The organism is Chthonobacter albigriseus, from assembly GCF_013839445.1.
GTDB classification, from domain to species: Bacteria; Pseudomonadota; Alphaproteobacteria; order Rhizobiales; family Pleomorphomonadaceae; genus Chthonobacter; species Chthonobacter albigriseus.
In genome coordinates, this window is the sequence record NZ_JACDIT010000012.1 from 56086 (window position 1) to 101314 (window position 45229).

General features: G+C 69.2%; 52 protein-coding genes (1 of these 52 cut by a window edge). 38 read left to right on the plus strand and 14 right to left on the minus strand.

The window, feature by feature from the left end; translation table 11 throughout:
- Positions 1–1126, plus strand: the 3' portion of a protein-coding gene (gene scpA / locus HZ321_RS20625) for a methylmalonyl-CoA mutase (RefSeq protein WP_181704299.1). 1040 nt of this gene lie to the left of the window's left edge; only the last 1126 of its 2166 coding nucleotides appear in the window; its start codon lies beyond the left edge, outside the window; its stop codon occupies positions 1124–1126.
- Positions 1127–1136: 10 nt separating this feature from the next.
- Here the strand turns inward: scpA and HZ321_RS20630 are convergent, their stop codons facing one another.
- Positions 1137–1799: a haloacid dehalogenase type II gene (locus tag HZ321_RS20630; protein WP_181704300.1), complete on the minus strand. Its 663-nt coding sequence runs from the start codon at positions 1797–1799 to the stop codon at positions 1137–1139.
- 183 nt (positions 1800–1982) lie between these two features.
- On the opposite strand from HZ321_RS20630, the gene HZ321_RS20635 reads away from it, so the two are divergent.
- On the plus strand, positions 1983–2714 hold the full coding sequence (locus HZ321_RS20635; RefSeq protein ID WP_181704301.1) for a DUF1194 domain-containing protein: 732 nt from the start codon (positions 1983–1985) through the stop codon (positions 2712–2714).
- A 27-nt stretch (positions 2715–2741) separates the two neighbouring features.
- Positions 2742–3083, plus strand: a complete 342-nt coding sequence (locus HZ321_RS20640; protein ID WP_181704302.1) for a hypothetical protein — start codon at positions 2742–2744, stop codon at positions 3081–3083.
- Positions 3084–3143: 60 nt separating this feature from the next.
- Here HZ321_RS20640 and HZ321_RS20645 read toward each other — a convergent pair whose 3' ends face one another.
- The 3 genes from HZ321_RS20645 to HZ321_RS20655 form a co-directional block, all read right to left on the minus strand.
- A complete protein-coding gene (locus HZ321_RS20645) occupies positions 3144–3740 on the minus strand; it encodes a superoxide dismutase (RefSeq protein ID WP_181704303.1) in 597 nt (198 codons plus the stop codon).
- A gap of 190 nt (positions 3741–3930) precedes the next feature.
- Positions 3931–4455 carry a DUF3833 family protein gene (locus HZ321_RS20650; RefSeq protein ID WP_181704304.1) on the minus strand — a complete coding sequence of 175 codons (525 nt, stop codon included), beginning with the start codon at positions 4453–4455 and terminating at the stop codon, positions 3931–3933.
- Between the two features lie 96 nt (positions 4456–4551).
- Positions 4552–6636: a S9 family peptidase gene (locus HZ321_RS20655; RefSeq protein ID WP_181704305.1), complete on the minus strand. Its 2085-nt coding sequence runs from the start codon at positions 6634–6636 to the stop codon at positions 4552–4554.
- A gap of 457 nt (positions 6637–7093) precedes the next feature.
- Between HZ321_RS20655 and HZ321_RS20660 the strand changes: the two genes are divergently transcribed.
- From HZ321_RS20660 to HZ321_RS20695, 8 genes are all read left to right on the plus strand, one after another.
- Positions 7094–9451, plus strand: coding sequence for a putative monovalent cation/H+ antiporter subunit A (locus tag HZ321_RS20660; protein ID WP_194304093.1), 2358 nt, complete (start codon positions 7094–7096; stop codon positions 9449–9451).
- Complete coding sequence (locus HZ321_RS20665) at positions 9448–9870, plus strand: Na+/H+ antiporter subunit B (protein WP_181704306.1); 423 nt, start codon at positions 9448–9450, stop codon at positions 9868–9870. The genes HZ321_RS20660 and HZ321_RS20665 overlap by 4 nt, the downstream gene beginning before the upstream one ends.
- Positions 9870–10247 (plus strand): Na+/H+ antiporter subunit C, encoded by a 378-nt coding sequence (locus HZ321_RS20670; RefSeq protein WP_181704307.1) that lies wholly within the window; start codon positions 9870–9872, stop codon positions 10245–10247. Before HZ321_RS20665 ends, HZ321_RS20670 begins: the two co-directional genes overlap by 1 nt.
- A 1-nt stretch (position 10248) precedes the next feature.
- Positions 10249–11841, plus strand: coding sequence for a Na+/H+ antiporter subunit D (locus tag HZ321_RS20675; RefSeq protein WP_181704308.1), 1593 nt, complete (start codon positions 10249–10251; stop codon positions 11839–11841).
- The gene (locus HZ321_RS20680) at positions 11841–12314 is read left to right on the plus strand and encodes a Na+/H+ antiporter subunit E (RefSeq protein WP_181704350.1); all 474 of its coding nucleotides are present in this window, start codon (positions 11841–11843) and stop codon (positions 12312–12314) included. Before HZ321_RS20675 ends, HZ321_RS20680 begins: the two co-directional genes overlap by 1 nt.
- The gene (locus HZ321_RS20685) at positions 12311–12655 is read left to right on the plus strand and encodes a cation:proton antiporter (protein WP_181704309.1); all 345 of its coding nucleotides are present in this window, start codon (positions 12311–12313) and stop codon (positions 12653–12655) included. The genes HZ321_RS20680 and HZ321_RS20685 overlap by 4 nt, the downstream gene beginning before the upstream one ends.
- Complete coding sequence (mnhG, locus tag HZ321_RS20690; RefSeq protein ID WP_181704310.1) at positions 12652–13029, plus strand: monovalent cation/H(+) antiporter subunit G; 378 nt, start codon at positions 12652–12654, stop codon at positions 13027–13029. Before HZ321_RS20685 ends, mnhG begins: the two co-directional genes overlap by 4 nt.
- 325 nt (positions 13030–13354) lie before the next feature.
- Positions 13355–13771, plus strand: coding sequence for a Ros/MucR family transcriptional regulator (locus HZ321_RS20695; protein ID WP_181704311.1), 417 nt, complete (start codon positions 13355–13357; stop codon positions 13769–13771).
- Between the two features lie 12 nt (positions 13772–13783).
- On the opposite strand, the gene HZ321_RS20700 is transcribed toward HZ321_RS20695, so the two are convergent.
- On the minus strand, positions 13784–14137 hold the full coding sequence (locus tag HZ321_RS20700) for a hypothetical protein (RefSeq protein ID WP_181704312.1): 354 nt from the start codon (positions 14135–14137) through the stop codon (positions 13784–13786).
- Between the two features lie 191 nt (positions 14138–14328).
- Here HZ321_RS20700 and HZ321_RS20705 point away from each other — a divergent pair, with 191 nt between their 5' ends.
- Complete coding sequence (locus tag HZ321_RS20705) at positions 14329–14736, plus strand: helix-turn-helix domain-containing protein (RefSeq protein WP_181704313.1); 408 nt, start codon at positions 14329–14331, stop codon at positions 14734–14736.
- Positions 14733–15311, plus strand: coding sequence for a DUF6456 domain-containing protein (locus tag HZ321_RS20710; RefSeq protein ID WP_181704314.1), 579 nt, complete (start codon positions 14733–14735; stop codon positions 15309–15311). Before HZ321_RS20705 ends, HZ321_RS20710 begins: the two co-directional genes overlap by 4 nt.
- A gap of 10 nt (positions 15312–15321) precedes the next feature.
- Here the strand turns inward: HZ321_RS20710 and HZ321_RS20715 are convergent, their stop codons facing one another.
- Positions 15322–15738, minus strand: coding sequence for a SufE family protein (locus HZ321_RS20715; RefSeq protein WP_181704315.1), 417 nt, complete (start codon positions 15736–15738; stop codon positions 15322–15324).
- 153 nt (positions 15739–15891) lie between these two features.
- The gene (locus HZ321_RS20720; RefSeq protein WP_181704316.1) at positions 15892–16056 is read right to left on the minus strand and encodes a hypothetical protein; all 165 of its coding nucleotides are present in this window, start codon (positions 16054–16056) and stop codon (positions 15892–15894) included.
- A 417-nt stretch (positions 16057–16473) separates the two neighbouring features.
- On the opposite strand from HZ321_RS20720, the gene HZ321_RS20725 reads away from it, so the two are divergent.
- Genes HZ321_RS20725 through HZ321_RS20735 form a run of 3 tightly spaced genes read left to right on the plus strand, consistent with a single transcriptional unit; the run spans position 16474 to position 19639 of the window.
- Positions 16474–18267: a sensor histidine kinase gene (locus HZ321_RS20725; protein WP_181704317.1), complete on the plus strand. Its 1794-nt coding sequence runs from the start codon at positions 16474–16476 to the stop codon at positions 18265–18267.
- A gap of 4 nt (positions 18268–18271) precedes the next feature.
- Complete coding sequence (locus HZ321_RS20730) at positions 18272–19255, plus strand: peptidoglycan-binding domain-containing protein (RefSeq protein WP_181704318.1); 984 nt, start codon at positions 18272–18274, stop codon at positions 19253–19255.
- Between the two features lie 27 nt (positions 19256–19282).
- Positions 19283–19639 (plus strand): DUF1491 family protein, encoded by a 357-nt coding sequence (locus HZ321_RS20735; protein ID WP_181704319.1) that lies wholly within the window; start codon positions 19283–19285, stop codon positions 19637–19639.
- Positions 19640–19642: 3 nt separating this feature from the next.
- Here the strand turns inward: HZ321_RS20735 and HZ321_RS20740 are convergent, their stop codons facing one another.
- Positions 19643–20773 (minus strand): DUF2336 domain-containing protein, encoded by a 1131-nt coding sequence (locus HZ321_RS20740; protein ID WP_181704320.1) that lies wholly within the window; start codon positions 20771–20773, stop codon positions 19643–19645.
- A 260-nt stretch (positions 20774–21033) separates the two neighbouring features.
- Here HZ321_RS20740 and HZ321_RS20745 point away from each other — a divergent pair, with 260 nt between their 5' ends.
- Together HZ321_RS20745 and HZ321_RS20750 are read left to right on the plus strand one after the other, a co-directional pair.
- On the plus strand, positions 21034–21222 hold the full coding sequence (locus tag HZ321_RS20745) for a hypothetical protein (RefSeq protein ID WP_181704321.1): 189 nt from the start codon (positions 21034–21036) through the stop codon (positions 21220–21222).
- A gap of 97 nt (positions 21223–21319) precedes the next feature.
- Complete coding sequence (locus tag HZ321_RS20750; protein ID WP_181704322.1) at positions 21320–22096, plus strand: hypothetical protein; 777 nt, start codon at positions 21320–21322, stop codon at positions 22094–22096.
- Here HZ321_RS20750 and HZ321_RS20755 read toward each other — a convergent pair whose 3' ends face one another.
- On the minus strand, positions 22097–22639 hold the full coding sequence (locus tag HZ321_RS20755) for a DUF1254 domain-containing protein (RefSeq protein ID WP_181704323.1): 543 nt from the start codon (positions 22637–22639) through the stop codon (positions 22097–22099).
- Positions 22636–23229: a DUF1214 domain-containing protein gene (locus HZ321_RS20760; RefSeq protein WP_181704324.1), complete on the minus strand. Its 594-nt coding sequence runs from the start codon at positions 23227–23229 to the stop codon at positions 22636–22638. Before HZ321_RS20760 ends, HZ321_RS20755 begins: the two co-directional genes overlap by 4 nt.
- Positions 23230–23395: 166 nt before the next feature.
- Between HZ321_RS20760 and HZ321_RS20765 the strand changes: the two genes are divergently transcribed.
- A complete protein-coding gene (locus HZ321_RS20765; protein ID WP_244636083.1) occupies positions 23396–24628 on the plus strand; it encodes an aminotransferase-like domain-containing protein in 1233 nt (410 codons plus the stop codon).
- Positions 24629–24633: 5 nt separating this feature from the next.
- Here HZ321_RS20765 and HZ321_RS20770 read toward each other — a convergent pair whose 3' ends face one another.
- The gene (locus HZ321_RS20770; RefSeq protein ID WP_342343895.1) at positions 24634–26838 is read right to left on the minus strand and encodes a transglycosylase domain-containing protein; all 2205 of its coding nucleotides are present in this window, start codon (positions 26836–26838) and stop codon (positions 24634–24636) included.
- 113 nt (positions 26839–26951) lie between these two features.
- Between HZ321_RS20770 and HZ321_RS20775 the strand changes: the two genes are divergently transcribed.
- From HZ321_RS20775 to HZ321_RS20785, 3 genes are all read left to right on the plus strand, one after another.
- On the plus strand, positions 26952–27449 hold the full coding sequence (locus tag HZ321_RS20775) for a YcgN family cysteine cluster protein (protein WP_181704325.1): 498 nt from the start codon (positions 26952–26954) through the stop codon (positions 27447–27449).
- A 790-nt stretch (positions 27450–28239) separates the two neighbouring features.
- Entirely contained in the window at positions 28240–28836 is a 597-nt protein-coding gene (locus HZ321_RS20780) for a hypothetical protein (protein ID WP_181704326.1), read from the plus strand.
- Complete coding sequence (locus tag HZ321_RS20785) at positions 28805–30016, plus strand: DNA-packaging protein (protein ID WP_181704353.1); 1212 nt, start codon at positions 28805–28807, stop codon at positions 30014–30016. The genes HZ321_RS20780 and HZ321_RS20785 overlap by 32 nt, the downstream gene beginning before the upstream one ends.
- Positions 30017–30031: 15 nt before the next feature.
- Here the strand turns inward: HZ321_RS20785 and HZ321_RS20790 are convergent, their stop codons facing one another.
- Together HZ321_RS20790 and HZ321_RS20795 are read right to left on the minus strand one after the other, a co-directional pair.
- Positions 30032–30403 carry a VOC family protein gene (locus tag HZ321_RS20790; RefSeq protein WP_181704327.1) on the minus strand — a complete coding sequence of 124 codons (372 nt, stop codon included), beginning with the start codon at positions 30401–30403 and terminating at the stop codon, positions 30032–30034.
- A gap of 85 nt (positions 30404–30488) precedes the next feature.
- Positions 30489–31211, minus strand: a complete 723-nt coding sequence (locus tag HZ321_RS20795) for an HTH domain-containing protein (protein WP_181704328.1) — start codon at positions 31209–31211, stop codon at positions 30489–30491.
- Between the two features lie 206 nt (positions 31212–31417).
- On the opposite strand from HZ321_RS20795, the gene HZ321_RS20800 reads away from it, so the two are divergent.
- The 11 genes from HZ321_RS20800 (at position 31418) to HZ321_RS20850 (ending at position 37636) form a co-directional block, all read left to right on the plus strand.
- The gene (locus HZ321_RS20800; RefSeq protein WP_181704329.1) at positions 31418–32638 is read left to right on the plus strand and encodes a phage portal protein; all 1221 of its coding nucleotides are present in this window, start codon (positions 31418–31420) and stop codon (positions 32636–32638) included.
- Positions 32629–32820: a hypothetical protein gene (locus tag HZ321_RS20805; RefSeq protein ID WP_181704330.1), complete on the plus strand. Its 192-nt coding sequence runs from the start codon at positions 32629–32631 to the stop codon at positions 32818–32820. The genes HZ321_RS20800 and HZ321_RS20805 overlap by 10 nt, the downstream gene beginning before the upstream one ends.
- Before the next feature lie 155 nt (positions 32821–32975).
- Positions 32976–33170, plus strand: a complete 195-nt coding sequence (locus HZ321_RS20810; protein ID WP_181704331.1) for a hypothetical protein — start codon at positions 32976–32978, stop codon at positions 33168–33170.
- Positions 33167–33715, plus strand: coding sequence for an HK97 family phage prohead protease (locus tag HZ321_RS20815; RefSeq protein ID WP_181704332.1), 549 nt, complete (start codon positions 33167–33169; stop codon positions 33713–33715). The genes HZ321_RS20810 and HZ321_RS20815 overlap by 4 nt, the downstream gene beginning before the upstream one ends.
- A 65-nt stretch (positions 33716–33780) precedes the next feature.
- The gene (locus HZ321_RS20820) at positions 33781–35028 is read left to right on the plus strand and encodes a phage major capsid protein (protein ID WP_181704333.1); all 1248 of its coding nucleotides are present in this window, start codon (positions 33781–33783) and stop codon (positions 35026–35028) included.
- Between the two features lie 112 nt (positions 35029–35140).
- Positions 35141–35707 (plus strand): head-tail connector protein, encoded by a 567-nt coding sequence (locus tag HZ321_RS20825; RefSeq protein ID WP_181704334.1) that lies wholly within the window; start codon positions 35141–35143, stop codon positions 35705–35707.
- On the plus strand, positions 35704–36114 hold the full coding sequence (locus HZ321_RS20830) for a DUF3168 domain-containing protein (RefSeq protein WP_181704335.1): 411 nt from the start codon (positions 35704–35706) through the stop codon (positions 36112–36114). The genes HZ321_RS20825 and HZ321_RS20830 overlap by 4 nt, the downstream gene beginning before the upstream one ends.
- A 28-nt stretch (positions 36115–36142) precedes the next feature.
- Positions 36143–36556, plus strand: a complete 414-nt coding sequence (locus tag HZ321_RS20835; protein ID WP_181704336.1) for a phage major tail protein, TP901-1 family — start codon at positions 36143–36145, stop codon at positions 36554–36556.
- A gap of 3 nt (positions 36557–36559) precedes the next feature.
- Complete coding sequence (locus HZ321_RS20840) at positions 36560–36946, plus strand: gene transfer agent family protein (protein WP_181704337.1); 387 nt, start codon at positions 36560–36562, stop codon at positions 36944–36946.
- The gene (locus HZ321_RS20845; protein WP_181704338.1) at positions 36943–37110 is read left to right on the plus strand and encodes a rcc01693 family protein; all 168 of its coding nucleotides are present in this window, start codon (positions 36943–36945) and stop codon (positions 37108–37110) included. The genes HZ321_RS20840 and HZ321_RS20845 overlap by 4 nt, the downstream gene beginning before the upstream one ends.
- Positions 37111–37165: 55 nt before the next feature.
- Entirely contained in the window at positions 37166–37636 is a 471-nt protein-coding gene (locus HZ321_RS20850) for a phage tail tape measure protein (RefSeq protein ID WP_181704354.1), read from the plus strand.
- Positions 37637–37661: 25 nt separating this feature from the next.
- Here the strand turns inward: HZ321_RS20850 and HZ321_RS20855 are convergent, their stop codons facing one another.
- Positions 37662–37916 carry an HP1242/YdcH family protein gene (locus tag HZ321_RS20855; RefSeq protein ID WP_181704339.1) on the minus strand — a complete coding sequence of 85 codons (255 nt, stop codon included), beginning with the start codon at positions 37914–37916 and terminating at the stop codon, positions 37662–37664.
- A 171-nt stretch (positions 37917–38087) separates the two neighbouring features.
- Between HZ321_RS20855 and HZ321_RS20860 the strand changes: the two genes are divergently transcribed.
- The 5 genes from HZ321_RS20860 to HZ321_RS20880 form a co-directional block, all read left to right on the plus strand.
- Positions 38088–38726 carry a DUF2460 domain-containing protein gene (locus HZ321_RS20860; RefSeq protein ID WP_181704340.1) on the plus strand — a complete coding sequence of 213 codons (639 nt, stop codon included), beginning with the start codon at positions 38088–38090 and terminating at the stop codon, positions 38724–38726.
- Positions 38723–39592 carry a baseplate hub domain-containing protein gene (locus HZ321_RS20865; RefSeq protein WP_181704341.1) on the plus strand — a complete coding sequence of 290 codons (870 nt, stop codon included), beginning with the start codon at positions 38723–38725 and terminating at the stop codon, positions 39590–39592. The genes HZ321_RS20860 and HZ321_RS20865 overlap by 4 nt, the downstream gene beginning before the upstream one ends.
- The gene (locus tag HZ321_RS20870; protein ID WP_181704342.1) at positions 39589–40023 is read left to right on the plus strand and encodes an NlpC/P60 family protein; all 435 of its coding nucleotides are present in this window, start codon (positions 39589–39591) and stop codon (positions 40021–40023) included. Before HZ321_RS20865 ends, HZ321_RS20870 begins: the two co-directional genes overlap by 4 nt.
- A gap of 69 nt (positions 40024–40092) precedes the next feature.
- Complete coding sequence (locus HZ321_RS20875) at positions 40093–43983, plus strand: baseplate multidomain protein megatron (protein WP_181704343.1); 3891 nt, start codon at positions 40093–40095, stop codon at positions 43981–43983.
- Positions 43976–45229, plus strand: a 1254-nt coding sequence (locus HZ321_RS20880; RefSeq protein WP_181704344.1) for a DUF2793 domain-containing protein, incomplete at its 3' end; no start/stop codon positions are given. The genes HZ321_RS20875 and HZ321_RS20880, both read left to right, overlap by 8 nt.

Sequence of the window (45229 nt, forward strand, 5' to 3'; positions counted from 1 at the left end):
GGGCCATACCCAGTCGCTGCACACCAACGGGCTCGACGAGGCGCTGGCGCTGCCGACCGATTTCTCCGCGCGTATCGCCCGCAACACCCAGATCGTGCTGGCGGAGGAGACCGGCAACACCAAGATCATCGACCCCTGGGGCGGCAGCTATTTCGTCGAGCGACTGACCTTCGACCTCGCCAACCGGGCCCTGGAGCACATCGCCGAGGTCGAGGCTTTGGGCGGCATGGCCAAGGCGATCGAAGCCGGCATCCCCAAGCTGCGCATCGAGGAAGCCGCCGCCAAGACGCAAGCCCGCATCGACAGCGGCGCCCAACCGGTGATCGGGGTCAACAAGTTCCGCACTGACGAGGAGGCCGACATCCGCCTCCTCAAGGTCGACAATTCGGCCGTGCGCGCCGCCCAGATCGGCAAGCTGCAGCGCCTGCGCGCCGAACGCGATCCCGCCGCGGTTGACGCCGCGCTCGACGCGCTCACCGCGGCCGCCGGCAGCGGGGAGGGCAACCTTCTCGCCCTTGCGATCGACGCTGCCCGCGCCAAGGCGACCGTCGGCGAGATCAGCCTCGCCATGGAGAAGGTGTTCGGGCGTCACAAGGCCGAGATCCGCGCGATCTCAGGCGTCTACAAGCGGGAGGCCGCACGCATGTCGGACGTGATGAAGCGGGTCCAGGAAGCCGTCCGCCAGTTCGAGGAGGACGACGGCCGCCGTCCGCGCATCCTCGTCGCCAAGATGGGCCAGGACGGCCACGACCGCGGCCAGAAGGTGATCGCCTCCGCCTTCGCCGACCTCGGCTTCGATGTCGACATCGGCCCGCTGTTTGCCACGCCGGAGGAGGCGGCCCGCCAAGCGGTCGAGAACGACGTCCACGTCGTCGGCGTCTCTTCGCTGGCTGCCGGTCACCTGACCCTGGTGCCGGAACTGAAGAAGGCGCTGGAGGACCAGGGCCGCGGCGACATCATGATCGTGGTTGGCGGGGTGATCCCGCCGCAGGACCACGAGGCGCTGATCGAAGCCGGTGCTTCGGCGATCTTCCCGCCAGGCACCGTGATTGCGGAAGCGGCCGAGAAGCTGCTCGCCAAGCTGAGTACGCAACTGGGCTACACGGGACGCGCCGCGGCCGAGTAGCCGCGGCCGTTCAACCCAGCACGGTCAGCCCGCCGAGATCCCGCAACACGGCGGCGGGTGGCATGTCGGGGTATTCGTCGGCGGCGCCGCTTCGGTTGATCCACACCGTTCGGAAGCCGAACTTCGTCGCCCCCGCCACGTCCCATCGGTTGGAGGACTGGAACGAGATCGCGCTCGGAAACACCCTGTAGTGGGTGGTCGCGATTTCGTAGACTTGCGGGTCCGGTTTGTAGATGCGGATCTGGTCGACCGAAAGCACGTCGTCGATGAGATCCTGCAACCCGGCCGCCCTGACCGCCTGGTCCAGCATCTTCGGCGAGCCGTTGGAGAGGATCGCGATCTTCGCGTTCTGCGCCTTGAGATCCTTCAGGAGCTGGGGAACCTCCGGATAGCAGTCGAGTGTCCGATAAGCGTCCAGCAGGCTGTCGCGAAGGCTGCGATCGGCCGAAGGGAAGGCGGCGAGCGCCGTATCGAGGGCATCCTCCGTGAGCCGCCAGAAATCCCGGTAGGTGCCGGACATCGACCGCACCCAGGAATACTCCAGCTGCTTGGCGCGCCAAAGCTCCGACAACCTCTGCGCCTCCGGTCCCATCGCGGCCGCATGTCGACGAACCGCCGCGTGGACGTCGAACAGGGTGCCGTAGGCGTCGAAGACATAGATCGCGAAAGCCATGGGTTTACTCGTCCGCTGCGCCGCAACATCGTGGCGGCGGGCGAGAGTACCTGATCCGGCCTGTGACGCAATTGGTCCGAAGAGCGCGCCTCCATCCGCCGGCCCACCCCTCGCCGCCGGCCGACCGTTGACTTGAGCGCGATCCGCCACACCTTCGAACGGGGCAGGGCAGGAGACGACGACATGCGGCTTCCGGCGGTGATCGCTATCTGTGTTCTCGCATTGGCGGGATTTTTCTCCGCGCCGGCCGCCGCGGAGGAGGTCGATGTCGAACTCGTCCTCGCGGCCGACGGCTCGGGCTCCATCGACGACGACGAACTCGCACTTCAGCGCCGCGGCTATGCCGACGCCATCGTCAGTCGCGAGGTCCTCGACGCGATCGCGTCGGGTGTCCATGGCCGGATCGCGATTGCCTACGTCGAGTGGGGCGGACCAGGTTCCCAGCACGTGATCGTCGACTGGATGGTGGTCTCGGACATCGGCTCGGCCCGCGCCTTCGCGGATGCGCTGGTGACGAGGCCGCGCGCCGCGCGCGGCTACAACTCGATCTCGGCGGCCATCGACTTCTCCGTCCATCTCATCGAGACCAACGCCCACGAAGGCTTGAAGAAGGTTATCGACGTCTCCGGAGACGGGCCGAATATCGGCGGCCGTCCCGTCCAGGCCGCCCGGGACGACGCGGTCGCCAAGGGCATCACCATCAACGGGCTCGTCATCGTGCGTCCTGGCGGCATGGTGCGGCGCGTGGCCGGCGAGCCCCTCGACGTCCATTACGAGCGCGACGTGATCGGCGGACCGGGCGCTTTCGTGATGACGGCTGGCGAGACGGCCTCGTTTCCGGAGGTCGTACGTCGCAAGATGGCCCTGGAGATCGCCGCGCTCGGGTCCGATCGGGCGGCTGATGCGTTGCAGTGACGTGGTCGGGGGAGAAAGGTCGATGAGATGAAGCCGTTCGCCGTTCTGATCGCCGCCGCCCTCGGCGCCGCCTGTGTCGCGACGACCCCGATCCCGCCCGGCGCCCCGCGCGTGCTCGCATCGCTGCCCGGCGAATGCCTGGCGCTCTACCAGGCTAGGGGTCAGGCAGGCCTCTGGTTCGGCGGCTTCCACGGCGCAAAGGAGGGGCGCTCCCCCTTCGGCGTCAGCGACGACGACGTGCTCTACGACACGTTCCAGCGCGCATGCTTTCCCGATGAACGGAGCTGCCGACGCTGGCTGTACGACCTGCAGACCGAGTACAAGGCGATGGTCTATTCCGCCGAATGTCGCCGCGGCCTGCCGGTCTGACATCGATGCGAAACACGGGCAGCCGGGAGTGATCCCGGCCGCCACACTGTCTGGCGCAGCTTACTTCGCGCCGGCGTAGAGCTCTGCCACGTAGTCCCAGTTCACGAGGTTGTCGAAGAAGGCCTCGAGATACTTCGGACGCAGGTTACGGTAGTCGATGTAGTAGGAGTGCTCCCACACGTCGACGCCGAGCAGCGGCGTGGCGCCGTGCACCAGCGGGTTTTCGCCGTTCGGCGTCTTCTGGATGACGAGCTTGCCATCCTTGAGCGACAGCCAGGCCCAGCCGGAGCCGAACTGCGTTACGCCGGCCTGGATGAAGTCGGTGCGGAACTTCTCCAGCCCGCCGAGGTCCTCGTCGATCTTCTTCGCGAGCTCGCCCGGGATGGCGCCGCCACCGTTCGGCTTCATCCACTTCCAGAAGTGGATGTGGTTGAAGTGCTGGCCGGCGTTGTTGAAGAGACCCGCGTTCTTGCCGAACGAGCCCTTCACCACGTCCTCCAGGCTGGCGTTCTCCCACTCCGTGCCCTTCAGCAGGTTGTTGCCGTTGTTCACATAGGCGAGGTGATGCTTGTCGTGATGGTACTCCAACGTCTCGCGCGACATGTAGGGGCCGAGCGCATCATAGGAGTACGGGAGGTCCGGAAGTTCGAAAGCCATTGAAATCTCCCGCAAACGGTCGTCAAACGGATCTGTCGCACGGCATCAGGCCGCACTGCGGCGGACCATAGAAGGTCGAGTTGCCGGGAGCAACGCCGTCCGACCGATGTAGGGCCCGCTGCGGGTCGCTTGAAGACCCGACCGGTCGATTTTCCGGAGGATTGTTCAAAAGCCGCGCACGGACGGACGTTCAAACACGCGTGAACGTGATTTCCACCCGGCCCACTGGAATGCCGAGGAAGCTGACGCGGGCCCGGTTGACCACGGTCCGTTTGTCGGTCTTCTCCAGGATGTCGAAGAAGCGGAGCTTCATCGGCTTGCCGTCGGTGCCGCGAACCTCGCCCACGTAGCCCATCTCGATCCGGCCATCCCGGACCTTGACCGGCACGACGCCGGTGACACCCGTGCGTTGGCCGTCGTAGGAGGCCGGACCCGTCTTGTCGAAGCGCCAGATCGCCGTCTCGCGAGCCCCGTCCGCGTAGGCGATCCGCTCCGTCAGGATCAGCGTCCGCCCGTCCCAGGTGCCCGTGGTGTCCACGGTCAGCTCCCGGCGTACGTCGAAGAGATCGCTGACGAAGGCGCCTTCTCCTCGCGTCGGATGCCGGAAGAACTCTTCCAGAAGAAGGGGCTCGGCCGCCATCGCCGATCCGCTCCACTGGGATCCGGCGAGAGCGCCGAGCGCGATGCCGCCAAGGTGGCGACGGGTGACGGGCATGACGGGCACTCCGTTGAAGGTCTGCTCGCGATACGTCCGCTGTCCCGTTGGCGGATCAGCCCGCCGTCATCACATGTTGGCGACCCGCAACCTCGGCTAGGCCTTTCCCATCACCTTCAGCGCGAACGCATAGCGCAGCGCATACTCCTTCAGCGCGTCGAAACGCCCCGAAGCGCCGCCGTGGCCTGCGTCCATGTTGATCTGGAGCAGCAGGGGATTGTCGTCGGTCTTCAACTCGCGCAGCCGCGCGACCCACTTCGCCGGCTCCCAGTAGGTGACGCGCGGATCCGTCAGACCAGCGATGGCCAGGATTGGCGGATAGGCTTTCGCCTCCACGTTTTCATAGGGGCTGTAGGAGAGGATTCTTCGGAACTCCTCCTCGCTCTCGATCGGATTGCCCCATTCCGGCCATTCGGGCGGAGTGAGCGGCAGCGTGTCGTCCAGCATCGTGTTGAGCACGTCGACGAAGGGGACGATCGCGACCACCCCGCCGAACAGGTCCGGCGCCATGTTGGCGACGGCCCCCATCAGCATGCCGCCGGCCGATCCGCCCATCGCGACGATCTTGCCCCGGCCGGTGAAACCTTCCGCGGCCAGGTAGTCTCCCGCCGCGACGAAGTCGGTGAAGGTGTTGGTCTTCTTCTCGCGCTTGCCGTCCTTGTACCAGTAGTAGCCCTTGTCCTTGCCGCCGCGAATATGGGCGATGGCGTAGACGAAGCCCCGGTCCACGAGGCTGAGAACCGTCGTCGAGAAGCTGGCCGGGATGGTGATGCCGTAGGCCCCGTATCCGTAGAGGAGCAGCGGTGCGGAACCGTCCAGCGGCGTGTCCTTGCGGTAGAGGAGCGACACCGGAACCGTTTCGCCGTCCGCGGCCGGCGCCATCACCCGTCGCGTCACGTAATCCGACGGTTCATGCCCGGACGGCACTTCCTGCGTTTTCCGCAGCAGCCGGTCCCGCGTGTTGATGTCGTAATCGTAGACTTGGGACGGCGTCGTCAGGGACGAGTAGGAGAATCGGATCACCGAGGTGTCGAACTCGTAGCCGCCGGACAGGCCGAGCGAATAGGCCTCCTCGGCGAAGTCGATCGCGTGCTCCTCGCCCGATTTCAGCTCGCGAACCACGATTCGCGGCAGACCGCCTTCCCGCTCAAGGCGGATCATGCGGCCCTTGAGGATGGTCATGGAAAGGATCAGACGGCCCTGCCGGTGCGCCACCACGTCCCGCCAATGCTCCCGGCCGGGCGTGGCGATCGGCGCCGACATGATCTTGAAGTCCTCGGCGTCGTCGGCGTTGGTCAGGATGTAGAGCACCCCGTCGCCGTCGTCGTCGACCGAGTACTCCACCTTCGGATCGCGCGCCGCGACCAGGATCGGCGCCGCGCCGGGATCGCTCGCCGGGATCAGCCGCACTTCGGACGTCTCGTGATCGTGGCTGTCGATCACCAGGAAGCGGCCCGACTGCGTCTTGCCGACCCCCGTGAAGAAGCCCGGATCGCTTTCCTGGTAGATCAGCACGTCGTCCGTCGTCGGCGTGCCGATCACATGCAGGAACACCTTCTCGGCCCGGTGATTGTCGTTGAGCCAGGTGTAGAGGAACGACTTGCCGTCCGCCGCCCAGGCGACGCCGCCGGCCGTGCTGGCGATCTCGTCTCCGATGTCGTCGCCGGTGCCGAGATCCCGCACCTTGATGGTGTGGTACTCCGACCCGTTGTCGTCGAAGCTCCACGCCATCAGCTTGTGGTCGGGGCTATGCTGCGCGCCGCCGAGATGGAAGTAGGCCTTCCCGCGTGCCAACGCGTCGGCGTCGAGCAGCACCTGCTCGGGACCGCCGTCCCGCAGTGTGCGAACCACGCGGGGATGCTGGGCGCCTTCCAGATACCGGGACGCGTAGGCATAGGGTCCGTCCGGCGATGGAACGGAGGAATCATCCTCCTTGATGCGCCCGCGCATTTCCTTGAGCAGCGTTTCCTGGAGCGCCTCGGTCTCCTTCATGAACGCGTCGCACCAGATGTTCTCCGCGTCGAGATGAGCCCGGATATCCGCGGCGAGTTTGCCCGGTTCGCGGATCACCTCCTGCCAGTTGTCGGCTCGGAGCCATGCGTAGTCGTCCACCAGCTGGACGCCATGGCGTTCGGACGTGACAGTTCGCTTCTCGGCGCGCGGCGGGGTGGGGGAGGTCATCCGGTCTCCATCTGACGGTTCGGGCGTGCTGCTCACCGCATGCAGGCCCTGAGCTGCCGTCCTGCGGCAGGAGTGGGGTCGGTGAGATCGGAGGTAGCGCCGTCGGCCCCGGACTGCAAGCGATCCTTCCGCCGAATGAGCCGGAGTGCCATACATGCAGGGGCTCGACCTCGGCTGTACAGGGCGATCGGGAGTTTTCCGCGCGCCCGGCCACGGTCAAGTTTCCGCATCCGCCGCTCTCGATTCGTAAAACACGCATGTTTATTGTCTTGATCGTGCTCTGGATCCTTCGCAGTCTCCGTCGGGCGACCGGCGATGACCGCCCCTGCACCGCCGAATTGGCAATTAAGCGGTGTTCGAGTGTGAAGCGAATCTAATAGGGTGAACGAAACATCAGGACGAGACGACCGCTTCGGGGGCTGGTCGGTTCGACAAGACGCTGGGAGAACCGTCCGTTTTGCCGACACCCATTTCCGCACCGGGCTGGCTGCTGCTCATCCTGGCCGCCCCCTTCCTGGCCGCGCTCCTGGCGCCGGTGCTCCAGGGCATCGCCGGCCGCGTCTCGGCCTTCATCCTCGCCCTCGTACCGCTGGCCTCGTTTGCCGCGCTGCTGACACTCGTGCCCGAGGTCTCCGCAGGCGCCCGCATGACGATCGGCCTGGACTGGTGGCCGGCCTACGGCGTCCGCTTCTCCGTTCTGGTCGACGGCCTGTCGCTCACCTTCGCGCTGCTCGTCACCGGCATCGGCACGCTGATCGTCCTCTACTCCGGCGGCTACATGAAGGGGCACCCGCAAGCCGGGCGGTTCATGGGCTTCATCCTGGCCTTCATGGGGGCGATGCTCGGCCTGGTGCTCGCCGACGACGGGATCACCCTCTTCGTGATGTGGGAGGCGACTTCGATCACCTCCTTCCTGCTGATCGGCTTCGACCACGCCCGTGCCGCCGCCCGTCGCGCCGCCCTGCAGGCCCTGGTGATCACCGGGGCAGGGGGGCTGTGCCTGCTTGCGGCCGTCGTCCTGATCGGGCAGGCGACCGGAACCCGCACGCTCTCCGAGATCGTCGCATCAGGGGAAACGATTCGCGGATCAGCGCTCTATCTGCCGATCTTCATCCTGGTTCTCGGCGCGGCCTTCACCAAGTCGGCCCAGGTTCCGCTGCATGTCTGGCTGCCGAACGCCATGGAGGCGCCGACACCGGTTTCCGCCTTCCTGCATTCGGCCACCATGGTGAAGGCCGGCGTCTATCTCCTGATGCGCCTGCACCCCGTGCTCGGCGGGACGCCGGAATGGACGACCGTGCTGCCGCTGTTCGGCGGGGCGACGCTGATCACCGGCACGATCATGGCTGTCCGCCAGACCGATCTGAAGCTGATGCTGGCGCAGACCACGGTCGCCTCGCTCGGCCTCCTGGTCATGCTGATCGGCGTCTCCACGGAAGCGGCGATCGTCGGCGCGGTCGGCTACCTCCTCGCCCACGCCTTCTTCAAGGGCGCGCTCTTCATGGTGGCCGGCACCATCGACCATGAAGCCGGCACGCGCGACGTCACGCGGCTGGGCGGTCTGCGCGCCGCCATGCCCGTCACCTTCGTCTCGGCGCTGGTCGCCGCCGTCTCCATGGCCGGCCTGCCGCCGATGATCGGCTTCGTCGCCAAGGAGGCTCTCTACCTCGGCTTCGACGAGAGCGGGCGCACCGCCCTGGTCGTCGTCGCGGTCGCCGGCAATGCGCTGATGTTCGTGATCGGCTTCGCCGTGGCGCTGAAGCCGTTCCTCGGCCCGCCCGTCAAGACGCCCAAGCACGCACACGAAGGCCCGTTCGAGCTCACGGTCGGCCCGGCCGTACTCGGGGTGGTGGGCCTCGGCGCTGCCCTTGGCCTCGGCGGCTTCCAGGCCGGCCTGATAGCCCCGATGGCGAGCGCCGTCGCCGGCCGGCCGATCGCGCCGGAGCTCCACCTGATCCCGACCTACGTCTCGATGCCGCTGATCCTCTCCGCCGTCACCGTTGCGCTCGGTATCGTCGGCTACCTGCTGCTTTCGCCCGCCCGTGCCGCGGTCGCCGGCATCCAGAGCGCGATCGGCTGGGGTCCGGACCGCGGCTTCGACCAGGTCGTCGCGGCCCTTGTCGCCTTCGCCGCGCTCGTCACCCGCATCGTCCAGCCGGGACGCCTGGAACTCTACATGACGGCGATGGTCGCCTTCATCGCGGCCGCGCTGCTCATCCCGTTGATCACCCTCGGCGAGATGCCGTCATGGCCTTCCGGCGACCGGCCGCTCCTGAAGGAAGCGGCCGTGATGCTGATCGCCGTTCTGGGTCTGGCCGCCGTCGTCGTTGCCCGCACGCGACTGACGGCCATCGTCTCGCTGGGCATTCAGGGCTTTGCCGTCGCCGTGCTCTTCGTGCTCTTCGGCGCACCGGACCTCGCCTTCACCCAATTCATGGTGGAGACCCTCTCCGTCGTGATCCTGGCCCTGGTTCTCACCCGCCTGAACCTCGGCGAGCGCGACCATCGTCCGCGCTGGCAGATGGCGCTTGACGCAACGGTGGCGACTGCTGCCGGTCTCGGCTTCGCGGCTCTGCTCCTGAAGGTCACCCAAGTGCCCTTCGACAGGACGCTGACCGACTTCTACGACGCCTACGCCCGCAGCATCGCCCACGGCCGCAACATCGTGAACGTCATCATCGTCGACTTCCGCGGCCTCGACACGCTGGGCGAGATCGCCGTGGTGATGGTCGCCGGCCTCGCCATCCTGGCCCTTGTCCGCATCAAGTCCCGCACGCCCATCCTCCCCACGCCGGAAACGGGGAAGCGCAAATGAACACGATCATCTTCCGGACCATCTCGCCGCTGCTCGTCTCGCTGATGCTGCTGTTCTCCGTCTTCATCACGCTGCGCGGACACAACGAGCCGGGCGGCGGCTTCATCGGCGGCCTGATCGCCGCCTCGGCCTGGGCGCTCTACGGGCTCAGCCACGGCGTTCCTACCGTTCGCCGAGCCCTGCGCTTCCATCCCATGGAGATCGCCGGCTTCGGCTTGTTCCTAGCTGCGGCGACCGGCATCCTGTCGCTGCTGTTCGCCCGCAACTTCATGACCGGGCTGTGGGCCTTTCCGCAGATCCTGGGTGTCGAAGTCGCTCTGTCGACGCCCATGTTCTTCGACATCGGCGTCTACTTCGTCGTGATGGGTTCGATGGCCTCGATCGCCCTCTCCCTGGAAGAGCGGGAGGGCGGCGTCTGATGGAGCCCTGGCTTTCCGGTCTTGTCGGCCTCTTCTTCGCCGCCAGCCTCTACATGATGCTGTCGAAGAAGATCATCCGGATCCTGCTCGGCGTCGCCATGCTGGGCAACGGCGTGAACCTCCTGCTGTTCACCGCCGGCCGCATCACACGCGACGTTCCACCCATCATGCCGCTCGACGCCTACGCTCCGCCCGAAGGCGCCGCCAACGCGCTGCCCCAGGCGCTCATCCTGACCGCGATCGTGATCTCCTTCTCCTTCCTCGCCTTCCTCCTGGTGCTCGCCTTCCGGGCCTTCCAGGATCTCGGCACCGACGACACCGATGCCATGCGCGTCGCCGAGCCGCTGGCCGATCCCGGCCCGCCGCGGGGGTACTGAGATGGCCGCGTCCTCCGATTCCCCCGCCGTGGATCTTGCCGCCGCGATGATCACGACGCCGGCCAGCCTGCAGGACTGGCTGGTGATCCTGCCGCTCATCGTCCCTCTCACGGCCGGCGCCATCCTGGTGATGATCCGCCATTCCACGCACTGGCACCGACCGGTGGCCGGACTGGCGCTGGCTGCGCTCTTCCTGTTGGACCTCCTGCTCCTCCGCCGCGTCCTCACTGAAGGCCCGGTGGTGATGATGATGGGCTCGTGGCTGCCGCCCTTCGGCATCGCCTTCACGGCCGACCTGCTCGGCACCACGCTGGCCACGGTCTCCGCCTTCGTGGCGCTGGTCGCGACTGCCACCGCGCCGCCCTCCATCAACACGGCGGAGCGGCGCTACGGCTTCTACCCCTTCCTGATGCTGCTGATGACCGGCGTCACCGGGGCCTTCCTGACCGGCGACCTCTTCAACCTCTACGTCTGGTTCGAGGTCCTGCTCATCTCCTCCTTCGGCCTCCTGGTGCTCGGGTCGGAGAAGAGCCAGATCGACGGAACGGTGAAATACGGGCTGCTCAATCTGGTCGCGACCACGCTCTTCCTGGTCGCGACGGGGCTGCTCTACGGGGCGCTCGGCACCCTCAACATGGCCGACATCGCCATCAAGGCCCGCGCCGCCGGACCCGACGTGCCGCTCGGTGCGCTCGCGGCCCTCTTCATGCTGGCTTTCGCCACCAAGGCCGCCGCCTTCCCGGTGAACTTCTGGCTGCCCGCCTCCTACCACACGCCGACGGCGACGGTGTCGGCGCTGTTTGCAGGTCTCCTCACAAAGGTCGGCGTCTACGCGCTCCTGAAGACGTTGGTGCTGCTTCTCGGCCCCTCCAGTGCCTATCTCGGCACGCTGCTGGCCTTTGTCGCCGGCGCGACGATGCTCGCCGGCGCGCTCGGGGCTTTGGCCAGCAGCGATTTCCGCCGGATGTTGGGCTGGCTGGTCGTCTCGGGCATCGGCAATATGCTCGTTGGCGCGGCTTTGGTGACGGGCGGCGCCCTCACCGGCTCCATCTTCTACGCCGTCCATTCCATGCTGGTGATGTCGGCGCTCTATCTGGCGTCTGGTGTTGTCGAGGCGCGGGCGGCTACGGCCGACTTGCGCAAGCTCGGCGGTTTCTATGCCGCAAGCCCGCTCTTCTCCCTGGTGGTCCTTGCCCTCTTGTTTGCCGTGGCCGGACTTCCGCCCTTTTCCGGCTTCTGGCCCAAGGCGATCCTCGTCGACGCGGCCTTCGCCGCCGGCGCGCCCTGGCTCGGCGCGGCGGTGCTGGTTTCCGGCTTCCTGATCACCCTCGCCGTCGGCCGGGCCTGGCTCTACATCTTCTGGCGGGGCGGCCCGGAGGGCACGCCGGACGGCACGGTCGCGCTCGCAGGCGTGCGGAGCTTCGAAAGCAACGCACAGGCCGTGGCCTTGATCGGACCGGTTGTCGTCCTCGCCGTGGCGGTCGCCGTGATCGGCCTCCTGCCCGCCGGTCTCGGCGCGATCGCCGAGGGGGCCGCGTCGGGCCTGCTCGACCCCGCCGGCTTCACGGCGCGCGTCCTGGGGGTCACGCCATGATCCAGTACCTCGTCCTTTCCGCCGTTCTGGCGGTCGCCTGGAGTGCCGTCAACGGCTCGTTCTCGGTGGTCAATATCCTGTTCGGATTCGCGCTCGGCGCCTTGACCCTTTCCCTCGTCCGACCCGATCTCAATCTCCAGGGCACCAAGGTCCGGCCGCTTCGATTGCTGTCGCTGATCGGACTGTTCTTGGTGGAATTGATCAAGTCCGGCATCCGGGTCGCCAAGATCCTGATGCGGCGGGACCTCGACCTGAAGCCGGGGATGGTGGCCTATCCCCTGGCCGATCTCCGGGATTTCGAGATCACCCTTCTGGCCAACCTGATCACGCTCACCCCCGGTACGCTGTCCGTCGACGTCTCCGACGACCGCAGGCTGCTCTACGTCCATTGCGTGGACATGCCCGACGCACAGGCCGTCATCGACGATATCAGGGGTGGCTTCGAGAAGAAGATCCTGGAGACTTTCCGATGACGGCCGCCGACTTTCTCGACGTCGCAGTCGAGCTCACCTTGATCGTGCTGTCGCTGTCGCTGGTCCTGGTATCGGTCCGCATCATCCTGGGCCCGACCTTGCCGGACCGCATCGTCGCTCTCGACCTGCTCGTCGGGGTCGCCGTCGGCTTCATCGCGGCCTTCGGCATCAAGACCGCAGCCTACCAATTCCTGGACATCGCCTTGGCGCTCGGCCTGGTCGGCTTCCTCGCAACAGTCGCCTTCGCCCGCTTCGTCCTCAGCCGGGGTAGGGCGGGGGACGCGGAGATCACGCTTCCGGACAGCGACGAGCAGTCCAACCTGCAGGGGAAGACGCCATGAGCAGCATTCTGGCCGTTCTCACCGGTATTCTCCTCCTAGTCGGCGCCGGCTTCGCGCTGATCGGCGCGCTCGGCGTTCTCCGCTTCCCCGACGTCTACACCCGCATGCATGCGGCCAGTAAGGCCGGTACGCTCGGTTCCGGTTTCTGTCTTCTCGCTGTTGCCGTCAACGAAACATCTTTCGATGTCACGACGCGGGCCCTCGCCGGGGTCATCTTCTTTCTGCTGACCGCGCCGGTTTCCGCGCATCTGCTGGCGCGGGCGGCCGTTCTGGCTGGCTACGTTCCGCTGGGAACCGGGAAGAATCCGGTATTGTCCAGCGTGCAACGCAAGGTCGCCTCGCCACGATCAGCAAAAGATTCCGCGAGGCCGTGATTCGACGTCGGCCGCAACTGCCCCGCTTGCAGCGATTTTGCCACGTTCATGCGGTTTGTCCCCTACATGAATAGGCTTGAACGTTTGGGTTTTAGCCTTTCAATCAAGTGTTGGTCGGAAAACGATCGTTCTTACTCCCAACTTATTCGGTTCAGGCGCTTGTGTTCTGTCTGGAAGGGCGCTATTGGAAAGCAACCAAACTAATTGTCGTCGGGCGCAGGTCGGGCGACTTGCCGGTGAACCGGCACAATAGTGCCCCACAAGTCATCAGGACCGGGTGGACGTCCAGGTTCGATGAAATCACAAAAAAGGATTGGTCAGAACAATGAGCGATTTGGACGACAACGTCACCATGATCGATCTCGCTGCGCATATCGTTGCCGCATATGTCGGTAACAATTCTGTTGCCGCGTCCGATCTCCCCAACCTCATCTACGAGGTTGTCGGCGCTCTCAATCGCGTCCAGGGCGGCCCGGTCGAAGTCGAGCCCGAGCCGGTGAAGCCTGCTGTCCCGGTCAAGAAGTCGGTCACGCCCGACTACATCGTCTGCCTGGAAGACGGCAAGAAGTTCAAGTCGCTGAAGCGCCACCTGCGCACCCACTACAACATGTCGCCGGAAGAATACCGCGAGAAGTGGGGCCTTCCCCCGGACTACCCGATGGTGGCGCCGAACTACGCGGCCGCCCGGTCCGAGCTCGCGAAGAAGATGGGTCTCGGTCAGCAGCGCCGTCGCGGCCGCTGATCCCGGCTCGGTTCAAATTGATTTGGAGAAGGGCGTGGCCGTTTTGGCTGCGCCCTTTTCGTTTTGCGCTCGGCCTGCCTTCAACAGGCGCAGTTCCGCCCGATAGGCCTGTGCCAAGCCGAGGTGCTTGTTGAGGTCGTAGCTCCAGTGACCGGCTCGCCCCTTGGCCCGCTCCGTCCTGAGCGCCCGCGCCAGCATCCGGACGATCCGCTCACCCGCCTCCACCCCCTCGCTTCGACACTCCACGGCGCTGATCGGCAGCAGCCGAGGCAGGATACGCGCCCGCTCGTAGACCGCCGCTCCAGCGGCTACCACGTCGGCGGCAACGATTACACGGCGACGGCTGCTTCGAATGTGATTGGGCATGTTCGGTTCCCGTGGACGTGCCGGGAAGCTCGCACGCCCCGGGACAGCGGGGATAAACCGACGTTTCCGGATGCTAACCATTCGGCGAGGAGACAACCGAAAGTTATCCCCGCGCTGAGGAGCTCGTGTTTTCCTACATAGGTATTTATTCCCAAGCGGTCGCGTCTGCGGCCAACTCTGAGGAAGCCGGCATGTGGGCAGCAAGCATCGCGCGCTCAGTTCGGAGAGCGCCCAATAACCCAATGAAATCAGATTGGCAGACCGCCCCTGAGATCGAGATGGTGGAGCAGCTCGTGCTGCGGACCTTTGCCCTGGAACTCGGCACGCTGCAATGGCCGAACCGAGGACAGGCGCTCAACGCCTTCGCCAGGCAAGTTGCAATTTACGTCATGCACGTCAATCTTGGGTTGAACCTGACGGACTGTGCCGCCGTCTATGGCCGTGACCGGACGACAGCCGCTTACGCCTGCCGCAAGATCGAGGATCTCCGCGAATACCGCGCCGTGGACGCGATGGTCGACACCATCGAGCAGGCGGTGCAGCGGTGGCAACACCTGACCGGCCGAGCCGGCGCGCCGGGCATGCGGAGGCTCTCATGAAGGCCGCACGGTCTCGCCCCCCTGCGTCCGGCACCGTCGTCCGGTGCACGATCTCCGACAGGAACGGCAGGGTGGAGCATGTCGAGGTCGATCTGGCCGAAAGCCCGCTCGCCTGGTTGCGCAGCCACCGGGGGAGTTCCGGGGACGCCCTGATCGAGGACAGCGCCTTCGTGGCCGGGGAACGTTTCCGCCGCGATTTCACGATCGCGGGACTGATGGCGCGCACCACGATGAACTGGGACGCGCTCGGCGGGCCCAACGATCGTCGCCAATCCGGCTCCGGCGGCGGTCTCGTCGTCACCGATGCCGCGCTGGCCGCCAGGGCGCGCGTGACCGCGGCGCTCCAGGCGGTCGGTCCGGACCTCGCGGCCGTGCTGATCGACGTCTGCTGCCACCTGCGCGGCCTTGGCGACGTGGAGCGAAGCCGCGGCTATCCCTCCCGGTCCGCGAAGGTTGTTCTGCGCATCGCGCTCGCCGCGCTCGCCCGCCACTACGGCCTTTGCGAACAGGCGACCGGCCCGGCCGGCGCCCGTCTTCGCCACTGGGGTGCGCCGGACTACCGGCCGCGCGCCTGAGCCGGGGCCGTTATGCGACCGCGGCCTGGGCCTCGCGCCGCAGCCGTTCGACCATCGAACGCAAGCCGTTCGACCGCTGCGGCGTCAGGTGCTCCTTCAACTGCAGCTCCTCGAAGATGGTCTCCGGGTTGGTCTCCAGGATCTCCCGGGCCGGATGGCCGGAGTAGGTCGCGTGCAGGATGGCGATCAGCCCCTTCACGATATGGGCGTCGGAATCGCCGATGAAGCTCAGTCGGGGCCCGTCCGGCGTGTCGTCCAGCCGGGTCTGGATCCACACCTGGCTCGCGCAGCCGCGCACCTTGTTCTCGTCCGTCCGCGCGTTGTCCGGCAACGGCGGCAGCGCCTTGCCCAGTTCGATCACATAGCGGTAGCGGTCTTCCCAGTCGTCGAGGAAGGCGAAGTTTTCCCGGATCTCGTCGAGGGTCATGAACTCGTGTCCCGCTGCGTCATGCCCCCGCATATAGCGGCCGTGCCCTCCGCTTGAAAGCGGCAGGCAAGGAAAAGGCCGCTGCGACGTCGCTGTCGAGCGGCCTGAGGTGCCGAAGCATCGGCTCCGGTGCAGGGTAGGCGAATTCGGCGGCTAGATGCCGGTCGGGGCGATCGAATCATGGGGGCCGGCGGCCCGGTCGCCCGCGGCCAGCGTCGCGTCCGACACCCCGGACGAGACCGAACCCGCCCCCGGGCCCTGGGCCGGGATGGCGAGCGAGAGGACGGCGAGCCAGAACACGGTTCGGATCAGAAACATGAGGACACCGGCAGCTCCAGGCGGCAGATCGGCCGCAAACACGGGAGGCGGTCGCGGCGACCACACCCCTTCGGACGCCTATAGTCCACACGCCGCTTTTCGATCCGATTGCGTCCGCTGCGTGCATTCAACTTGAATTCGCGCCTCATTTTCCGCGAGTTTGCCGAAAATTGGAGCGATCGCCCGTTTGCGTTTGTTCGACAGCGACTTGGCCCGGCCAGCCCCGCCCGAACGCCGCCATTCACGCAAGCTTAACCATGACGACGATCTTTTCCGGCCACCCTGTTGGAATGGCCTGAACCCCGCGGAAACGGTTCCAAGCCGCCCATCATCATCAACACTCCATAAACGGGGGTATGGCACCGTCATATCCCGACGGTGGGGTCACCCGGCGTACGTGTACTGCGGAGTAGCGTGTTGCGTATCGACGAGTTCAGACGCGTCCTGGAGCGGTCTTTCGAGCCGCTCGTCCACGGCTCGGCGACCGTGGACGCGGCGCGTAGCGCGACCCATCGCGGCTTCATCGCCGCGCATATGGGCAGCGGGATCGCAGCGCTCGGCATGGTGCCGCTCGCCCTGGTGATGCAGGGTGCCGCCGCGCCGTTCTCGGTCACGGCGCTCGCCATCCTCGGTCTGGAATCCCTCGTCGCGCTCTATGTCAGTCGCTCCGGTCGGTTGGAGACCGGCTTCCTCCTGTCGGCCCTGGTGCTCACGTCCCTTGTGGCCTGGGTCGCCGCTTTCACCGGCGGCCTTTCCTCCTTCGCGATCGTCTGGTTCGCCATCGCCCCGATCGAGGCTGCGCTCTCCAACAGCCGCAAGGTCATCGCCAAGTCCGCCCTGGTCGGCGGCGCCGGGCTGCTTGCAGTCGCGCTCCTCACCCTCGGCGGCAGCCTTCCGCCGCCCGTCACCTTTGTCGGCGGCCCCGCCCTGATGAACGCGGCGGCCGGACTCGTTACCCTCGTCTATGCCTCGATGATCGCCATCCGCGTCGAGACCCAGCACCGCGACGCGGAGACCCGAGCCAACTCCGGCGAGGGCCGTTATCGGCTGCTCGCCGACACCATGACCGACCTGGTCACCTGCCACGGCGCGGACGGCGACGTCACCTTCGCCTCGCCGGCGACGGCCCGCGTCCTCGGCGTGAAACCCTACGAGCTCCTCGCCGACGGGCTCTTCCGCCGTGTCCACATCGCCGACCGGCCGGCCTTCCTCACCGCCCTTTCGGAGGCCATCCACCGCGGCATGTCCGCCGTCGAGTTCCGCGTCCGGCGCGGCGACGACATCCAGGAGAACTGGCTCTGGGTGGAGATGCTGCTGCGTCGCACCGAGGACGCCGCGCTCACCGGCGGCGTGGTCGTCGCCGTCACCCGCGACATCGAGCACCGCAAGCTGCAGGAGGACGAACTCCTGAAGGCGCGCCAGGATGCCGAGGCCGCGAGCTTCGCCAAGACGCGCTTCCTTGCCAACGTCAGCCACGAACTGCGCACGCCGCTCAACGCCATCATCGGCTTCTCCGACATTCTCGGCCAGGAGATCTTCGGCAAGTTCGAATACGAGCGGCACCACGAATACGCGCGCCTCATCAAGGAATCCGGCGAGCACCTGCTGCAGGTGGTCAACGACATCCTCGATATGTCCAAGATCGAGGCCGGCAACTTCGACGTCGTGCCCGAGCCCTTCGACCTGCGCGCCGTCATCGACCGCTGTGGCCAGCTGATGGCGCACCAGGCTTTCCAGGCCGGAGTGAACCTCCGCATGCAGGTGGAGGACAACCTTCCCGAGCTGAACGCCGACCGCCGCGCTTGCCGTCAGATCCTGCTCAACCTTCTTTCGAACGCCATCAAGTTCTCCAACAGCGGCGGCGAGGTCGTCTACGGCGCTCAGCGCGAAGGCCGGCGCATGGCGCTCTTCGTCCGCGACTGCGGCATCGGCATCTCCGCCGAGGACCTGCCGCGCCTCGGCAATCCCTTCGTCCAGGCCGAATCCGGCTACGACCGCAAGCACGAGGGCACCGGCCTCGGCCTGTCCGTGGTGAAGGGCCTCGCGGCGCTTCATGGCGGCTCGATGTCCATCGAATCGGAGCTCGGCAAGGGCACGACCGTCACGGTTTACCTGCCGATCACGGGCGACCGCGAGCCCACCCCGTTCCCCAAACGCGCCGCCCGCGACACGGACGCCGCGGCCCCGGGCCGGACGGCGAAGAGGGCCTGACCGGATGGCGCCCCGCAAGTCCCGCAAGAAGAAGCCCGAACCGCGCCGTGGAACCGTCGCCGCGATCGCCGACACGCTGATCGCCAACCCCACCGCCACCGGCGGTGCCGTGGTCATGGCCGCCATGGCCGTAGCGATCATGACCAATGCCCTCGCGCTGCAGGCCGGCCGCCACCCGGCGCCCCTGTTCAGCGACACCAGCCCCTTTGGCGCCGGAACCTCGGCGCCGCCGATCCCCGTCCATCCCTATGCCGCGGTCCCTGCCCACGACGAGATCGGTGCGTTGCTCGGCGGCGAGCCGATGGTCGACCCCGGCCTCGTCGCCGATATCCAGACCGAACTGAAGCGCCGCGGCTACTACGACGGACCGGTCGATGGCCTGATCGGGCCGATCACCTCGGACGCCATCCTCCGTTTCGAACAGGATCACCGGCTGAAGCAGACGGGCGAGGCCACCAGCGCCGTCCTCGCCGAACTCCGCTCCGCCGCCAACCGCCGATCGGAAGTGGTGCCGCCCGTCCGCATGCCCGCTGAGCCGGCCCCGGTCGTCGCGACGCGCGAACCAGCTGCGGCCGACGCGACGCGCGAACCCGCGCCGCCGATCGCCGGCCCGATACCGATTCCCAAGCGGCCGCCTCCGCGCGCCGGCGCGACCGGCGCGGTGATGCAGGCCGACGGCCCTGTTCCGTCGGCCCGCGTCGAGCAGGCGGTTCTGCGCTCCTCCGGAACACCCATCCCCCAGCCGGCGGTCGGTCGTCCGGTCGTTGAGGCGCCGACGGCTCCCGCGGGGGATCCCAAGCTTGCCCGCGTCCAGGAAGCGCTCGACCTGCTGGGCTATGGCCCCCTCAAGGCTGACGGCACGATGTCGAGGGACACCCGCGACGCCATCCGCCGCTTCGAGGAAAACCGCGATCTGCCGGCTACCGGCGAGATCAACCAGCGGTTCCTCGACGAACTCGTCAAGATCGGCGGCTTCGCATCGCGCTGAGCGTGGCCGATCGTGTACGATCGCCGAATGCAGCGCATCACCTCCGAGTTCTTCGTTTCCGCCTATATCCGCCGTCGCAACATGATGGGCAAGTTCACCGCCGTCGTTCACCGCGGCGCGGACGAGGCGGGCGCGATCTTCATCAAGGTCAGCAGACTCGACGGGACCGCCGACCTCTACGGCCCGATCCCCCAGATGTTCACCGAGGACCTGGATCCGGCCATTGCCGGCGGTCGTGTCTTCGAGCGTCTTGCTGTCGCCGCGCCCGAGCGGGAGGTGGACGAGCGCCTGTTCCGCGAGCGCGGCTTCGACACCGACTGCTGGATCGTGGAGACCGAATGCCGCGACGGCACCCATGACCTCGACGTCCTGGAGATCACCTGACGGTCAGCCGGTCTCGCTCTTGCGCCCCGCCTGCCGCATGGGCGGTGCCGGTGTGCGGCGTTCTGCTGGGCGGGCCGGAGTACCCTCTTCGGTCTGCGGCGTAAGGCGGTGGCGGCGACGGGGCAGGGGCTCCGGATCGGGCCGCCAGCGGGTCAGCAGGAACGAGGCCGAGCGTTGCGAGGTGTTCTCGAACACCTCCAGCAGCCGCTTCACCTCGAAATAGTCGCGCCCTTCGCCGAGGCCGGAGAAAAGAAGGATGCGCATCGCCGTCGCCTCGTCGAGGCCGCTCGCCTTGAGCGCCGTCGCCAGCGGTTCGCCGCCCGGATCCGTCAGAAGGCGCTTGGCCACCGCCCGGTCCACCTCGAGCAGTCGGGAAAGGTGTACGGCGACAATGTCGAGATCGCGCGAGAGCGCCGACCGGGCGAGATCCTCGACCACCACCGCGTGGGGGGTCGGCGCCTTGGCCAGCGGTTTGCGCGCCGCAAAGTCGCGCAGGGCCAGAAGTTCCAGCGCCAGCAGCACCCGCCGCCGGCCCTTCGAGTCGAGATCGAGGAAGAGATCGACGAGGTCGGCATCCTCGATGTCGCCAATCCGGTGCCCCAGCGCGACGGCAAGGGTAGGGTGCCCATGCGCCCGTCGGATCAGGATCGCGGTGGCCCCGGGCGGAAGGGCGGTGGTGGGATTGGCCAGGAGCAGCGGCAGCGCCTCGGCCGGCAGGTTGCGCGCCAAGGCTTCCACGAGCGCCGGAGTCGGATGGGGTCTCTGTGCGAGCGCCTCCAGGTGCGCCCTGCTGCCGGTCGCAACGAGGGCCAGCAACTCCACCTCCGGCACGGACCGGGCGTCGCGGATGACGACCGACGCGATGGTCGGATCGTCCGCCATCAGGGCGCTGAGCACGGCGGCGGGCGCATCGGAGCGTTGCGAAAGCAGCGTCGCCACGGCGCGCCGGTCGTCGAACGGCGTGATCCGCAGAAGTTGGAGCGCCAGCTCTTCGTAGATGTGGATGTCCGGCGCGGGGTGCACCGGCACCGAGACGAAGAGCTCGGTGGCCGCCTTCAGCAGCGCGCGCCGACGCGTGGCGTCCGTTGCCTGCGACAGCTTCTGGACGCCATCAGAGAACGGGACTGGAGCCATCGGATTGAGCGCTCGGGCAGGAACGACGCGGACGGAAAGGATATGGAAACCACCGCGACGAAAGCCGCGGGGCGATCGCTAGAATGCAACCCCAACTGTAAACGTCCTGTTAACTCTCCACCCCTTCAGTATGGCACCGGGGTTGAACAGGACGCGGAGCGGGAACCGGTGCAAGGTGCCCCTCGTTTAACCAAGGAGAGCCTTGAGCGAAGCCGGACGAAAACCTTCGGTCGGCTGTGTTGGTAGGGTGAGGTGGCGCCATGGGCAACGTGGTTGCGTTCAGCAGCATGATCGCACAGCGGCATCGGCAGAAGCCCGATCGTCCGTGCGAGATCACGATCTTTCCGGGCGTCCGCTACGAGCGCCAGGAGGCGGTACCGGTGACCGCTGTCGCCTCGGAAGCGGCTGTCGCATTGCGCGGCGATCGGCTGGATACCGAGCGCCGCTGATCGCCGGGGCTCCCTTGCGCAATCCCCCCGAATCCGGTGACGGTTCGGGATGATCCGATCCGCACTGACCAAAGTGATGACGAGGGAGGCGGGACGCTTGGTCGTGCTCGGCCTTGCCATAGGCCTTGCCGCCTGCGGCCGCCCGACCGGAGACTTCGGCCGTGCCAAGCCGTCAGCCCTCAACGACGAGGTTCTACCGCTGGTCGGCAAGCTGGCCGCGACCATCCGCGAGGAGCCGGTCTCCTGGTACAATCTGACCGACGACGAGAGGTTGCTCAGGGACCGCGCCTGGAACTTCGTGCGTCCGCCGCACGTCGGCGACTGGTGGCTGGAACCACTGGTCGAGGGCCAGCGGACGCGCATCCTCCCGGTCCTCGATCCGCGCTTCAACCCGACACGCTACTATCTCTTCCTGCGGGCCGGTGACTATCGCTCCTCGGAAACCCGCTGGACCAAGGTGATGGACGACATCACCGGCGACGCGCTTCTCGTTCCGCCTTTCTGCGAGGTCGCCGCGCGCGTTCGCCGCACCGACGCCTGGAGGATCGGCCGGGTGAATGCCGACCAGTCCGTCACCCCCGACGTGCTGGTCGACACCTACAACCGGATCGAAGAGAACAATCGGCAGATGAGCTGGGTCTGGCGGGCGCTCGCCTATCGGCTGACGTCCTATCGCTTCGCCATCGAACGCATGGCGCTCGAAACCCCGTCGGAGCAGATGTGGGCCGTCAACCGGGCCTTCGACGCCCTCGCCGCTCAGCAATGTGCCGACGGCCCGGCGATGTCCGCGATCGATTTCGGCAACCGCCAGCCGCGCCGCTCGCGCCTGCTCGACGGTCCGGACCCATTCGACGAGCCCGTGCTGCAGAAGTGATCAGGGCGTCCCCGCCGGTCCGCAGGTGAAGGCGGCAAGCCGCTCCGAGACGGCCACTCGTGTGTCCGGGTCGGCGGCGGACGCCCTGATCAGCACGAAACCGGGACCGGGCGGTACTTCCACCTGGAGGCCGCCGACGCCGCTGCCTGCTGTCTGCAGGCGGATCTGCTCGATGTCGCCCGGCAGGCCGACCGTCAGGTTCGCCGGTCCTGCGCCGACAGCGCTCCGGTCGAAGCTGGCCACCACGCCGCCCGCCCTGGAGACCACCGCCAGCGACCAGTAGTCGTCCGGGACCGGCCCCTCGACCACCGTCGGCGTCGATCCCTCGAACGGACAGGCCGCGTGCACGAAGAAAGGGTCGAGGTCGGGCAGCACGCTTCCATCCGCCGGTATGGGCGTCACCGCGCCCGCGACGGCCGCCCGCTGGACCCGGCCCGTGGCGTCGTTCGAGGCCATGCCGGGGATCAGCAGCACGGCGATGACATGGACGAGCCCCGCTACGATGAAGCCGCCGATGACGGCGCGGACCAGCTTGCCGTTCATCGCCGCACCCCGCTTGCCGGTCCGCAGGAAAGCCGGCGGATCGCCGGCAGGAGTTCCGGCCCGGGGAGGCGGGCGGAGAGGCCGGGCGCGTAGATGCGCAGCGTGAACACCAGTGAGGCGAGCGATCCCGTCGGCACGAAGTTGCCGGGCCGCGCGGTTCGCCCGACGGTGATCAGGATCCCGCCGTCCGGCTGGCGGATGGCATCGCGGCTGGTGAACCCGGTTCGCCCGGCCGGATTGCGCGGCAGGTGACCGGCATCGTCGGTGACCGCGAGGGTCCACAGATCGGCCGGGGGCAGGGCGCCCTCGATCGTGTAGTGACAGGCCGGGTTGAAGGGCTGGCCGGCGGCGTCGAACCGCGCCTCGAAGGCGACGCCCTCGGCCGGCCCAAGGCCGATCCGCCCCTCCCGCGAGGCCCGGGCAGCGGCGTAGGGGTGACGATCCGAGCCGGTCTCTCCGGTCTGGACGCGCCAGGGCCCGATCGCGGTGCCGGCGTCGAGCGCGCTTGTTTCCAGCACGAACCACACCGACCCGAGACCGAGGCCGGCGCCGAGAAGAGCGACGATCAGGAGACGGAGGACGAGGAACACGGGGGGAGCGGTCGGCCGGAGCGCTTGGGATGGTTCGGTGAGTCGCAACCCTACACGACGGGCCGGAAGAGTGCGACGGAAAGCGGGTCGAAAACCAGGTCAGCATTGTTGACTAAAGCAGACGGCCGGCGTAGCGGTTGCAGAACTTGCCTTGGGGAGAAGCGACATGGTGATGCCGATCGACTGGTCATCCGTCTATGCGGGACGGGCGGAGCGGATGAAGGCATCCGAGATCCGCGAACTCCTGAAGCTCCTCGATCAGCCCGACGTGATCTCCTTTGCCGGTGGAATCCCCGATCCGGCGCTGTTTCCGACGCTGGCATTCCGCGAGGCGAACGAGAAGATCCTCGGCGACGCCAAAATCGCTGCACAGGCGCTTCAGTATTCGATCAGTGAAGGCTACCCGCCGCTCCGGCAGTGGATCGTCGAGCACATGAAGAGCATGGGCGTCGACTGCGACATCGACAACATCCTGATCACCCACGGCTCGCAGCAGGCGCTCGATTTTCTCGGAAAGATGCTGATCTCGCCGGGCGACACGGCGCTGGTGACCGCGCCGACCTATCTCGGTGCCCTGCAAGCCTTCAATCCCTACGAACCCCGCTACGATACACTGGCCCCGGAGGGCAACCGGACGCCGCTGTCCTATGCGGAGGCGGCGGAGCGGGAGGGCGGCCGGGTCAAGTTCGCCTACCTCGTCCCCGACTGCTCGAACCCGACCGGCGAGACGCTGGACGAGACGGGGCGCTTGAAGGTGCTGGACCTAGCGGAAAACCTGGGCGTTCCGGTCATAGAGGATGCTGCATATCGCGCGATCCGCTTTGAAGGCGACGCGCCCCGGACGATCCAGGCGCTGGACTGCGACCGGAGCGGCGGGATCGATGCATGCCGGACGATCTTTCTCGGCACCTTCTCCAAGACCCTCGCCCCGGCCTACCGGATCGGCTGGATCTGCGCCGCCAAGCCTCTGATTCAAAAGCTCGTTCTGGTCAAACAAGCGTCCGACCTGCACACCTCCACCATCAACCAGATGCTGATGTTCGAGGTGGCCGAGAAAACCTATGACCGGCAGGTCGAGGCGGTGATCGAGACCTATTCCAAGCGCCGTGACGCCCTGCTTCGGGCGCTGAAAACCCGTATGCCGAAAGGGGTTAGCTGGACGGAACCGAACGGCGGGCTGTTCGTCTGGGTGACCTTGCCCGAGAAGATCGACGGGGCGGCGCTGCTGGCCCGGGCGATCACCGAGGAACGCGTCGCCTTCGTTCCCGGAAAGGCGTTTTTCGCAACGGAATCAAAGGCGAACACCATCCGCCTGAACTTCTCCGCGCCGACCGAAGCGATGATCGAAGAGGGTATCAGTCGCCTGGGACGGCTGGTCAAGAACGAGCTAAGCCATTGATTTGATTAGCGAAACGACGACGTCGGCGCGGTCAGTTCCACCCGCGAGCGGCCCACCGGGGTCGGGGACAGCAGCGAGACCGGCTGCACGGGCACGGTCTCCAGCGCGGAAGTCGGCACGTCCGGCGGGAGCGGCTGGTCGAGCCGCTTGCGGAACATCGCGCCGGTTGCGTCGATGACGGAAAGTGCTTTCGGATTCAGGACGTTGCTGGACTCCACCGGCTTCGACTCCTCCGCAGGCGCGGCCACTTCCACCGGCGCGGCCTCGGTGATGACCCCCGGAATGCCGCGGAAGGGCAGGCCCTGGTGGGCCGCCGTCATGATGGTCTGCCAGGTCATCGCCGGCAGGCTGCCGCCCGTCATGTTTTTCGTGGAGGTGTAGTCGTCGTTTCCGAACCAGACGGCGGCTACGTAGTGGCCGGTGTAGCCGACGAACCAAGCGTCGCGGTAGGCCTGCGTCGTTCCGGTCTTGCCAGCCGCCAACTGACCCTCCAGCTTGGCGCGACCGCCTGTCCCCGCGACGACGACGTTGTGGAGAATATCGTTGAGTTCGAATGCAACCTCTTCCGGCAGAACGCGCTCCGCAGGTTGTTCGCTGGTTGCGTGGGCATAAACCGTCCGGCCCGTGTGGGTGGCGATCTCCTCCACCGCATAGGGCGTGGCTTTGATGCCGCCATTGGCGAAACCGGAATAGGCGCCCGCCATGTCGAGCACGGTCACCTCCGCCACCCCGAGGGGAAGGGCACGGGTGATCTTCAACTCGGTCCTTATCCCCATGCGGTAGGCGGTCTCTATGATCTTGTCGCGACCGATCGCCTGGGCAAGGCGCACGGGCACGGTGTTGATCGACTTGGTCAGCGCGGTCTTCAACGTGACCGAGCCGGCATAGCCGCGCCCGTAGTTCCGCGGGCTCCAGTTGCCGATGGTGATCGGCGCGTCGGCGACGACGCTGTCCTTGGAGTAGCCGTTCATGAAGGCGGCGGCATAGACGAAGGGCTTGAAGGAGGACCCCGGTTGACGCAGCGCCCCGACCGCCCGGTTGAACTGGCTCTCGCCGTAGTCCCGCCCGCCAACCATCGCCCTGACGGCGCCGTCCGGGCTCTGGATCACCGTCGCACCCTGGGTGACGCGGTAGTCCTGGCCGTACTGCCGGAGGCTGGTCTCGATCGCGCCGTCCGCCGCCTTCTGGATCGCCGGGTCGAGGGTTGTCTTGACGGTGATCGTGCGATCCCCGCGCGGCTGCAGGCGCTTCACCTCGTCGAACGCCCAGTCGAGGAACCAGTCCGGCGCGGCCGGCCGCGTTCCCGCCAGCACGGAGGCCGGATTGCGCCGCGCGCCGGCGACCTGGCCCTCGGTGACGAAGCCGGCGGCCACCATGTTGGTGAGTACCTGGTTGGCGCGGGCGCGCGCTGCGGGCAGGTTGACGTGCGGCGCGTATTTGGTGGGCGCCTTGAACAGCCCGGCGAGCATCGCGCATTCCGCGAGCGTCAGGTCGGTGACCTTCTTGCCGAAATAGAACTCGGCCGCCGCCGCCACGCCGTGGGTGCCGCCGCCCATATAGGCGCGGTCCAGGTAGAGCTTGAGGATGTCCTGCTTGGACAGGTTGGCCTCCAGCCAGAGGGCGAGGTAGGCCTCCTTGATCTTGCGTTCGATGGTCCGCTCGTTGGAGAGGAACAGGTTCTTGGCGAGCTGCTGGGTCAGCGACGAACCGCCCTGGACCACCCCGCCGGCCTTGGCGTTGGTGACGACGGCCCGGAAGGTGCCGATCACGTCGATGCCGAAGTGCTCGTGGAAGCGCCGGTCCTCGGTTGCGAGGGTCGCCTGGATCAGGTAGGGCGGCAGCTTGTCGAGCGGCACGGTGTCGTCGAGGAACATGCCGCGGCGGCCGATGAAGGCGCCGTTCTTGTCGAGGAAGGTGACCGCGTATTCGCCCTGGGCGCGCCAGTCGGACTCCGTGGCGCGGAACGCCGGCACGGCGAGCGCCAGCATCAGGATGGACCCGGCGGTGCCGAGCGTCGCCGCCTCGCCGGCGACCTCGCTGGCGACTCGCGCCCAACCGCGGACCCGAAACCGCGTCATGTGGTCGGTGACGGCATCCCACCACCGCGCGAAGCCCGCACCGAGGCGCCAGACCGTCGTATCGATCCAGGCGTCGGCCGCGAGCAGCCGAAGGCCGAAGCGGCGGCGGGTTTTCGACTTGCGGTCACGCACGTGGCAAGCTCAATAGGTTGCTCGCTGAGCCCGGTTCTCGGAAACCGGCTGTAGCGAATTGGGACACAAGGGTATCCGGAATGGACGATCGGATCAAAGGTACGGGACGCCGGATGGCCGAAGTGAATCAGAAAAGTGGAAACGAACCGTTTTGGTTGACGAAGTCCTTGGATGAGATGTCGCCGACCGAATGGGAGAGCCTCTGCGACGGCTGCGCCCGCTGCTGCCTGAACAAGCTGGAGGATGAGGACACCGGCGAGATCGCCTGGACCGATATCGGCTGCACCCTTCTGGACGGCGAGAGCTGCCGCTGCCGCGACTACGACAACCGCTCCGCCACCGTCCCCGACTGCATCCGCCTCACCCCCACCGAGATCCGCACGCTCTCCTGGCTCCCGCCCACCTGCGCCTACCGCCTCGTCGAGGAGGGCAGGGATCTCTACTGGTGGCATCCCCTGGTGTCCGGCGATCCCGACACCGTCCATGCCGCCGGGATTTCCGTGCGCGGCCGGACGGTGCGGGAGGAGGACTACCCGCTCGAGCGCTGGGAGGAGCGGATCGTTTCCTGGCCGGAAGAGGACCCGGCGGAGGAGGCGTGGGAGGATGTGTGACGGGGAAGGGAGATGGGGAGTGGCTGTCTCATTTCTTCCCGCCGTCATGGTCCGCGCAGGCGCACCACCCACGCATTTTCCAAGAGATCAGGCTGGTTTCAGGGCAAAACGTGGCTTCACCCACAAAGTCGTGGGTGGTCCGCCTTCGCGGACCATGACGGCATCAGGGGCGTGGCGATTGGGGCGTTTGGCGTGAGGAGGAGGGGGCATTGGTGGTGGGCGGTTGCACTTCTTCCCGCTCACCCTTGCCGTCATGGTCCGCGCAGGCGGACCACCCACGCATTTTTCGAGAGATCAGGCTGGTTTCAGGGCAAAACGGGGCTTCACCCACAAAGTCGTGGGTGGTCCGCCTTCGCGGACCATGACGGCATGAGGGGCGTGGCGATTGGGGCGTTTGGCGTGAGGAGGAGGGGGCATCTGTGGTGGGCGGTTGCACTTCTTCCCGCTCACCCTTGCCGTCATGGTCCGCGCAGGCGGACCACCCACGCATTTTGCGGGGAATGGGCTATTGGCCGGTGGAGTGTGGGTGAAGCTACAAAGTCGTGGGTGGTCCGCCTGCGCGGACCATGACGGCGATAGAGGGTAGAGAATGTGGGAGAGCGGAGGGCGAAGGGGCGGATGCTGGAAGATGGATGTTCAAAAGCATAGCTGCGCTTAGCGAAAATAGGAAAATAGTCCTTGACAGCGTGACGGTGGTTGGGTAGGTTTTCGTCATGATCCGAAAACTGTGGGCGGCGGGCCGAAAGGCTTCGTCGCCTTTTGCGTTTCGGGGCCTTCGACGGAGCGGACCATGACCGAGAAGCCTGCTGGCGGATACGACTGGGAGGCGATCCGGACGGCCTATGAGGAGAGCGACGAGCGGGTGGAGGACATCGCGCGGCGGCACGGGCTGCACCGGATCACGATCCAGGGCAGGGCGGCGCGAATGGGGTGGAAGCCGCGCAACGGGGAACTGGCTGCCCGGATCCGGGCGAGCAACCTGGAGGACAGGCCGCCGCCGGATCTTGCGGCGCTGGTGCTGTCGCTGCAGCGCACGACGGCGCGGGTGGTGACGGCGATGGAGGCGCGGCTCGGCCGCGACGGGGACGGGATCGAAGAAAGGGACGTGCGCGCGCTCGGCACGCTGGCCGGCGCGCTTTCCAGGATCATCGACCTCGACCTGCCGCAGAGGAGACCGCGTGACCACGACGACCCCGACGCCCAAGCCAGGGACGATCTCGCAAGACGAGGAGGACGCCCGTTCCGTGACGCGCTTGCGGCGCGCATTGAAGCGATTGTGGGAGGTCCAGACGCGGACGGCCTTCCTGAACGGGCTGACGCCGACGGAGGAAGAGGCGCTGCTGAAGGACTGGGCGATGCACGCCCGTCCGGACCAGATCCCGCCTGACGGCGACTGGGCGGCCTGGCTGGTTCTGGGCGGCCGCGGCGCGGGCAAGACGCGCACCGGCGCGGAATGGATCCGCGCCATGGTGTTCGGCAAGGACCTTGTCCACGGCCTGACGGCCGGGCGCGTGGCGCTGGTGGGCGAAACCTATGCCGATGTGCGCGAGGTGATGATCGAGGGCGTCTCCGGGCTGCTCGCGGTGCACGCCCGACACGAGCGGCCGGTGTGGCAGCCGGCGCGACGGCGGCTGGAATGGCCGAACGGGGCGGTGGCGATGGCCTTTTCCTCGGAGGACCCGGAAGGGCTGCGCGGGCCCCAGTTCGATGCCGCCTGGGCGGACGAACTCGCCAAGTGGCGCCACGCGGAGGCGACATGGGACATGCTGCAGTTCGGCCTTCGGCTGGGGCTGACGCCGCGCCAGGTGGTGACCACGACGCCGCGTCCGGTGCCGGCGCTGAAGCGGCTGATGGGCGCGGCGGATACCGTGACGACCCGCTCCCGGACCGCGGACAACGCGGGCAACCTGGCGCCGGTGTTCCTGCGCCGGATCGTGGCGAACTACGCCGGCACGCGGCTGGGCCGGCAGGAGCTGGACGGCGAGCTGGTGGAGGACCGGCCGGATGCGCTGTGGACGCGCGCGCAACTGGAAGCGGTGCGGATCGCTGCCGCGCCCGCCCTGCGGCGGATCGTGGTGGCGGTGGACCCGCCGGCTTCGTCGAACCGGCGCTCGGACGCCTGCGGGATCGTGGCGGCCGGCGTGGACGGCGACGGCTGCGCGGTGGTGCTCGCCGACGAGAGCTGCCGCGGCCTGCGCCCGGAGGCGTGGGCGCGGCGGGCGGTGGCGCTTTATCACAGCCGCGAGGCGGACCGGCTGGTCGCCGAGGTCAACCAGGGCGGCGACATGGTGGCCGCCGTGATTGCCCAGGTGGACCCCGGCGTGCCGGTGGAGATGGTGCGCGCCACCCGCGGCAAGTGGGTGCGCGCCGAGCCGGTCGCCGCGCTCTATGCGCAGGGCCGCGTCCGCCATGCCGGGGCGTTTCCGGCGCTGGAGGACGAGATGTGCGACTTTGCGGTCGACGGCCTCAGCTCCGGGCGATCGCCCGACCGGCTCGACGCGCTGGTCTGGGCGATCACCGCGCTGCTGCTGTCCGGCGGCGCGGAGCCGCGGGTGCGGGGGCTGTAGGGGGGGCGGCGGGCTCTACGGCGCCTGGTGCAGGCCAATCCGGTTGCCCTCGGTGTCGAGGATATGCGCGATCCCGCCGACGCCGGGGATGTCGAAACGCGGCGTCACGATGCGACCGCCGAGGCCGGGCAGCCGGTCGAGCATGTCGTCGAGCCGGTCGGCGGCATCGAGGTAGATGACCGCCCCGTCGGCCGACGGCTTGAGGTGCGGCGCGGCGACCACGGCGCCGGAGGCCTGTCGCTCGGCATAGGGGAAGATGGCACCCGGCTGGTCCGGGCCCATCGCCTCGCGCTTGAGCGTCACGCCGAACAGCGCCTCGTAGAAGGCGACCGCCCGCTCGAAGTCTGCGGCCGGAATATCGAACCAGTTGATCACGGACCGGGTCATGGAAGCTGTCTCCTGAAGGGCGCCGCGGCGGCGCCGACAGGTTTGAAGCTACGACCTAATACTGACAGATTATGTCAGCAGTCCGTCAGGTGACGGCGGAGTGGGTTGCCGGCGCCGCCGTGGCGAGGTGGTTGTCCTCCCGCTCGCGCCACTCCTTGAGGAGGACGCGGCGGCGGCGCGGATAGCGCTGGCCGAGGTCGACCGCGTCGGCGATCCGGTCGGTGCGGAAGGAGCGGTAGTCGCCGCGCAGCTCGCACCAGGCGGAGAGCACGCGGACGCGGTCGAAGAAGGCGAGCGCCATCGGCCAGACCACGCGCCGTGACGGAACGCCCTGCTCGTTGACGTAGGCGAAGGCGATCTTGGTCTCGTTGCGGATGGCCTGGCGCAGCGTCGAAAGGTCGACCCCGTCGGGCTGCTCGGGGCGCGAAAAGCCGACGATCAGGCCGGTCGCCTCCATGCTTTCGGAAAGATCCGACGGCAGCACGGCGGCGATCTTGGCGAGCGCGTTCTCCGCAGCGAAGGCGAGCCGGTCGTCGGCGCGCCGGGCGACCATCCGCCCGCCAAGGACGAGCGCCTCGATCTCCTCGTCGGTGAACATCAGCGGGGGCAGCATGAAGCCGGGCTTCAGGACGTAGCCGACGCCGGCCTCGCCGTCGATCGGGGCGCCCTGGGCGATCAGGGTCTGGATGTCGCGGTAGATGGTGCGCAGCGACACCTCCAGCTCGCCGGCGAGCTCGGCGCCGCTGACGGGCCGGCGTCGCCTGCGCAAGGCCTGGACCAGGGCCAGCAGTCGTTCGGCGCGAGACACGTCGAGTTCCCCTTATGTTCGACTCGCCTTCCTCGGCGACGGCAGGGGACGATCATGCCAGAGACCGGCCGCCGGAGCGAGATGCGGCGTGGCCGGTGCCGATCGGAAGTTTTGTCGAAGCAGTCCACGCAAAACCACCAGCCGCAGTGTCCGCGGCGGTCCTGACAGCAGCCTGCCGCCTCCGGGGCGGCCGGGAAGGAGAAGCCATGTCTCAACGATGGTGGGCCCGCCGCGCTTGGGCGGGACGCGGCAAAGACGCGCCGGAGGTGGAGGCGAAGGCCTCGCGCTCGGGAACGCTCGTCGCGATCCAGGCCGGCGGCCGCCCGGTCTGGACCCCGCGCGACTATGCGGCGCTGGCCCGCGAGGGCTACCTGAAGAACCCCTTCGTCTATCGGGCGGTGCGCCTGGTGGCCGAGGGCGTCGCGGCCGTGCCGTGGCTTCTGGCGGACGACGCCCGCGAGTTCGATCGCCACCCGGCGCTCGACCTCGTCGCCCGGCCGAACCCGCGGGACGGGCGCAGCGCGTTCCTGGAGGCGGTGGCGAGCCACCTGCAGATCGCCGGCAACGCCTACGTGGAACTGGTGGCCGCCGACGGCCGGCTTGCCGAGCTCCACGCGCTGCGGCCCGACCGGATGCGCGTCGTGCCGGGCGCCGACGGCTGGCCGGAGGCTTACGAGTACACGGTCGGCACCCGTCGGCTTCGCATTCCGGCGACGGCGGAAACCGGGCCGGCGCCGCTGATGCACATCGCCGCCTTCCACCCGCTCGACGACCACTACGGCGCGTCGCCGATCGAGGCGGCGCAGACCAGCCTGGATGTCCACAACGCGGCGACCGAGTGGAACAAGGCGCTGCTCGACAACGCCGCCCGGCCTTCGGGCGCGCTGGTCTATGCCGGCGCGAACGGCTTGTCCGACGACCAGTTCGACCGGCTGAAACGCGAGCTGGAAGACGGCTACCAGGGCGCCCGCAACGCCGGCCGGCCGCTGCTCCTGGAGGGCGGGCTGGACTGGAAGGCGATGGCGCTGACGCCCAAGGACATGGACTTCATCGAGGCCCGCAACATGGCCGCCCGCGAGGTGGCGCTCGCCTTCGGCGTGCCGCCGATGCTGCTCGGCATCCCCGGCGACGCCACCTACGCCAACTACCAGGAGGCCAACCGGGTGCTGTGGCGGCAGACGATCCTGCCGCTTGCGAGCCGCATCATGGACGCCTTCAGTGCCTGGCTGCTGCCGGCGTTCGGGCCGGACCTGCGCTTCGCGCTCGACCTCGACCAGGTGCCGGCGCTCGCCGCCGAGCGGGACTCGATCTGGACCCGCGTCCAGGCCGCCGACTTCCTGACCGCCGACGAGAAGCGCGCCGCGGTCGGCTACGCGCCGCAGGGGCCCGACGCCGGGACCGGCGGAAAGGGGGCGCCGTGGATGTGACCCGCGTCTTCGCCGAGCGCGGCGACCTCGCCCATCTCGCGCTGTTCTTGTGGGCGAGCGGCGCCAGCGGCCTCGTGGTGATGACCCTGCGCGAACTCGCCGCCCAGAGCCGCCGCCTGGACGCCTTCGTGTCGGAAATCGCCCGTCTCAACCATCGGATCAACTCTTCAGAGGGACACTGAACGCGAGGCCGGCGCGCCGAGCGCCACCGGCCGGAAATGCCGCCCGGCCGGACACATGCAGCCGCGGGCGGAATCGATCTCTGAACTTCGCAGCAGCGCGTGGGCGGCTCGTCCGTCCGGGCGACAGCCGCCGCGCGCGTCCATGGAGACATTCGATGTCAAAGCGTACGCATGCCCTTTCATCCTTCATCCTGCGCCTGGCCGGCCACGTGCCGGAGGCGGCCGACGATGCCACGGCCGTCTTCCGCTCCTTCGCCGACGGCGTGGAGCGCCGCGTCGGCGCGGCCGGCTCGGACGGGCCCAAGGTCCGCGTCGCCGGCGGCGAGCCGATCGGCGGAGGCTGGCGATGAACGGCCGGCCCGACCTGCTGGCCGACGGCGGCTTCAAGGTGGATCTCACCCCAGACGGCGGCCGCTTCACCGGCTATGCCAGCCTGTTCGGCGTGACCGACCTGACCGGCGACGTGGTGATGCCCGGCGCCTTCCGAAACACGCTGGAGAAGCGCGGCGCGGCGGAGGTCAAGCTGCTCTATCAGCACGACCCGTCCGAGCCCGTGGGCCGCTGGCTGGAGATCCGCGAGGACGCCCGCGGCCTGCGCGTCAGCGGCGAGATCCACGCCGGAATCGCCCGCGGCCGGGAGGTGCTGAGCCTGATCCGGTCGCGCATCCTGGACGGCCTCTCCATCGGCTTCCGGACGGTGCGCGCCCGCACCGATGGCAAGAGCGGCGTCCGCAAGGTGGCCGAGATCGACCTCTGGGAGATCTCCATCGTCACCTTCCCGATGCTGCCCGGCGCCCGCATCACCGGCCTCGGCCCCGACACGGGGGACGACCCCGAGGCCTTGGCGCGCGACCTGCGCAAGGCGGCCCGGCGGATCCGGACGGCAAGCCGGTGACCAACCGCGGCCGCCGGTCGGCGGCCGTCGACAGACCTGAAACCCAGAACCAAGGACTGACACCTATGACCATCAAGAGCGATGCCGTGCCCGAGACCAAGGGCACGAGCGACACCGGCCGCGCCCTCGGCGAGTTGATGACCGCTTTCGAGAGCTTCAAGGAAACCAACGACGAGCGCCTCGCAGCCCTGGAACGCCGTTCGGCCGACGTGCTGACGGAGGAGAAGCTCGGCCGCATCAACGACGCGATCGACCGCCAGCAGAACCGGCTCGACCGCCTGACGCTGAAGGCCGGCCGTCCGCAACTGGACGGGCGCCGCGCCGGATTCGACGCGCTGGACCTGGAACACCGCACCGCGTTCGACACCTATGTGCGGACCGGTGTGGAAGGCAACCTGCGTGCCCTCGAGGCCAAGGCCATGTCGGCCGGCAGCGGCGTCGACGGCGGCTTCGTGGTGACGCCGGTGATCGAGGACGAGATCGGCCGCCGCCTCGCCGCCATCTCGCCGATCCGCTCGATCGCCTCGGTGCGGCCGGTGTCGGTGGGCACCTTCAAGAAGCCCTACCGCACCACCGGTCCGGCGGTCGGCTGGGTGGGTGAAACGGCCGCCCGGCCGCAGACCAACAGCCCGGTGCTGGCCGAGCTGAGCTTCCCGACCATGGAGCTCTACGCCATGCCGTCCGCGACGCAGATGCTGCTCGACGACGCCGCGGTGGACATCGACCAGTGGCTGGTGGAGGAGATCGAGCTCGCCTTCGCCACGCAGGAGGGCCAGGCCTTCGTCTCCGGCGACGGCGTCAGCCGCCCGCGCGGCTTCCTCCAGGTCCCGACGGTGGCCGAGGCGAGTTGGGTCTGGGGCAGCCTCGGCTATCTCGTCACCGGCGTCTCCGGCAACTGGGCCGCCTCGAACCCCTCGGACGTTTTGGTGGACCTGGTCTACGCGCTGAAGGCCGGCTACCGGCAGAACGGCTCGTGGGTGATGAACCGCAAGCTGCAGGCGGCCGTCCGCAAGTTCAAGGACAGCGCGGGCAACTACCTCTGGCAGCCCCCGGCGACGGCCGACACTCGCGCCACGCTGATGGGCTTCCCGCTGGTGGAAGCCGAGGACATGCCCGATGTGGCCGCCAACAGCCTGTCGATCGCCTTCGGCGACTTCCGCCGCGGCTACCTGATCGTCGACCGGCTCGGCACCCGCGTGCTGCGCGACCCCTACAGCGCCAAGCCCTACGTGCTGTTCTACACGACCAAGCGCGTCGGCGGCGGCGTGCAGGACTTCGACGCCATCAAGCTGCTGAAATTCGGCACGGCCTGATCTCCCTCCCGTCCCGGACGGGCCGTCCGAACGGCGGCCCCGCCGACCTCCTCCCCCGGCGGGGCCGCCACCTCCTTCCCTGTCCCGTTTTGCGTATCGAAAGGACAACGCCATGCCCGTGCGCATGATTCTCGCGCCGCTGATCGAGCCGGTCTCGCTCGCCGAACTGAAGGACCACCTCCGCATCGACCATGCCGAGGAGGACGCCGTGCTGATCACCCTGACGGTGGTGGCCCGCGCCGCGATCGAGCGGCTGGCCCGCAAGGCCATGATCACCCAGACCTTCCGCCTGTTCCTCGACGCCTGGCCGGAGAGCGGCGTCGTCAGCCTGCCGCACGCCCCGGTGCAGAGCGTGCCGGCGGTGCGCGTCTTCGCCGGCGGATCGATGCAGACGCTGGACCTTGCCGGCTTCCAGCTGGATGCGGTGAGCGACCCGGCTCGCCTCGTCGCGCTCGGCACGGCGCCGCAGCCTGAGCGGCCGATCGCCGGCATCGAGGTGGACATGGTGGTCGGCTTCGGCAGTGCCGCCGCCGACGTGCCGGCGCCGCTGCGCCAGGCGGTGAAGCTGCTCGCCGCCCGCTGGTACGAGAACCGCGGCGACGGTCCGGGATCGGTGGACATCCCTGACGAGATCCTTGCCATCGCCGCCGACTACCGCACCCGCAGGCTGGTGGCATGACCCGCCCGACGGCCGCGCTGGCGGAGGTGCAGACCGCGATCCGGTCTGCGCTGAAGGCGGACGCGGCCCTCGGCACGCTGGTGCAGGGCCGCATCCACGACGGGCCGCCGAAGACCTCGGTGACGCCCTGGCTTTCCATCGGGGAGGGCCGGACGCTGAACTGGGGCCACGGCGACGCCGAGGGCGCGCGGCTTCAGCTGACGCTGGAGGCGCTCGCTACCGACGACGATCGCAGCCGCGTGCTGGCCATCGCCGACCGCGCCGCGGCGGTGGTGGAGGGGGCCAACCTCGCCGTTCCCGGCGGCACGGTGGTGCTGGTGCGCCTCGGCGCCGCCCGCGTGGAGCGGCTGCGCGACGGCCGCACCTGGCGCGCCCGCCTCGCCGTCGACGTGCTGATCGACGGCTGAACCGACACGACCCACAAGGAGACGAACCATGGCCGCGCAGCGCGGACGCGATCTGCTTTTGAAACTGGACACCACCGGCGCCGGCGTGTTCGCCACGGCCGCGGGCCTGCGCGCCCGCCGCATCGCCTTCGGGGCCGGCACCGTCGACGTGACGGACGCCGACAGCCCCGGCCGCTGGCGGGAGCTGATCGAGGGCGCCGGCCTGCGCCGGGCCAGCGTCGCCGGCTCCGGCGTGTTCCGCGACGCCGCCGCCGACGCCACTGTGCGGCAGGTGTTCTTCGACGGGCTGCTGCGGACCTGGCAGGTGGTGATTCCCGATTTCGGGATCATCCAGGGGCCGTTCCAACTGACCGCGCTGGAGTATGCCGGCACCCACGACGGCGAGGTGACCTACGAGCTGGCGCTCGAATCGGCCGGCCAGCTCACCTTCACGGCGGTCTGAGCCATGGCCAACCGATACCGCGGAGACGTGGAGGCGATCATTGCCGGCGAACGGCGCGTGATGCGCCTGACGCTGGGCGCGCTCGCCGAGCTGGAGACCGCCTTCGGGGCGGAGGACATGGCCGACCTCGCCCGCCGCCTGGGCTCTGGGACGCTGAAGGCCCGCGACGCGGTCCGCATCGTCGCCGCCGGGCTTCGCGGCGCCGGCGAGCCGGTGACCGACGCGGAGGTGGCCGCGCTGCCGATCGACGGCGGCGCGCCGGCCTGGGCGGCGCTGGTGGTGCGCCTGATCGCCGAGACGTTCGGCGGCGCTTCGGAAACAGGGGAGGGCGTCGACGCCGCCCCTTTGGACCGCCCGGTGAGCCGCAGCCCTTCCCCTGGGACGACGTGATCGCCTTCGGCTACCGCGTGCTGCGCCTTTCCCCCGACGCCTTCTGGGCGATGACGCCGCGCGAACTGGCGGCCGCCATCGGCCGGCCTGCCGCGCCGATGGACCGGGGCCGTATGCGCTCCCTGATGCAGGCATTCCCCGACAAGGAGACCGACCATGGATGAACCGGCCGATGGACTTGCCGGCGCGAAGGCCGCCGCCGACCCGCTGCTCGACACCATGCGCGACCTGGAGCGCGTGGCGGGCGGCTTCGGCAGCGCGCTGACCCGCGGGCTGAAGGCGGCGGTGGTGGACGGCAAGGCGCTGGACCAGGTGCTGCGCCAGCTGGCGCTGCGCATGTCCGGACAGGCGCTGGACGCCGCGCTCGCGCCGCTCGGCAACCTCGTCTCCGACGCGGTGGGCGGCCTGGCGCGCCAAGTGATCCCCTTCGCCAAAGGCGGCGTGGTGGCGGCGCCCACCTACTTTCCGATGGACGGCGGCCGCATGGGTCTGGCGGGGGAGGCGGGGGCGGAGGCGATCCTGCCGCTGGCTCGCGGCGCGGACGGCCGGCTCGGCGTACGCACGGACGGCGGCGGCGTCAACGTCACCTTCAACGTCACCGCGGGCGACGCGGCGAGCTTCCGTCGATCGGAAGCGCAGGTGACTGCAATGCTAGCCCGCGCCGTCGGACGGGGACGGCGCGGGCTATAGCGACATGGCCCAACGAGGAGGGGGGTCAAGCCACGGCGCGTCTTTCGGCGGCGATGATGGCCGCGATCTCGTCCTTGAGGTTCACGCGTTGGCGCTTCAGGTCGCTGAACGCCTCGTCCGAGGCGGGTTCGATGAGGGACTCGATGCGGTGAATGCGCCGGTTGATCTCGTGATACGTGTCGGCGAGGTGCGCGAAGTGCGGGTTGGAGACCTTCAGCGTGTGAAGCGTCTCATGGTCGTCCGGGAACTCAGCAGCGAGTTCGTGCGGCGTGTGCGTCATCGCATCCTCCCTTGTTCGTCAGTGAAGCAAGCCTGAGGCACCGCGATCCGCTTCGCCTTGAGGTGGATCAAAACAGCATCGAGCCCGACCGAAATCGCGCGAGCCGCCTCCACGGTGGACCGGCTGGCGGCGGGCGTCTTCGACCTTTCCCCGAACCCCAAGGAGGACCCCATGGCCGAGATTCCGGCCTTCCACGAGGTCGCGTTCCCGCTTTCCGTCGCCCTCGGCGCGAGCGGCGGACCGGAGCGGCGCACCGAGATCGTGACGCTCGCCTCCGGCCGCGAGGTGCGCAACACGCGCTGGGCCGACAGCCGCCGTCGCTACGACGCGGGCTCCGGCGTCAAGTCGCTCGACGACCTCCATGCGGTGATCGCCTTCTTCGAGGAGCGCCGCGGCCGCCTGCACGGCTTCCGCTTCCGCGACCGCGCGGACTTCAAGTCCTGCGCGCCGGGCGCCAGTCCGGCGGCCGGCGACCAGCGCATCGGCACCGGCGACGGCGCGACGCGCAGCTTCCAGCTGGCGAAGACCTACGGCGCCGCCTTCGCGCCCTACGTCCGCACGATCGGCAAGCCGGTGGCCGGCAGCGTGACGGCCGCGGTGGGCGGAACGGTGAAGCCGGTGACGGTGGACGCCGCGATGGGGCTGGTCACCTTCGCGCTCGCCGACACGCCGCCGCCCGGCGCCGCGGTGACCGCCGGCTTCCTGTTCGACGTGCCGGTGCGATTCGACACCGACCAGCTGGTGGTGAACCTCTCCACCTTCGCCGCCGGCGAGATCCCCGCCATCCCGCTCGTGGAGATCCGCCCGTGAGAACCCTGCCGACGAGCTTCGCCGCCCACGCGGCGGGAGCCGCGACGACGATCGCCACCGCCTGGATCCTCGCCCGCACCGACGGCGTGACGCTGGGCTTCACCGACCACGACCGCCCGCTCCTCGTGGAGGGGGTTCCTTGCGAGCCCGCCTCCGGCTTCGACCGCACGTCCGCCACCGCCCACGCCGGATTCGCGGTGGGCGAGGAGGAGGTGATGGGCGCGCTGACCTCCGACCGGATCACGGATGCCGACCTGCTTGCCGGACTCTACGACGGGGCGGCGGTGGAGGTGCGCGCGCTCGACTGGCGCAACCCGGCCGAAAGCGTGCTCTTGCGCGCCGGCACCATCGGCGAGGTGCTGCTGGTGGACGGTGCCTTCCGCGCCGAGGTGCGCGGGCCGGCGTCCGTGCTGGAGCAGGCCACCGGCCGCCTTTTTGCGCGCACCTGCGACGCCGAACTCGGCGACGCCCGCTGCGGCGTGCCGCTCGCCGGCTTCACCCACGCCGCGACCGTGGCGGAGACCGACGGCCCCGGCCGGCTGCGCGTGGAGGGCGTGGAGGCCGTTCCGGCCGGCCGCTTCACCCGCGGCCGGATCGCGATCGGCGGCCGGACGCTGATGATCGCCGCCCACCGGGCCGACGAGACGGGCGTCTGGATCACGCTGTGGAAGCCGCTCGCGGCGGAGCCGCCCGCCGGCACGCCGGCGACGCTGACGGCCGGCTGCGACAAGCTCTTCCAGACCTGCCGCGACGTCTACGCCAACGCGGTGAACTTCCGCGGCTTCCCCCACATGCCCGGCAACGACTTCGTGCTGAGCTTCGCCCGCAACGCCGGGGAGAACGACGGCGGGGTGACCGTGCCATGACGCCGACGCGCGAGATGATCGTCGCGGAGGCGCGGAGTTGGCTCGGCACGCCCTACCGGCACCAGGCCTCGCTGAAGGGCGTCGGCTGCGACTGCCTCGGGCTGGTGCGCGGGATCTGGCGCGCGTTCCACGGCGCCGAGCCCGAGCCGCTGCCCGCCTACGCGCCCGATTGGGCGGAGGCGACCGGCGGGGACAGCCTGATGGCGGCCGCCCGCCGCTGGCTGGTGGAGCGCGACGGCCGCGATTTCCAGCCCGGCGACGTGATCCTCTTCCGCTACCGCGAGAACCTCCCGGCCAAGCACGCCGCGGTGTGGATCGGCGACGGGCGCTTCATTCATGCGCATGACGGGGCGGTGGTCTCGGAGGGAACGCTCGGCCCCTGGTGGGCCCGCCGCGTCGCCGGGGTGTTCGGGTGGCCGGGCGTCGGCTGACGCACCCCGACGACGCAACTGACCCGCCGCCGCCACCCCGCCTTCCTCTCCCTTCAGGAGCGAACCTCCATGTCCTCTCTCATCCTCTCCACGGTCGGAGCGGCGGTCGGCAGCGTGTTCGGGCCGATCGGCACCATCGTCGGCCGGGCGATCGGCGGCCTGGCGGGCGCGGCGCTCGACCAGGCGCTGTTCGCGCCCGGCCGCGACCGCTCGGTGGGCCGGCTCGCCGACCTGGAGGTGCAGGCCTCCACCGAGGGCGTCGCGGTGCCGCGCGTATTCGGCCGGGTGCGGATCGCCGGGCAGGTGATCTGGGCGACGCGGTTGGAGGAGACGAGCCAGACCGAGCGCACCGGCGGCAAGGGCGGCGGCGGGCCGAAGGTGACCACCTTCTCCTACTACGCCAACATGGCGGTGGGGCTCTGCGAAGGGCCGATCGCCCGCGTCGGCCGCGTCTGGGCCAACGGCGAGCCGCTGGACCTCTCCGGCATCCAGATGCGCGTCCACCGCGGCACCGAGGACCAGGGCGTCGATACGCTGATCGAGGCCAAGCAGGGGACGGGCAACGCGCCGGCCTATCGCGGGCTCGCCTACGTGGTGTTCGAGCGGCTGCCGCTGGAGGCCTTCGGCAACGCCCTGCCGCAGCTGACCTTCGAGGTCATCCGCCCGGTGGGCCGGCTGGAGCCGATGATCCGCGCGGTGACGCTGATCCCCGGCGCGACCGAGTTCGGCTACGCGACCGGCGAGGTGCAGCAGCAGCTGGAGCCCGGCCGCGTGCTGGCCGAGAACCGCCACATCCTGACCGCGTCGAGCGACGTGATGGCCTCGCTCGACGAACTGACCGCGGTCTGCCCGAACCTGGAGCGGGTTGCGGTGGTGGTCGCCTGGTTCGGCAGCGACCTTCGCGCGGGCCACTGCACGCTGGCGCCCAAGGTGGAGTGGGCGGAGAAGACGACCACCGGGGCCACCTGGGAGGTGGCCGGCCTTGCGCGCGGCGACGCGGCGGTGGTGTCGCGGGTGGACGGCCTGCCGGCCTTCGGCGGCACGCCGAGCGACGCGTCGGTGCTGGCGCTGATCGCCGAATTGAAGGCGCGCGGGCTGAAGGTGACGCTCTATCCCTTCGTGCTGATGGACGTGGCGAACGCCAACGCGCTGCCGGATCCCTACACCGGGCTCCCCGGGCAGCCGGTCTACCCCTGGCGCGGCCGCATCACCGTGGACCCCGCGCCCGGCCGGCCGGGGAGCCCGGACGGCACCGCCGCCGCCACCGCGCAGGTGAACGCCTTCGTCGGCACCGCGAGCCCCGCCCAGTTCAGCGCATCGGGTCGCGCCGTGGTCTACGGCGGCCCGGCAGAATGGAGCTTCCGGCGCATGGTGCTGCACTACGCCCGGCTCTGTGCGATCGCCGGCGGCGTCGACACCTTCCTGATCGGCTCCGAACTGCGCGGGCTGACCTGGACGCGGGGCGGCGCCGGACAGGGCTACCCCTTCGTGACCGCGCTGAAGGCGCTGGCCGCCGACGTGAAAGGCATGCTCGGCCCCGGCACCGAGGTGAGTTACGCGGCGGACTGGACGGAGTGGTTCGGGCACCAGCCGGCGGACGGCTCCGGCGACGTCGCCTTCCACCTCGACCCGCTCTGGAGCGACCCCAACATCGACTTCGTCGGCATCGACGCCTATCCGCCGCTGACCGACTGGCGCGACGGCGACCATCTGGACGCCACCGCCGCCGAGGGTCCGGCGGACCGGGAGTATCTGGCTGCAGGCGTCGCCGGAGGCGAGGGCTTCGACTGGTACTACGCCAGCGACCTGGACCGCCGCGCGCAGGTGCGCACGCCGATCACCGACGGCGCAGCCGGCAAGCCCTGGGTGTTCCGCTTCAAGGATCTCGCGGGCTGGTGGGGCAACCGGCACTACGACCGGGTGGCCGGCGTGGAGCTCCCGACCCCGACCGGTTGGATCGCCGGCATGAAGCCGCTGCGCTTCACCGAACTCGGCTGCCCGGCGGTGGACGTCGGCGGCAACGAGCCGAACGTCTTCCCCGACCGGATCTCCTCCGAAGGCCGGGCTCCTCGCTTCTCTCACGCCTCGCGCGACGACGCCGTCCAGCGTCGCTGGGTGGAGGCGATGCTGAACCACTTCGACCCCGCCGCGCCCGGTTTCACTGGGGCCAACAACCCGCTTTCGCCCGTCGACGGGCGGCGGATGCTCGATCCGACGGCAAGCCACGTCTGGACCTGGGACGCCCGGCCGTTTCCGGCGTTTCCGCTTGCCCGGCAGGTCTGGGCCGACGCCCGCAACTGGGTGTCGGGCCATTGGCTCAACGGGCGGCTCGGCAACGCACCGCTCGACGATACCGTCGCCGACATGCTGGGAGCGGACGTCGACGTGGACAGCGACGGCCTGACGCCGGTGGTCGACGGTCTGGTGCTGGCCGGCCGCGCGCCGCCACGCTCGGTGCTGGAGCCGCTCGCCGGCGTGTTCCGCTTCCAGGTGACGGAGCGCGGCGCGACCCTGGTGTTCCGCGACCGGCCGAGCCGGATCGGCGCCGTCGTCGAATCGGACGACCTGGCCGAGGAGGACGGCGAGCCTGTGTTGGAGATCCGCCGCGGCCACGACGGCGAGGCGCCGACCGAGATCGCGGTGAGCTTCTCCGACACCGCCAACGAATTCCGCCAGACCAACGTCAGCGCCCGCCGCACCGGCCGCCAGCGGACCAGCGACGTGACGTTGCCGGTGACCGCGGCGGCCGAAGTGATGCAAGGCCACGTGGAGGCCGTGCTGCGCGACGGCGAGGCCGGCCGCGAAACGGTGCGCTTCGCGCTGCCGCCGCAGCGCCTGGACGTAGAGGCGGGCGACGTGCTGCGGCTCGCAGCGGGTGCCCGCTCGCTCGACGTGCTGGTGGAACGCAGCGAGGACGGGCCGCTGCGCCGCTTGGAGGCGCGCGTGGTGGACCGCAGCATCCGCGCCCGCGCGGCGGTGCCCGACGATCGGATCGGCGGCTTCGCGCCGCCTCCGCCGGTGGGGCCGCCGCTGGCCGTGTTCCTGGACCTGCCGGCGCTGGGCGACGCGGTGGAACCGCATCGACCGTGGCTGGCCGCGGCGGGCGTACCCTGGCCGGGCCAACTCACCGTGCACAAGGCGGTGGCGGCGAGCTTCGAGCCGGTGGCGACGATCGCCGCGCCGGCCGCGATCGGCACCCTGCAGGCGGCACTGGGGCCTGGGCCGGTCTGGCGCTTCGACCGCGGCGCGACGGTGGAGGTTGCGCTGGTCCGCGGAGCCCTTTTCAGCGCGACCGAAGAGGCCGTGCTGGAGGGCGCCAACGTGGCCGCCATCGGCAGCGAGGCGGCGCGCTTCGAGATCGTGCAGTTCCTGACCGCCGAGCTGATCGGCGAGCGCCGCTATCGCTTGCGCGGGCTGCTGCGCGGCCAGCTCGGCACCGAGGCGCTGGCCGCCGTTGGCGCCCCGGTGGGAAGCCGCTTCGTGCTGGTCGACCGGAACATCGTGCCGTTGCCGCTCAACCGCGAGGCCATCGGCCGGCCCCTGACGCTGCGTATCGGCAAGGCCGGCCGCGACGTCGGCGACGCCGCGATGACCGAGCTGAACGCGACGCCGCGCGGCGTCGGGCTGCGGCCCTGGTCGCCGGTACGCCTGACGGCCCAGCGAATCGGCCCGAGCGGCGACCTCGCGGTGACCTGGATCCGCCGGACACGGACGGGCGGCGACAACTGGGAGGCGGTCGAGGTGCCGCTGTCCGAGACGGTCGAGGCCTACGAGCTCCGCGTGCGGGTGGCCGGGTCGGTGGTCCGGCGGATCGCCGCGACGGGGCAGGGCGCGACCTATGCCGCCGCCGACCAGATCGCCGACCACGGGCTGCTGCCCGGTGCGGTGGACCTGGCGGTGGCGCAGCTCTCCGAAACGCTGGGGCCGGGCCCCGAGACGAGGAAGGTGATCGATGTCTGATACGTCCCGCCTGAAACTGCCGCTGATGGCCGCCGGCCAGGCGCAGAAGCACGTGACCCACAACGAGGCGCTGGAGGTGCTCGACGCCGTCGTGCAGATCGGCGTGGTCAGCGTCAGCCTGGCATCGCCGCCGCCGGGACCTGCGGCGGGCGCACGCTATGTCGTCGCCTCCGGCGGAACCGGCGCATGGGCCGGCAGGGATGGCCAGATCGCCCGCTGGGACGGCGCGGCCTGGCTGTTCCACGCGCCGCAGCCCGGCTGGATCGCCGTGGCCGAGGACACCGCGAGCCTCTACGCCCGGATCGGCTCGACTTGGACGGACCTGGCCGATTTCGTCTGGACGGTCCGTACCGCCGGCAGCGCCCGGGCGCGGCTCAACAAGGCCGCGCCCAGCGACACCGGGAGCCTGATCTTCCAAACCGGCTTCTCCGGACGGGCCGAGATGGGCCTCACCGGAAGCGACGACTTCGCCGTCAAGGTGAGCGCGGACGGCACTGCCTGGACGCAGGCGCTGTCGGTGGACCGCACGACCGGGCGGGTGAACTTCGACCAGGGCGCCGAGCGCGTCCAGGTCGACACCTTCACCGCCAACGGCACCTGGACCAAGCCGGCCTGGGCGCGCCGCGTCACAGCAATCCTGGTCGGCGGCGGCGGCGGCGGCGGATCCGGCCGGCGCGGCGCGGCCGGCAGCGAGCGGCGCAGCGGCGGCGGCGGCGGGGCGGGGGGCTTTTCCGTGGAGACCTGGCCGGCCGACGAGCTTCCGGCAACCTTGTCGATCGACGTGGGAGCCGGCGGCAGCGGCGGCGCAGCCCGCACCGTCAACGACACCAACGGTGCGGACGGAACGCCGGGAACGGGCACCGTGCTGCGCGACGGATCGCTGAACCTGCCCGCCGCCGGCGGCGGCGGACGAGGGGCCGGCGGCCTTGCCGTCGCCGGGGGCGGAGCCGCCGGCGGCACCGGTACGGGCGGACCTGCCAACAGCGGCGCCGCACCGAACCCCGGCGGCGGCGGCGCCGGCACCGAAACGGGGCTCGGGCTCGGGGCGGGCGGCGGCGGCGCGGGCGGCGGTCTTTCCACCGCCAACGTCCAGACTTCCGGCGGACGCGGCGGCCACGGCTACATGGCCGCCGGCGGCGGATCACGCCAGGCGGCCGGCGGCGCGGGCGGCGCGGGCGGCCTGGGCGGCTTCGACGGGGCAGCGAAGGGATGGGCCCGCGGCGCCGGCGCGGGCGGCGGAGGCGGC

Excerpts from the sequence above, each read along its gene's own strand:
- HZ321_RS20745 (WP_181704321.1), top strand. The coding sequence starts at position 21,034 with ATGGGCAACGTGGTTGCGTTCAGCAGCATGATCGCACAGCGGCATCGG.
- HZ321_RS20875 (WP_181704343.1), top strand. The coding sequence starts at position 40,093 with ATGTCCTCTCTCATCCTCTCCACGGTCGGAGCGGCGGTCGGCAGCGTG.
- HZ321_RS20705 (WP_181704313.1), top strand. The coding sequence starts at position 14,329 with ATGTGGGCAGCAAGCATCGCGCGCTCAGTTCGGAGAGCGCCCAATAAC.
- HZ321_RS20790 (WP_181704327.1), bottom strand. The coding sequence starts at position 30,403 with ATGACCCGGTCCGTGATCAACTGGTTCGATATTCCGGCCGCAGACTTC.
- HZ321_RS20825 (WP_181704334.1), top strand. The coding sequence starts at position 35,141 with ATGCCCGTGCGCATGATTCTCGCGCCGCTGATCGAGCCGGTCTCGCTC.
- HZ321_RS20635 (WP_181704301.1), top strand. The coding sequence starts at position 1,983 with ATGCGGCTTCCGGCGGTGATCGCTATCTGTGTTCTCGCATTGGCGGGA.
- mnhG (WP_181704310.1), top strand. The coding sequence starts at position 12,652 with ATGAGCAGCATTCTGGCCGTTCTCACCGGTATTCTCCTCCTAGTCGGC.
- HZ321_RS20720 (WP_181704316.1), bottom strand. The coding sequence starts at position 16,056 with ATGTTTCTGATCCGAACCGTGTTCTGGCTCGCCGTCCTCTCGCTCGCC.
- HZ321_RS20870 (WP_181704342.1), top strand. The coding sequence starts at position 39,589 with ATGACGCCGACGCGCGAGATGATCGTCGCGGAGGCGCGGAGTTGGCTC.
- HZ321_RS20765 (WP_244636083.1), top strand. The coding sequence starts at position 23,396 with ATGGTGATGCCGATCGACTGGTCATCCGTCTATGCGGGACGGGCGGAG.
- HZ321_RS20850 (WP_181704354.1), top strand. The coding sequence starts at position 37,166 with ATGCGCGACCTGGAGCGCGTGGCGGGCGGCTTCGGCAGCGCGCTGACC.
- HZ321_RS20840 (WP_181704337.1), top strand. The coding sequence starts at position 36,560 with ATGGCCAACCGATACCGCGGAGACGTGGAGGCGATCATTGCCGGCGAA.
- HZ321_RS20820 (WP_181704333.1), top strand. The coding sequence starts at position 33,781 with ATGACCATCAAGAGCGATGCCGTGCCCGAGACCAAGGGCACGAGCGAC.
- HZ321_RS20740 (WP_181704320.1), bottom strand. The coding sequence starts at position 20,773 with ATGGCTCCAGTCCCGTTCTCTGATGGCGTCCAGAAGCTGTCGCAGGCA.
- HZ321_RS20665 (WP_181704306.1), top strand. The coding sequence starts at position 9,448 with ATGAACACGATCATCTTCCGGACCATCTCGCCGCTGCTCGTCTCGCTG.
- HZ321_RS20685 (WP_181704309.1), top strand. The coding sequence starts at position 12,311 with ATGACGGCCGCCGACTTTCTCGACGTCGCAGTCGAGCTCACCTTGATC.
- HZ321_RS20695 (WP_181704311.1), top strand. The coding sequence starts at position 13,355 with ATGAGCGATTTGGACGACAACGTCACCATGATCGATCTCGCTGCGCAT.
- HZ321_RS20730 (WP_181704318.1), top strand. The coding sequence starts at position 18,272 with ATGGCGCCCCGCAAGTCCCGCAAGAAGAAGCCCGAACCGCGCCGTGGA.
- HZ321_RS20655 (WP_181704305.1), bottom strand. The coding sequence starts at position 6,636 with ATGACCTCCCCCACCCCGCCGCGCGCCGAGAAGCGAACTGTCACGTCC.
- HZ321_RS20815 (WP_181704332.1), top strand. The coding sequence starts at position 33,167 with ATGAACGGCCGGCCCGACCTGCTGGCCGACGGCGGCTTCAAGGTGGAT.
- HZ321_RS20735 (WP_181704319.1), top strand. The coding sequence starts at position 19,283 with ATGCAGCGCATCACCTCCGAGTTCTTCGTTTCCGCCTATATCCGCCGT.
- HZ321_RS20800 (WP_181704329.1), top strand. The coding sequence starts at position 31,418 with ATGTCTCAACGATGGTGGGCCCGCCGCGCTTGGGCGGGACGCGGCAAA.
- HZ321_RS20645 (WP_181704303.1), bottom strand. The coding sequence starts at position 3,740 with ATGGCTTTCGAACTTCCGGACCTCCCGTACTCCTATGATGCGCTCGGC.
- HZ321_RS20700 (WP_181704312.1), bottom strand. The coding sequence starts at position 14,137 with ATGCCCAATCACATTCGAAGCAGCCGTCGCCGTGTAATCGTTGCCGCC.
- HZ321_RS20650 (WP_181704304.1), bottom strand. The coding sequence starts at position 4,455 with ATGCCCGTCACCCGTCGCCACCTTGGCGGCATCGCGCTCGGCGCTCTC.
- HZ321_RS20755 (WP_181704323.1), bottom strand. The coding sequence starts at position 22,639 with ATGAACGGCAAGCTGGTCCGCGCCGTCATCGGCGGCTTCATCGTAGCG.
- HZ321_RS20710 (WP_181704314.1), top strand. The coding sequence starts at position 14,733 with ATGAAGGCCGCACGGTCTCGCCCCCCTGCGTCCGGCACCGTCGTCCGG.
- HZ321_RS20670 (WP_181704307.1), top strand. The coding sequence starts at position 9,870 with ATGGAGCCCTGGCTTTCCGGTCTTGTCGGCCTCTTCTTCGCCGCCAGC.
- HZ321_RS20630 (WP_181704300.1), bottom strand. The coding sequence starts at position 1,799 with ATGGCTTTCGCGATCTATGTCTTCGACGCCTACGGCACCCTGTTCGAC.
- HZ321_RS20715 (WP_181704315.1), bottom strand. The coding sequence starts at position 15,738 with ATGACCCTCGACGAGATCCGGGAAAACTTCGCCTTCCTCGACGACTGG.
- HZ321_RS20860 (WP_181704340.1), top strand. The coding sequence starts at position 38,088 with ATGGCCGAGATTCCGGCCTTCCACGAGGTCGCGTTCCCGCTTTCCGTC.
- HZ321_RS20775 (WP_181704325.1), top strand. The coding sequence starts at position 26,952 with ATGGCCGAAGTGAATCAGAAAAGTGGAAACGAACCGTTTTGGTTGACG.
- HZ321_RS20675 (WP_181704308.1), top strand. The coding sequence starts at position 10,249 with ATGGCCGCGTCCTCCGATTCCCCCGCCGTGGATCTTGCCGCCGCGATG.
- HZ321_RS20780 (WP_181704326.1), top strand. The coding sequence starts at position 28,240 with ATGACCGAGAAGCCTGCTGGCGGATACGACTGGGAGGCGATCCGGACG.
- HZ321_RS20830 (WP_181704335.1), top strand. The coding sequence starts at position 35,704 with ATGACCCGCCCGACGGCCGCGCTGGCGGAGGTGCAGACCGCGATCCGG.
- HZ321_RS20640 (WP_181704302.1), top strand. The coding sequence starts at position 2,742 with ATGAAGCCGTTCGCCGTTCTGATCGCCGCCGCCCTCGGCGCCGCCTGT.
- HZ321_RS20810 (WP_181704331.1), top strand. The coding sequence starts at position 32,976 with ATGTCAAAGCGTACGCATGCCCTTTCATCCTTCATCCTGCGCCTGGCC.
- HZ321_RS20855 (WP_181704339.1), bottom strand. The coding sequence starts at position 37,916 with ATGACGCACACGCCGCACGAACTCGCTGCTGAGTTCCCGGACGACCAT.
- HZ321_RS20835 (WP_181704336.1), top strand. The coding sequence starts at position 36,143 with ATGGCCGCGCAGCGCGGACGCGATCTGCTTTTGAAACTGGACACCACC.
- HZ321_RS20785 (WP_181704353.1), top strand. The coding sequence starts at position 28,805 with ATGCACGCCCGTCCGGACCAGATCCCGCCTGACGGCGACTGGGCGGCC.